Annotated in this window: 42 protein-coding genes and 2 pseudogenes (2 of these 44 only partly in view); 17 read left to right on the top strand and 27 right to left on the bottom strand. The window is 62.1% G+C overall.

Features of this window, described 5'->3' with window-relative positions; genetic code table 11:
* From leuC to B0G77_RS31630, 9 genes and pseudogenes are all read right to left on the bottom strand, one after another.
* Positions 1-903: the 5' portion of a 3-isopropylmalate dehydratase large subunit gene (gene leuC, locus B0G77_RS31670; protein WP_133665816.1), read on the bottom strand. The gene continues 507 nt to the left of window position 1, outside the view; 903 of the gene's 1,410 nt are visible here — the first part of the coding sequence; the start codon lies at positions 901-903; the stop codon falls past the left edge of the window.
* 215 nt (positions 904-1,118) lie between these two features.
* Positions 1,119-1,292, bottom strand: a pseudogene (locus B0G77_RS31665) (YbiU family protein); the annotation flags it as partial.
* Positions 1,293-1,483: 191 nt separating this feature from the next.
* On the bottom strand, positions 1,484-2,785 hold the full coding sequence (gltA, locus tag B0G77_RS31660; RefSeq protein WP_133665815.1) for a citrate synthase: 1,302 nt from the start codon (positions 2,783-2,785) through the stop codon (positions 1,484-1,486).
* A gap of 79 nt (positions 2,786-2,864) precedes the next feature.
* Positions 2,865-3,137 carry a succinate dehydrogenase assembly factor 2 gene (locus B0G77_RS31655; protein ID WP_133665814.1) on the bottom strand — a complete coding sequence of 91 codons (273 nt, stop codon included), beginning with the start codon at positions 3,135-3,137 and terminating at the stop codon, positions 2,865-2,867.
* 1 nt (position 3,138) lies between these two features.
* Entirely contained in the window at positions 3,139-3,843 is a 705-nt protein-coding gene (locus B0G77_RS31650; RefSeq protein WP_133665813.1) for a succinate dehydrogenase iron-sulfur subunit, read from the bottom strand.
* A 23-nt stretch (positions 3,844-3,866) separates the two neighbouring features.
* Positions 3,867-5,642 carry a succinate dehydrogenase flavoprotein subunit gene (gene sdhA, locus B0G77_RS31645; RefSeq protein ID WP_133665812.1) on the bottom strand — a complete coding sequence of 592 codons (1,776 nt, stop codon included), beginning with the start codon at positions 5,640-5,642 and terminating at the stop codon, positions 3,867-3,869.
* Between the two features lie 4 nt (positions 5,643-5,646).
* Positions 5,647-6,015, bottom strand: coding sequence for a succinate dehydrogenase, hydrophobic membrane anchor protein (gene sdhD / locus B0G77_RS31640; protein WP_133665811.1), 369 nt, complete (start codon positions 6,013-6,015; stop codon positions 5,647-5,649).
* A gap of 3 nt (positions 6,016-6,018) precedes the next feature.
* Complete coding sequence (sdhC, locus tag B0G77_RS31635) at positions 6,019-6,435, bottom strand: succinate dehydrogenase, cytochrome b556 subunit (protein WP_133665810.1); 417 nt, start codon at positions 6,433-6,435, stop codon at positions 6,019-6,021.
* 147 nt (positions 6,436-6,582) lie between these two features.
* Positions 6,583-7,371 carry a GntR family transcriptional regulator gene (locus B0G77_RS31630; protein ID WP_133665809.1) on the bottom strand — a complete coding sequence of 263 codons (789 nt, stop codon included), beginning with the start codon at positions 7,369-7,371 and terminating at the stop codon, positions 6,583-6,585.
* A gap of 492 nt (positions 7,372-7,863) precedes the next feature.
* Between B0G77_RS31630 and B0G77_RS31625 the strand changes: the two genes are divergently transcribed.
* The 6 genes from B0G77_RS31625 (at position 7,864) to acnA (ending at position 16,212) form a co-directional block, all read left to right on the top strand.
* Positions 7,864-8,847 carry a malate dehydrogenase gene (locus B0G77_RS31625; protein WP_133665808.1) on the top strand — a complete coding sequence of 328 codons (984 nt, stop codon included), beginning with the start codon at positions 7,864-7,866 and terminating at the stop codon, positions 8,845-8,847.
* A gap of 213 nt (positions 8,848-9,060) precedes the next feature.
* Complete coding sequence (locus tag B0G77_RS31620) at positions 9,061-10,077, top strand: aldolase/citrate lyase family protein (RefSeq protein ID WP_133665807.1); 1,017 nt, start codon at positions 9,061-9,063, stop codon at positions 10,075-10,077.
* 126 nt (positions 10,078-10,203) lie between these two features.
* Positions 10,204-11,382: a 2-methylcitrate synthase gene (gene prpC, locus B0G77_RS31615; protein ID WP_133665806.1), complete on the top strand. Its 1,179-nt coding sequence runs from the start codon at positions 10,204-10,206 to the stop codon at positions 11,380-11,382.
* 98 nt (positions 11,383-11,480) lie between these two features.
* Positions 11,481-11,972 (top strand): hypothetical protein, encoded by a 492-nt coding sequence (locus B0G77_RS31610; protein ID WP_133665805.1) that lies wholly within the window; start codon positions 11,481-11,483, stop codon positions 11,970-11,972.
* A 23-nt stretch (positions 11,973-11,995) separates the two neighbouring features.
* Positions 11,996-13,447, top strand: coding sequence for a bifunctional 2-methylcitrate dehydratase/aconitate hydratase (locus tag B0G77_RS31605; RefSeq protein ID WP_133665804.1), 1,452 nt, complete (start codon positions 11,996-11,998; stop codon positions 13,445-13,447).
* Positions 13,448-13,494: 47 nt separating this feature from the next.
* Positions 13,495-16,212, top strand: coding sequence for an aconitate hydratase AcnA (acnA, locus tag B0G77_RS31600; RefSeq protein WP_133665803.1), 2,718 nt, complete (start codon positions 13,495-13,497; stop codon positions 16,210-16,212).
* Between the two features lie 424 nt (positions 16,213-16,636).
* Here acnA and B0G77_RS31595 read toward each other — a convergent pair whose 3' ends face one another.
* From B0G77_RS31595 to B0G77_RS31580, 4 genes are all read right to left on the bottom strand, one after another.
* The gene (locus B0G77_RS31595) at positions 16,637-17,392 is read right to left on the bottom strand and encodes a response regulator (RefSeq protein ID WP_133665802.1); all 756 of its coding nucleotides are present in this window, start codon (positions 17,390-17,392) and stop codon (positions 16,637-16,639) included.
* Positions 17,393-17,408: 16 nt separating this feature from the next.
* Positions 17,409-18,020: a response regulator transcription factor gene (locus B0G77_RS31590; RefSeq protein WP_133665801.1), complete on the bottom strand. Its 612-nt coding sequence runs from the start codon at positions 18,018-18,020 to the stop codon at positions 17,409-17,411.
* Positions 18,021-18,338: 318 nt separating this feature from the next.
* A complete protein-coding gene (locus tag B0G77_RS31585; protein ID WP_133665800.1) occupies positions 18,339-19,427 on the bottom strand; it encodes an OmpA family protein in 1,089 nt (362 codons plus the stop codon).
* Positions 19,428-19,523: 96 nt separating this feature from the next.
* Positions 19,524-25,292 carry an ESPR-type extended signal peptide-containing protein gene (locus B0G77_RS31580; RefSeq protein WP_133665799.1) on the bottom strand — a complete coding sequence of 1,923 codons (5,769 nt, stop codon included), beginning with the start codon at positions 25,290-25,292 and terminating at the stop codon, positions 19,524-19,526.
* Between the two features lie 533 nt (positions 25,293-25,825).
* Here B0G77_RS31580 and B0G77_RS31575 point away from each other — a divergent pair.
* The 4 genes from B0G77_RS31575 to B0G77_RS31560 all read left to right on the top strand — a co-directional run bounded on the left by B0G77_RS31575 (position 25,826) and on the right by B0G77_RS31560 (position 29,613).
* Entirely contained in the window at positions 25,826-26,884 is a 1,059-nt protein-coding gene (locus B0G77_RS31575; RefSeq protein ID WP_133665520.1) for an IS630 family transposase, read from the top strand.
* A 14-nt stretch (positions 26,885-26,898) separates the two neighbouring features.
* On the top strand, positions 26,899-27,123 hold the full coding sequence (locus B0G77_RS31570; protein WP_133665798.1) for a hypothetical protein: 225 nt from the start codon (positions 26,899-26,901) through the stop codon (positions 27,121-27,123).
* A 441-nt stretch (positions 27,124-27,564) separates the two neighbouring features.
* A complete protein-coding gene (locus B0G77_RS31565) occupies positions 27,565-28,380 on the top strand; it encodes a creatininase family protein (RefSeq protein ID WP_133665797.1) in 816 nt (271 codons plus the stop codon).
* 93 nt (positions 28,381-28,473) lie between these two features.
* Positions 28,474-29,613: a YncE family protein gene (locus B0G77_RS31560; RefSeq protein WP_133665796.1), complete on the top strand. Its 1,140-nt coding sequence runs from the start codon at positions 28,474-28,476 to the stop codon at positions 29,611-29,613.
* Between the two features lie 57 nt (positions 29,614-29,670).
* Here B0G77_RS31560 and B0G77_RS31555 read toward each other — a convergent pair whose 3' ends face one another.
* Together B0G77_RS31555 and B0G77_RS31550 are read right to left on the bottom strand one after the other, a co-directional pair.
* Positions 29,671-31,179, bottom strand: coding sequence for a carbohydrate porin (locus B0G77_RS31555; protein ID WP_133665795.1), 1,509 nt, complete (start codon positions 31,177-31,179; stop codon positions 29,671-29,673).
* 92 nt (positions 31,180-31,271) lie between these two features.
* Positions 31,272-31,628, bottom strand: coding sequence for a hypothetical protein (locus tag B0G77_RS31550; RefSeq protein ID WP_133665794.1), 357 nt, complete (start codon positions 31,626-31,628; stop codon positions 31,272-31,274).
* A gap of 1,072 nt (positions 31,629-32,700) precedes the next feature.
* Here B0G77_RS31550 and B0G77_RS43545 point away from each other — a divergent pair.
* Both B0G77_RS43545 and B0G77_RS31545 read left to right on the top strand, forming a co-directional pair.
* The gene (locus tag B0G77_RS43545) at positions 32,701-32,841 is read left to right on the top strand and encodes a hypothetical protein (RefSeq protein ID WP_166656311.1); all 141 of its coding nucleotides are present in this window, start codon (positions 32,701-32,703) and stop codon (positions 32,839-32,841) included.
* A gap of 145 nt (positions 32,842-32,986) precedes the next feature.
* Entirely contained in the window at positions 32,987-34,636 is a 1,650-nt protein-coding gene (locus tag B0G77_RS31545; RefSeq protein ID WP_133665793.1) for an Nramp family divalent metal transporter, read from the top strand.
* Between the two features lie 784 nt (positions 34,637-35,420).
* Here the strand turns inward: B0G77_RS31545 and B0G77_RS31540 are convergent.
* The 5 genes from B0G77_RS31540 to B0G77_RS31520 all read right to left on the bottom strand — a co-directional run bounded on the left by B0G77_RS31540 (position 35,421) and on the right by B0G77_RS31520 (position 41,504).
* The gene (locus B0G77_RS31540) at positions 35,421-36,890 is read right to left on the bottom strand and encodes an FAD-binding oxidoreductase (RefSeq protein WP_243751286.1); all 1,470 of its coding nucleotides are present in this window, start codon (positions 36,888-36,890) and stop codon (positions 35,421-35,423) included.
* A gap of 127 nt (positions 36,891-37,017) precedes the next feature.
* Positions 37,018-37,857: an ABC transporter permease gene (locus B0G77_RS31535; RefSeq protein ID WP_133665792.1), complete on the bottom strand. Its 840-nt coding sequence runs from the start codon at positions 37,855-37,857 to the stop codon at positions 37,018-37,020.
* Positions 37,858-37,875: 18 nt separating this feature from the next.
* Complete coding sequence (locus B0G77_RS31530; RefSeq protein ID WP_133665791.1) at positions 37,876-39,147, bottom strand: ABC transporter permease; 1,272 nt, start codon at positions 39,145-39,147, stop codon at positions 37,876-37,878.
* Between the two features lie 152 nt (positions 39,148-39,299).
* Complete coding sequence (locus B0G77_RS31525) at positions 39,300-40,349, bottom strand: ABC transporter substrate-binding protein (RefSeq protein ID WP_133665790.1); 1,050 nt, start codon at positions 40,347-40,349, stop codon at positions 39,300-39,302.
* A gap of 63 nt (positions 40,350-40,412) precedes the next feature.
* Entirely contained in the window at positions 40,413-41,504 is a 1,092-nt protein-coding gene (locus B0G77_RS31520; RefSeq protein WP_133665789.1) for an ABC transporter ATP-binding protein, read from the bottom strand.
* Positions 41,505-41,632: 128 nt separating this feature from the next.
* Here B0G77_RS31520 and B0G77_RS31515 point away from each other — a divergent pair, with 128 nt between their 5' ends.
* The gene (locus B0G77_RS31515; RefSeq protein ID WP_133665788.1) at positions 41,633-43,198 is read left to right on the top strand and encodes a PLP-dependent aminotransferase family protein; all 1,566 of its coding nucleotides are present in this window, start codon (positions 41,633-41,635) and stop codon (positions 43,196-43,198) included.
* A gap of 24 nt (positions 43,199-43,222) precedes the next feature.
* Here the strand turns inward: B0G77_RS31515 and B0G77_RS31510 are convergent, their stop codons facing one another.
* Entirely contained in the window at positions 43,223-47,017 is a 3,795-nt protein-coding gene (locus tag B0G77_RS31510) for a DUF748 domain-containing protein (protein WP_133665787.1), read from the bottom strand.
* A 183-nt stretch (positions 47,018-47,200) separates the two neighbouring features.
* Positions 47,201-48,613 carry a DUF1254 domain-containing protein gene (locus B0G77_RS31505; RefSeq protein ID WP_133665786.1) on the bottom strand — a complete coding sequence of 471 codons (1,413 nt, stop codon included), beginning with the start codon at positions 48,611-48,613 and terminating at the stop codon, positions 47,201-47,203.
* A gap of 251 nt (positions 48,614-48,864) precedes the next feature.
* Here B0G77_RS31505 and B0G77_RS31500 point away from each other — a divergent pair, with 251 nt between their 5' ends.
* From B0G77_RS31500 to B0G77_RS31490, 3 genes are all read left to right on the top strand, one after another.
* Complete coding sequence (locus B0G77_RS31500) at positions 48,865-49,506, top strand: FMN-binding negative transcriptional regulator (RefSeq protein WP_133665785.1); 642 nt, start codon at positions 48,865-48,867, stop codon at positions 49,504-49,506.
* Positions 49,507-49,674: 168 nt separating this feature from the next.
* The gene (locus B0G77_RS31495; RefSeq protein ID WP_133665784.1) at positions 49,675-52,038 is read left to right on the top strand and encodes a heavy metal translocating P-type ATPase; all 2,364 of its coding nucleotides are present in this window, start codon (positions 49,675-49,677) and stop codon (positions 52,036-52,038) included.
* A gap of 96 nt (positions 52,039-52,134) precedes the next feature.
* The gene (locus tag B0G77_RS31490) at positions 52,135-54,102 is read left to right on the top strand and encodes a methyl-accepting chemotaxis protein (RefSeq protein ID WP_133665783.1); all 1,968 of its coding nucleotides are present in this window, start codon (positions 52,135-52,137) and stop codon (positions 54,100-54,102) included.
* Between the two features lie 90 nt (positions 54,103-54,192).
* Here B0G77_RS31490 and B0G77_RS31485 read toward each other — a convergent pair whose 3' ends face one another.
* From B0G77_RS31485 to B0G77_RS43540, 4 genes and pseudogenes are all read right to left on the bottom strand, one after another.
* The gene (locus B0G77_RS31485) at positions 54,193-54,810 is read right to left on the bottom strand and encodes a flavin reductase family protein (protein WP_133665782.1); all 618 of its coding nucleotides are present in this window, start codon (positions 54,808-54,810) and stop codon (positions 54,193-54,195) included.
* A 42-nt stretch (positions 54,811-54,852) separates the two neighbouring features.
* Positions 54,853-55,023, bottom strand: a pseudogene (locus tag B0G77_RS31480) (3-hydroxyacyl-CoA dehydrogenase family protein); the annotation flags it as partial.
* Positions 55,024-55,250: 227 nt separating this feature from the next.
* Positions 55,251-55,559, bottom strand: coding sequence for a hypothetical protein (locus B0G77_RS31475; RefSeq protein WP_133665781.1), 309 nt, complete (start codon positions 55,557-55,559; stop codon positions 55,251-55,253).
* 514 nt (positions 55,560-56,073) lie between these two features.
* Complete coding sequence (locus B0G77_RS43540; protein ID WP_166656310.1) at positions 56,074-56,232, bottom strand: hypothetical protein; 159 nt, start codon at positions 56,230-56,232, stop codon at positions 56,074-56,076.
* A gap of 539 nt (positions 56,233-56,771) precedes the next feature.
* Between B0G77_RS43540 and B0G77_RS43535 the strand changes: the two genes are divergently transcribed.
* Positions 56,772-57,200 (top strand): hypothetical protein, encoded by a 429-nt coding sequence (locus tag B0G77_RS43535; protein WP_166656309.1) that lies wholly within the window; start codon positions 56,772-56,774, stop codon positions 57,198-57,200.
* Between the two features lie 335 nt (positions 57,201-57,535).
* Here the strand turns inward: B0G77_RS43535 and B0G77_RS31465 are convergent, their stop codons facing one another.
* Positions 57,536-57,671, bottom strand: the 3' portion of a protein-coding gene (locus tag B0G77_RS31465) for a hypothetical protein (RefSeq protein ID WP_133665779.1). The gene runs 176 nt beyond the window's last position; the window shows 136 of its 312 coding nt (coding positions 177-312); the start codon falls outside the window, past its right edge; its stop codon occupies positions 57,536-57,538.

Below are 57,671 nucleotides of genomic sequence, written 5' to 3'. Positions count from 1 at the left end.
ATCGACCGATGTCACCATCTCCGGCGACGTACCCCACGTAACCTGCGGCACGATCTCGGCCGCATTCAATTCGACCACTCGGTCGAACTGCGCATCCGGGTCGGACTTGAACTGCTTCCAGTTTTCGACGGCGTGATCCCACTCGACGCCTTCCGGCGAGAACGGACGGCCCTTCAGGTACTCGACGGTCGTATCGTCGACCGCGACCATGCCCGCGCGCGCGCCCGCTTCGATCGCCATGTTGCAGACCGTCATACGGCCTTCCATCGACAGCGCGCGAATGGTTGAGCCACCGAATTCGATTGCGTAGCCCGTGCCGCCCGCCGTACCGATCCTGCCGATGATGGCCAGCACGATGTCCTTCGCGGTGCAGCCGCGCGGCAGCGGTCCTTCGACCTTGACGAGCATGTTCTTGCTCTTCTTCTGCAGCAAGGTTTGCGTGGCGAGCACGTGTTCGACTTCCGATGTACCAATGCCATGTGCAAGCGCGCCGAACGCGCCGTGCGTCGACGTGTGCGAGTCGCCGCAGACGATCGTCATGCCCGGCAGCGTCGCGCCCTGCTCCGGCCCGATGATGTGCACGATGCCCTGACGCAGATCGTTCATCTTGAACTGCGTGATACCGTAGGCGTCGCAGTTGGCGTCAAGCGTATCGACCTGCAGCTTCGACACTGGATCAGCGATGCCATGGCTGCGATCCGTAGTCGGCACGTTGTGGTCCGAGACCGCCAGATTCGAGCTGATGCGCCACACCGGACGCCCAGCCAGCCTGAGGCCGTCGAACGCCTGCGGGCTGGTGACTTCGTGCAGCAGGTGACGGTCGATATAGAGAAGCGTCGTACCGTCGTCTTCCGTGTGGACCACGTGCGTGTTCCACAATTTGTCGTAGAGAGTCTGTGCCATGGTATGCGGGGTAGTAATGACTGCGGGCAATCCGTGTTCGGTCGATTATGCCACGCAGATGACATCCTTTGCTTACCCGTTATCGAGAAAAGCGATAAAAAACATGGAGTTGGGTGGTAGTGCCGATACCTGTATCGACGTTACCCGGCAAGCGTGCGAGCGCGCGTTGCGGACGCTGTACTCCCGCCCGCAACACGTTGATTGCACTACAGTTCGGACAACACCCGGGCAGGTTGTGCACCGCACAGTTCGTCGTCGGGTACGTCGTCCTGCAACGCACGCAGCACGACGCATGCCGTCGCATTCGCCATCGGAACCAGTTGCAAGGTGCCGTCGCCGAGGCCTTGCGGCGTCAGCGCGGTCCAGCCCTGGAACGTACGGAACATCGAAGGCCAATCGAAATGGCTCGCGTCCACTCGAACGCATAAGAAGCCGGTCGAAGGCGTCATAGCTACCAGTACGCGCGACGACACACAATACAAAAACGCCCCAACGGAGTACCCGTTGGGGCGTTTTTTATCAGACGTTTGTCGTTGAGTCCTGGCGAAGCTCGCCGGACGCTCGCCGGCCCGACAACTGATTAACGCTGGTCGATCGACTTTGCTTCACGCGGCGTTTCGCCGACGAAAAGCTGACGCGGACGGCCAATCTTCTGCTCCGGATCGGCAATCATCTCGTTCCACTGACCGATCCAGCCGACCGTGCGTGCCATCGCGAAGATGCACGTGAACATCGACGTCGGAATGCCCAGCGCGCGCTGCACGATGCCCGAGTAGAAATCGACGTTCGGGTACAGCTTGCGCGACACGAAGTATTCGTCTTCCAGCGCGATCTTTTCGAGCGCCATGGCCAGCTTGAACAGCGGGTCGTCGTGCAGGCCCAGTTCTTCGAGCACTTCGTGGCACGTTTCGCGCATCAGCTTCGCACGCGGATCGTAGTTCTTGTACACACGGTGACCGAAGCCCATCAGCTTCACGCCCGAGTTCTTGTCCTTCACCTGCCTGATGAACTCGGAAATGTTGTCGACCGAGCCGATTTCTTCCAGCATGTTCAGCGCGGCTTCGTTCGCACCGCCGTGCGCCGGGCCCCACAGGCACGCAATACCCGCGGCGATACACGCGAACGGATTGGCACCCGACGAACCGGCCAGACGCACGGTCGAGGTCGAAGCGTTCTGTTCGTGGTCCGCATGCAGGATCAGGATGCGGTCGAGCGCGCGCACCAGCACGTCGTTGACCTTGTACTCTTCGCACGGGTTCGAGAACATCATGTGCATGAAGTTCGCGCTGTACGACAGCTCGTTCTTCGGATACACAAACGGCTGGCCGATGCTGTACTTGTACGCCATGGCGACGAGCGTCGGCAGCTTTGCGATCATGCGGATCGCCGACACTTCGCGGTGACGCGGGTCATTGATGTTCAACGAGTCGTGATAGAACGCCGACAGTGCGCCGACCGCAGCGACCAGAATCGCCATCGGGTGCGCATCGCGACGGAAGCCACGGAAGAAGAAGTGCATCTGCTCGTGCACCATCGTGTGCTTCGTGACGGTGTTCACGAACTCGTCGTTCTGCTGCTTGTTTGGCAGTTCGCCCTTCAGCAGCAGGTAGCAGGTCTGGAGAAAGTCGGCGTTCTGCGCGAGGTTGTCGATCGGGTAGCCGCGATACAGCAGTTCACCCTTGTCGCCGTCGATGTACGTGATCGCCGAATTGCACGCCGCCGTCGACATGAAGCCCGGATCGTACGTGAACTTGCCGGTCTGGCCGTACAGTTTACGGATGTCGATTACATCCGGGCCCATCGTGCCCTTGTAGATCGGCATTTCGACGCTCGGCGAGTTGTCGCTGAACGATAGCGTGGCTTTAACATCTGACGGGGTCATAGCACATCCTCAATCGAAGTATGGAAACAGGGTTTCGATAATTGCACGCCTGGACACAACAACCCTGCGCGCGCGACACTCACACAACGCGCAGCAGCTCCAGCACCCGTTTGACGCCCGGGTCGGCAAGGTCGCCTTCCGGTTCCTTGCGCGCAAGCAGCAAGTCCATCAGGTCGTTATCGCTCAGCTCGAGCAGGCGCGTGAGCGCGCCCACATCGGCATCGCTGAGGTCATGCTCATATCGGCTGAAAAAACGTTCGAAGATCAGATCGTTTTCCAGCAAGCCGCGCCGCGCGCGCCAGCGAAGGCGCGCGCGGCGTAGAGGGTCGGACTGATGCGAGGATCCGTCCATCTCAGACAGCACGGCGAACCATCAATTCCTTGATCTTGCCAATCGCCTTCGTCGGGTTGAGGCCCTTCGGGCACACATCGACGCAGTTCATGATCGTATGGCAACGGAACAGACGGTAGGGATCTTCCAGGTTGTCGAGGCGTTCACCCGTCGCCTGATCGCGGCTGTCCGCGATGAAGCGATAGGCTTGCAACAGGCCGGCCGGACCGACGAATTTGTCCGGATTCCACCAGAAGCTCGGGCACGACGTCGAGCAGCTTGCACAGAGAATACACTCGTACAGGCCGTCTAGCTCGTCGCGTTCTTCCGGCGACTGCAGGCGTTCCTTTTCCGGCGGCGGCGTATCGTTGATCAGGTACGGCTTGATCGAGTGATACTGGTTGAAGAACTGCGTGAAGTCGCAGATCAGGTCACGCACGACGGGCAGGCCCGGCAGCGGACGCAGCACGATCTTCTGCGGCAGGTCGTTCAGGTTCGTCAGGCACGCAAGCCCGTTCTTGCCGTTGATGTTCATCGCGTCCGAACCGCACACGCCTTCACGGCACGAACGGCGGAACGACAGCGTCTCATCGACGGCTTTCAGCTTGATGAGTGCGTCGAGCAGCATGCGTTCATGCGAGTCGATCTCGATCTCGTACGTCTGCATGCGCGGCGCTGCGTCCTTGTCCGGGTCGTAGCGGTAGATTTCAAATGTTCGCTTGGCCATTTTTCAGGATCCTTAGACTTGGCTTAGAAGGTACGCGCTTTCGGCGGAACCGATTCGACGGTGAGCGGTTGCATGTGAACCGGCTTGTAGTCGAGGCGGTCGCCTTCGCTGAACCACAGCGTGTGGCGGAGCCAGTTTTCGTCATCGCGATGTTCGAAGTCGCTCTGTGCGTGCGCACCGCGGCTTTCCTTACGCGCTTCCGCCGATACCATCGTGGCGCGCGCCACTTCGATCAGGTTCGCCAGTTCGAGCGCTTCGACGCGTGCCGTGTTGAACACCTTCGACTTGTCCTTCAGGTAGACGTTGTCGACGCGTTCAGCCAGTTCGCGGATTTTCTCGACGCCTTCAGCCAGCAGTTTCGACGTACGGAACACGCCAGCGTGTGCCTGCATCGACGCGCGGATATCGCCCGCGATAACCTGCGTGTATTCGCCCGACGACGACTTTTCCAGCTTGTCGAGACGTGACAGCGCGAAATCGGCGGCGTCAAGCGGCAGCGGCTTGTGCTCCCTGATTTCCTTCACGTGCTTGACGATGTGGTTGCCGGCAGCGCGGCCGAACACCACCAGGTCGAGCAGCGAGTTCGTGCCCAGACGGTTCGCACCGTGGACCGACACGCACGAGCATTCGCCCACGGCGTAGAAGCCGTTGACCGGATCTTCGTGACCCTTCGACGTGCCCACAACCTGGCCGTGGATGTTCGTCGGAATGCCGCCCATCTGGTAGTGGATGGTCGGCACGACCGGGATCGGCTCCTTGATGCAGTCGACGTTCGCGAACTTCAGCGCGATTTCGCGGATCGACGGCAGACGCTTCATGATCGTCTCGGCGCCGATGTGCGACAGGTCGAGCAGCACGTGATCCTTGTTCGGACCCACACCGCGGCCTTCCTTGATTTCCTGGTCCATCGAACGCGACACGAAGTCACGCGGCGCCAGATCCTTCAGCGTCGGAGCGTAGCGCTCCATGAAGCGCTCGCCGTTCGCGTTACGCAGAATGCCGCCTTCGCCGCGCACGCCTTCGGTAATCAGCACGCCCGCGCCGGCCACGCCGGTCGGGTGGAATTGCCAGAATTCCATGTCCTGCAGCGCGATGCCCGAACGGGCTGCCATGCCGAGGCCGTCGCCGGTGTTGATGAACGCGTTCGTCGATGCCGCGAAGATCCGGCCCGCGCCGCCCGTGGCGAACAGCGTGGTCTTGCCTTCGAGGATATAGACGTCGCCGGTTTCCATTTCCAGCGCGGTGACGCCGAGCACGTCGCCATCGGCGTCGCGGATCAGGTCGAGCGCCATCCATTCGACGAAGAACTGCGTCTTCGCCGCAACGTTCTGCTGGTACAGCGTGTGCAGCAGCGCGTGACCGGTACGGTCAGCCGCCGCGCAGGCGCGTTGCACCGGCTTTTCGCCGTAGTTCGCAGTGTGGCCGCCGAACGGGCGCTGATAGATCGTGCCGTCCGCGTTACGGTCGAACGGCATGCCCATGTGTTCGAGCTCGTAGACGGCGTTCGGTGCTTCACGGCACATGAACTCGATCGCGTCCTGATCGCCGAGCCAGTCGGAACCCTTGATCGTGTCGTAGAAGTGATAGTGCCAGTTGTCTTCGCTCATGTTGCCAAGCGATGCGCCGATGCCGCCCTGCGCCGCGACCGTGTGCGAACGCGTCGGGAACACCTTCGACAGCACGCACACCGACAGACCCGCACGCGCGAGTTGCAGCGAAGCGCGCATCCCCGAGCCGCCTGCGCCGACGATGACCACGTCGAAACGGCGACGCGGCAGAGAATTCTTGATTGCAGCCATTCTTTTACACTCTCCAGAGAATCTGCGCAGCGTAGCCCGCACACGCGAGCAGCCAGACGATCGTCAGCGCCTGAAGGAACAGACGCATGCCAACGGGCTTCACATAGTCCATCCAGATATCGCGAATACCCACCCACGCGTGATAGAACAGCGAAAGCAGCGTGACGAACGTGGCGAGCTTCATCCATTGCGTGGCGAAGATCGACGCCCAGCCGTCATACGAAAAGTCGTGCGCGCCGAAGAACCAGACGAGCAGGATGACGGTATAGATCGCCATGATGGTGGCGGTAATGCGCTGCGCGAGCCAGTCGCGCAGGCCGTAATGCGCGCCGACAACAAGGCGCTTCGGGCCGATTCGGTTATTGGCTGCCATTTTTTAGAATGCTCCGAACAGTTTTGCCGCGAATGCGAGGGTGAGCAGCGACGATACGACGATGACCACGACGGAGGTCGACTTGCCCTTTTCCTTCGACACCGCATTGTGGTTGGTGTCCATCACGAGGTGACGGATGCCGGCGCAGAAATGGAACAGGAAAGCCCACGCGAGAACGAGCGTGATGAGTTTGACGACAATGTTGGAGAGGAAACCCTTGAAGACTTCGAAGCTGAGTTCGGAAGTCAGGCTTTGATCGAAGAGGTAAAGCAGGAACGGAAGGAAGATGAAAAGCAGCCCACCGCTAACGCGATGGAGAATCGACACACGTCCCGCTAGTGGGAGACGGTACGCCGTCAATATCTGCCCGATCCCGATGTTCCGGAATTCCGGCCTCGGTTTTTTTACGGCTTCAGCCATGCTAGACCCCTACTATGTAGTCACACTAATCCGCAATTTTAGCGCCTTTTTATATCGCGCTGCAGCGAAAAACCACTCAGGACTATTGCCGCACGTGCGATAGAGACGACTAAAGAAGGCATGCGCGACACGCGCAACGCCCTCGTCTCAACTCAAATCGTTCTGATAGTAATACCCGGTTGTGACATACCATCCGCGCCGTACTTCGACAGGGCGATCTCCATAGGTATACGACACCCGCTCCACAGACAGCAGGGGAAATCCAGCCGGCACATGCAGAAGGTCCGCCACACCGGGGTCAGCGGCGACCGCGCGGATCTTCTCGGATGCGCGAATCATGCGTGTCCCGAACTCCGTCTCGAACATCGCATAGAGCGGCCCCTTGTATTCCGAAAGACGCTCGAGCGTAAGCCCGCGGAACACCACGCCGGGCAGCCAGATCTCGTCGAGCACCGTGGTATCACCATCGAACTGCAGCAGTCGCTTGATCAGCACGACAGGATCGGCCGGCTTGAGGTCGAGCTGGCGCGCGATGTCCGCCGAGGCCCGCAAGCGGCGACACTCCAGCAACTGGCTGACGTGCGGATGTTCGACGCCATCATCAGCAAGCAATCTGAGGAAGCGAAACTGGGCCCGATCTTCGTTGTGCGTCGCAACAAAGGTGCCCTTACCCTGGCGGCGGACCAGCAGGTTATCGGCGGCCAGTTCATCGATGGCCTTGCGCACGGTACCCTGGCTCACCTTGTAACGCGCCGCAAGTTCGACTTCGCTGGGAATGATTTCGCCAGGCTTCCACTCACCGGACTCGAGGCTCTGCGTAATGAGCCCCTTGATCTGCTGATAGAGCGGACTGAAGGTCGGCGAGGGCGCGGGCGCGACTTCCCCAGCGCCCGCCGGGCCAATCGGATTCGCGGTGCTCGCCTGGTTCGAAGTCATGCGCGCATTTCATCATAAAGGCCAGTCCGTCGTCCAGATCTTTCCCCGCAATACTTATGTCTTATATAAGACATAAGATAATGTTGACTTTGCGTCACACGACTCCTACACTCCTTGTCGAGCAAGGGTTTGCGGGTTGTCCAGCAGTACTTTTTTCTGCCCGGATGCCACCTTCTGAAGGCCACCCTGTCGCACGCCGTCCCCTCATGCAGTCCAGGTTTCGATCCGCCCGTCAGCACTTCGCGAGACGCCTCCGGAACACGCTGTTGCAGGGCCCGCGTCATGGAGCGGCCATCGCAGCGTATCCCGTTTCCCGCTCGGCCGCACAGGCGCAGATTTTTCGCCATGGCGGCATCGCCGCAGCGCGCCTTCCGGTTTCCTTACGGCCCTCGCGCGCCGCGATTTCCGCCGTGTTTAACCACGCTTCGAGTAACGCGCATATAGAATGGCGTTTTCCCCTAGCGTCTAACGTATCGTCCTGGAGATTTCTCAATGGCTAAGCCCGCAAAGCGCGTTGCCGTCACTGGCGCCGCAGGTCAAATCGGTTACTCCCTGCTGTTCCGCATCGCCAATGGCGACATGCTCGGCAAGGACCAGCCGGTGATCCTGCAGTTGCTGGATCTGCCGCAAGCGCAAGCCGCCGTCAAAGGCGTCGTGATGGAACTCGAAGACTGCGCGTTCCCGCTGCTCGCGGGCGTCGTGGTTACTGACGATCCCAAGGTTGCCTTCAAGGATGCCGACGTCGCCCTGCTGGTCGGCGCCCGACCGCGCTCGAAGGGCATGGAACGTAAGGACCTGCTGTCGGCAAACGCCGAAATCTTCACCGTTCAGGGCAAGGCGCTGAACGAAGTGGCCAGCCGTGACATCAAGGTGCTGGTGGTCGGCAACCCGGCCAACACCAATGCCTACATCGCGATGAAGTCGGCGCCGGATCTGCCGAAGAAGAACTTCACGGCCATGCTGCGTCTGGACCACAACCGCGCGCTGTCGCAACTCGCAGTGAAGTCGGGCAAGCCGGTCGCTTCGATCGAAAAGCTCGCCGTGTGGGGCAACCATTCGCCGACGATGTACCCGGATTTCCGCGTTGCCACGGCAGAAGGTCAGGACCTGACCAAGCTGATCAACGACGAAGAATGGAACCGCAACGTGTTCATCCCGACCGTCGGCAAGCGCGGCGCGGCGATCATCGAAGCTCGCGGCCTGTCGTCGGCAGCGTCGGCGGCGAACGCGGCGATCGACCACGTGCGCGACTGGGTGCTCGGCACCAACGGCAAGTGGGTCACGATGGGCATTCCGTCGGATGGCTCGTATGGCATTCCGGAAGACATCATCTACGGCGTGCCGGTTACGTGCGAAAACGGCGCGTATAAGCGTGTCGAAGGCCTCGCCATCGACGCGTTCTCGCGCGAGAAGATGGACCACACGCTGAACGAACTGCTCGAAGAGCGTGACGGCGTCCAGCATCTGCTCGGCTAATCGCTGATGCAGACGAACCGGGGCTCCATTGCGCGAGGGGTTCCGGTTTTTCACGTGCGGATGCATGAAGTTCGCCTCGTTCATCGAGGCGCCTCCATGCCCCGCACCTGATCCGGGCGCGCTTTGCCTGCCTTGTGCCACCCATGGCGGCCAACACGTAGAGCGCGCCCGAATCAGTTTTTTCAACAGACACCCACGCCACTGACGCCGAAGATGCGCGCCCTCACCCCCGCCGAAGTGCTGTTTGACGGCGAAGCGCCGCCCGCTGTTCTGCCTGCCTGCGATCACTACGCCGGCAGCGAAAAGCTGATGCTGAAATCGCTGACGCTGCAGCAGGAACTGGGCCCGGTGTTCGACATCACGCTCGATTGCGAAGATGGCGCTCAGGTCGGTCGCGAAGCTGAGCATGCGGAACTGGTTGCGTCGCTGCTGGGCAGCGAACATGACCGTTTCGGCCGCGTCGGCGTGCGGATTCACGATTTCCGTCACGCGCACTGGCGCGACGACGTACGTCTCATCCTACGCGCCGCGAAGCGCGCGCCTGCGTACATCACCCTGCCGAAGATCCGCAGCGTCCCCGATGCCGCCGAAATGTGCGCTTTCATCGAAGCGGAGCGGCGCGAACTCGGTTTCGCGCAGGCTGTACCCGTTCAACTGCTGATCGAAACGCACGGTGCGCTCGCGCGCGTGTTCGACCTTGCTGCGTTGCCAAACGTCGAAGCGCTGAGCTTCGGGTTGATGGACTTCGTTTCCGCACACGACGGCGCGATTCCCGACACGGCGATGCGCTCGCCCGGCCAGTTCGACCATCCGCTCGTACGGCGCGCGAAGCTTGAAATTGCCGCGGCGTGTCACGCGTTCGGCAAGGTGCCGTCGCACAACGTCAGCACCGAGGTGCGCGACATGAGCGTGGTCGCGAACGATGCCACCCGGGCACGCAACGAGTTCGGCTACACGCGGATGTGGAGTATCCATCCGGCGCAGATTCCGGCGATCGTGGCGGCCTTCGCGCCACGCGATGAAGAGATCGCGACCGCCACCGAAATCCTGCTGGCCGCGCAGTCCGCACAGTGGGGCCCGACGCGCCATCGCGACACGCTGCACGACCGCGCGAGCTATCGCTACTACTGGTCGGTGCTGCGTCGCGCGCGCTCGACTGGCCGCGCAGTGCCTGCCGACGCTACGCCGCTCTTTTCGACATCCGTCGCAGGCGAGGGCGCAGCATCGTGAGCATGTTCACCGGGAACGCACTCGGCAAGACGACTTTTCGCAAGACCATCGCGGCCGCGAGGCCACGGGTAATCGACGCGCTGTTCAACCATAAGAAATGAGCGGGCACTCAGGAGATTGCTGGAGATGAGCGAGACGACGCGAGGCGCTGTGGCAGAGCAAGCCGGCACGGGCTTCAAACCGAAGAAATCCGTGGCGCTGTCGGGCGTGACAGCGGGCAATACGGCCCTGTGCACGGTCGGCAAGACCGGCAACGACCTGCACTATCGTGGCTACGACATTCTCGATCTCGCGACGACCTGCGAGTTCGAAGAAATCGCCTATCTGCTCGTACACGAGAAGCTGCCGACGCAGGCCGAACTCACCGCCTACAAGCAGAAGCTGAAGGCGCTGCGCGGCCTGCCCGCGAACCTGAAAGCTGCCCTCGAATGGATCCCGGCGTCGGCGCATCCGATGGATGTGATGCGTACCGGCGTCTCCGTGCTCGGCACCGTGCTGCCTGAGAAAGACGACCACAGCCTGCCCGGCGCGCGCGATATCGCCGACCGGCTGATGGCCTCGCTCGGCTCGATGCTGCTCTACTGGTATCACTACTCGCACAACGGCCGTCGCATCGAAGTCGAAACCGACGACGATTCGATTGGCGGCCACTTCCTGCATCTGCTGCACGGGGTCGAGCCGTCGAAGTCGTGGGTCGAAGCGATGCACACGTCGCTGAACCTCTACGCCGAACACGAATTCAATGCATCGACGTTCACCGGCCGCGTGATCGCGGGCACGGGCTCGGACATCTATTCGGCGATCACCGGCGCAATCGGTGCGCTGCGCGGCCCGAAGCACGGCGGCGCCAACGAAGCCGCGTTCGAGATCCAGTCGCGCTACCAGACGCCCGATGAGGCCGAAGCCGACATCCGCCGCCGCGTCGAGAACAAGGAAGTGGTGATCGGCTTCGGTCACCCGGTCTACACGATCTCCGATCCGCGCAACAAGGTGATCAAGGAAGTCGCTAAGAAGCTGTCGAAGGAAGCGGGCAACCTGAAGCTCTTCAACATTGCCGAGCGCCTCGAATCCGTGATGTGGGACGCGAAGAAGATGTTCCCGAACCTCGACTGGTTCAGCGCCGTCTCGTATCACATGATGGGTGTGCCGACCGCGATGTTCACGCCGCTCTTCGTCATCTCACGCACGTCCGGCTGGAGCGCGCACATCATCGAGCAGCGCATTGACAACAAGATCATCCGACCGAGTGCAAATTACACCGGACCGGAGAATTTGAGATTCGTGCCGCTAAATAGGAGAAAATAGCGTCCGCTGTGCGTTGTCGAAGCGCGTGCAGTTTGACCCTGGCGGCCGCCCGGCGCGCCGTCCACCGTTTAACTGATACTAGATAGAAGGGCTTTTCCATGAACAAACTGCTGATCGCCACCGTTGTTGGTGCACTGTCCACGACGATGCTGGTCGCGGCTCCCACCGCATTTGCACAGGACACGACCGGCGCGGCCAAGCCGAAGGCACCGGCCCCGAAACACCGCCTGATCAAGCGCAAACCCAAGGCCGCCACGGAAGCAAAGGCCGATCCGATCCCGGATGGCTCGGAAAAGTGGTCGTGTAACGAAGGCCTGTCGTTCGAAATGAAGGGCGACATGAAGCGCGACCAGGTCGTCACGGTTCACTGGGGCACGAAGAACTACAACCTGCCGCGTGAAACCACCACGACGGGCGCCGACCGCTTCCACGACGCCGCCAGCGGCATGGATTTGGTCGTCATCCCGACCAAGGCCATGCTGTTCTCGGACCATGACGGCTCGCGTCTCGCCGACGAGTGCAAAAGCGCCGCCATGCAGCAAGGCGCGCCGGCTCCGACGCAATCGAACCAGTTGAACAAGACAAACTGAGTCGTCTCCACCAGGAAGCCTCGATGTCCGCACTGATCTCCAATGTTCGGCCCGCTCCAGACAAAGTCCTCGTCGATATCGTCGACTATGTTCTGGGGTATCGGATCGACAGTCAGCTTGCGCTCGAAACCGCGCGCAACTGCCTGATCGACACGCTCGGCTGCGGACTCGAAGCGCTCACCTACCCTGCCTGCACCAAGCTGCTGGGACCAATCGTGCCAGGCACGATCGTCCCCAACGGCGCGAGGGTGCCAGGCACGTCGTTCCAGCTCGATCCGGTGCAGGCCGCCTTCAACATCGGCACGACGATCCGCTGGCTCGACTTCAACGATACATGGCTGGCCGCTGAATGGGGCCACCCGTCGGACAACCTCGGCGGCATCCTCGCCACCGCCGACTGGCTCTCGCGTACCGCCATCGCCGCCGGCAAAAAACCGCTGACGATGAAAGACGTCCTGATCGGCATGATCAAGGCGCACGAAATTCAGGGCTGTATCGCCCTCGAAAACTCGTTCAACAAGGTGGGCCTCGATCACGTGCTGCTGGTCAAGCTCGCTTCGACCGCCGTGGTGGGCCAGTTGATCGGGCTCTCGCGCGACGAGTTGATCAACGCGGTGTCGCTCGCGTTGGTCGATGGACATTCGCTGCGCACCTACCGTCACGCGCCGAATACGGGTTCGCGCAAGTCGTGGGCCGCGGGCGACGCGACCTCGCGCGCCGTACGACTCGCGCTGATCGCGAAGACCGGCGAGATGGGCTATCCGTCGGTGCTGACGGCAAAGACGTGGGGTTTCTACGACGTGCTCTTCAAGGGCAAGGCGTTTCAATTCCAACGCCCCTACGGCACGTACGTGATGGAAAACGTGCTGTTCAAGATCTCGTTCCCGGCCGAATTCCACGCGCAAACGGCCGTCGAAGCCGCGATGACGCTGCACGGCCAGCTCGCCGGGGCAGGCCGCACGGTCGAGGACATCAAAAAGATCACGATCCGCACACACGAGGCCGCGATCCGCATCATCGACAAGAAGGGGCCGCTGAACAACCCGGCTGACCGCGATCACTGCATCCAGTACATGATCGCCGTGCCGCTGATCCACGGCCGCCTGACGGCTGCGGATTATGAAGATTCAGTCGCCCGGGATCCGCGCATCGATGCACTGCGCAACAAGATGGAATGCATCGAAGACACGCAGTTCACGAAGGATTACCACGATCCGGAGAAGCGTTCGATCGCCAATGCAGTGACGGTCGAATTCAACGACGGTTCGAAGTTCGACGAAGTTGTCGTCGAATACCCGATCGGTCACAAGCGTCGCCGTGCCGACGGTATCCCGCTGCTGGTCGAGAAGTTCAGGACCAACCTCGCCCGTCGTTTCCCGGCGAAGCAGCAACAGGCGATTCTCGACGTTTCGCTCGATCAGGCAAAGCTTGAAGCAATGCCGGTCAACGAATATGTCGATCTGTATGTGATCTAGTTAGAAACGTAGCGAAGTCATTTCCTCGAAAACCCCAGGAAAAAACCATGGCACACAATCTCCACAAAACGCTCAAGGAATTCGACAGCGGTTCCGGCAAAGCCAAGTTCTATTCGCTGCCGCAGCTTGGTAAAGCACTGGACGTCAAGATCGATCGCCTGCCGGTTTCGATCCGCATCGTGCTGGAATCCGTGCTGCGTAACTACGACGGCAAGAAGATCGCCGAAGAACACATCGAGCAGCTCGCGAACTGGAAGCCGAATGCCGCACGCGTCGACGAAATCCCGTTCGTCGTGTCGCGCGTCGTGCTGCAGGACTTCACCGGCGTGCCGCTGCTCGCCGACATCGCCGCGATGCGCGGCGTTGCACAGCGCGTCGGCAAGAATCCGAAGTCGATCGAGCCGCTCGTGCCGGTCGACCTCGTCGTCGACCACTCGGTGCAGATCGACCACTTCCGCGAAAAGAACGCGCTCGACCTGAACATGAAACTGGAATTCCAGCGCAACAACGAGCGCTACCAGTTCATGAAGTGGGGCATGCAGGCATTCGACACGTTCAAGGTCGTGCCGCCGGGCGTCGGCATCGTTCACCAGGTGAACCTGGAATACCTCGCACGCGGCGTGCACAAGAAGGCTGAAGGCGAAGACACCGTGTACTACCCGGATTCGCTCGTCGGCACGGACAGCCACACGACGATGATCAACGGCATCGGCGTGGTCGGCTGGGGCGTGGGCGGTATCGAAGCTGAAGCCGGCATGCTCGGCCAGCCGGTGTACTTCCTGACGCCGGACGTCGTCGGCGTCGAACTGAAGGGCAAGCTGCGCGAAGGCGTAACGGCCACCGACCTGGTGCTGACCGTCACCGAACTCCTGCGCAAGGAGAAGGTCGTCGGCAAGTTCGTCGAGTTCTTCGGCGAAGGCACGAAGTCGCTGTCGTTGCCGGACCGCGCGACGATCGGCAACATGGCGCCGGAATACGGCGCAACGATGGGCTTCTTCCCGGTCGACGAAAAGACGATCGACTACTTCAAGGGCACGGGCCGCACCGACGCCGAAATCTCTGCCTTCGAAAGCTACTTCAAGGCACAGAAGCTGTTCGGCATTCCGAAGGCCGGCGACATCGACTACACGAAGGTCGTCACGCTCGACCTCGGCACGGTTGCACCGTCGCTGGCGGGCCCGAAACGTCCGCAAGACCGCATCGAAATCGGTAACGTGAAGTCGACCTTCAGCGACCTGTTCTCGAAGCCGGTCGGCGAAAACGGCTTCGCGAAGAAGCAGGCTGACCTCGAGGCGCAATACACGACGAGCAACGGTGTCGATGTGAAGAACGGCGACGTCCTGATTGCCGCAATCACGTCGTGCACAAACACGTCGAATCCGAGCGTGCTGCTGGCTGCGGGCCTGCTGGCCAAGAAGGCTGTGGAAGCCGGTCTGACGGTTGCACCGCACATCAAGACGTCGCTGGCTCCGGGATCGCGTATCGTCACCGAGTACCTGACGAAGACGGGCCTCTTGCCGTACCTCGACAAGCTCGGCTTCACGCTCGCCGCGTACGGCTGCACGACCTGTATCGGCAACGCAGGCGACCTCACGCCGGAACTGAACGAAGCGATCACGAAGAACGACATCGTCGCGGCCGCGGTGCTGTCTGGCAACCGTAACTTCGAAGCGCGCATTCACCCGAACATCCGCGCGAACTTCCTGGCTTCGCCGCCACTGGTCGTCGCTTACGCGATCGCCGGCAACATCACGCGCGACTTGATGACCGAGCCGGTCGGCAAGGGTAAGGGCGGCAAGGATATCTACCTGGGCGACATCTGGCCGACCAGCGAAGAAGTCAACGCGCTGCTCAAGTTCGCACTCGACGCCGACGCGTTCCGCAAGAACTACGCGCAGCTCACGAAGAAGGGCGACCTGTGGAGCAAGATCGAAGGCGAAGAAGGCCAGGTGTACGACTGGCCGAAGTCGACCTACATCGCTGAGCCGCCGTTCTTCGGCAAGGAGTTCTCGATGCAGCCGGCCGACAGCATTGCCGCGGTCAAGGGCGCGCGCGCGCTCGGCATCTTCGGTGACTCGGTGACGACCGACCACATCAGCCCGGCAGGCTCGATCAAGGAAGACTCGCCGGCAGGCAAGTGGCTCAAGGCAAACGGCGTGCAGAAGGCCGACTTCAACAGCTACGGCTCGCGCCGCGGCAACCACGACGTCATGATGCGCGGCACGTTTGCAAACGTCCGGATCAAGAACCTGATGATCCCGCCGAAGGCAGACGGCACGCGCGTCGAAGGCGGCCTGACGATTCACCAGCCCGACGGCGAACAGATGTTCATCTACGACGCCGCGATGAAGTACATCGCAGACGGCACGCCCACTGTCGTGTTCGCGGGTGAAGAGTACGGCACGGGCTCGTCGCGTGACTGGGCGGCCAAGGGTACGCAACTGTTGGGCGTGAAGGTCGTGGTCGCACGCAGCTTCGAGCGGATCCACCGTTCGAACCTCGTCGGCATGGGCGTGCTGCCGCTGCAGTTCAAGGGCTCGGACAGCGTCCAGTCACTCGGCATCACTGGCGAAGAAACGTACGACATCGAAGGCCTCGGCAGCGACTTCAAGCCGCAGCAGGAAGTGACGCTCGTGATCCACCGCAAGGATGGCAAGGAGCAACGCGTGCAGGTGCTGCTGCGTATCGATACGCCGATCGAAGTCGACTACTACAAGCACGGCGGGATCCTGCCGTTCGTGCTGCGCTCGCTGCTCGCAGCGTAAGCGTAAAACTGTTTTGCAGGTGCTGCGGCCCTTCAGGGCTGCAGCAATTTATGAAGCCCGACCCTGGTCGGGCTTTTTTTTTGTCTGCCGGAGACGAACGTTGATGTCAGTTGCCCTGGAACGCGTCGGGGATGTCGGTCACCCTGCGCTGCGTCAGCCGGGCGTTCCAGTCGCTGTCGTCGATTGGGGCGGGTTTATACGTGACCGCAGATGCGAGAGATTGCCGGGACGACAGATCAGCCCACTGCGCAGGCAGGTTACCTGGTCTGGACCGCTGCTCTTCTCCCGATGATCGCACGTGCGCCTGGATTGCCACGTCCCTGACCCGACCTGCGCCGCCGCGTTCCGAAAGGCGGAGGCAGATCGTGGAACGGAAATAGCTCCGGAATTGCCAGCCCGCCTTCGACCCGCGCAAGCAGCGGGTTCATAGTGCAACGCCGCGTTCGCTGACCTGCCGCATCAGCACCCTTAGCTGTTCCACCAGATCGTCCACCATGCTGGTCATGATTGCCTGCAAGGTCAAGTTGGCTTCTTCGAGCCCATTCATCAGTCCGTGCGCGCCGACAAGACCGGCAGCACCGCCAAGGCGATGCAACTGATCGCGTATGCCTTTGAGATCGTCCTTGCGACGAAAAAAGTCCAGTTGCGCCAGATCGTCTTCGACGGACTGACACCAGTCCCTCGCGAACGCTCGAAGATCGATACCGTGCGCCTCCAGCGCATCGAGCTCACTGAGATCGAACACGTCAGGTTGCACGCTCCGCGCATTTGCTGGGAGCGACAGAATCGTTGGCGATGCGTCGCCCGGGAGTAGTCGCCAGAGACAGCTTCGCAGCACATCGAGCGAGGCCGGCTTGATCACAACTGCGTCGAACGGCGAGTCGGGGCCCGCGTCAGCGTACTTCATGTCCTCTCGACCGGTCAGTAGTACGATCTGAATTGTCGACATTTCGCGTGCACGCCTCGCGAGTTCAGCACCGCTCATCTGAGGCATGTACAGATCTGTCATCAGCAGGTCGAAGCATCCATCCTTCAGCGTATCAAGCGCTTCGGCCGCGGAAGCGAGCGTCACGCAGGACAGGCCGAGACCTTCGAGCTGGCTTGCAAGGACCGCGCGGTTGATCGGATGGTCATCGACCACGAGAATACGCGCCGGCAATATCGGCAACGAGCTGGTCATGTATGTGCGCGCCCCGTCAGTCGATCAGCTTGTGAAGGGAGGCGAATTCGATCAGCGCAACCAGTGACGATAGCCCGAGCTTCTCCTGAATACGCGTCTTGTAAGTGCTGATCGTCTTGTCACTGACGGACAGGCGGACCGAGATCTCCTTGTTGCTCACGCCGCGCGCGAGATACTGAAGCACCTCCACTTCACGCGGCGACAGTCTGCTGAGTTCGCCGCCACCGCGCAACGTGCCGGCGATATCGGCGGGGAAGCAGTCGTAGCCGAAAAGGATCGTTTTCACTGCGGTCAGCAGTTCGCCGACCTCCCTGCCTTTTCCGACATAACCATTCGCGCCGGCAATGCGGGTATGACTGGCCATAACCTGCTCCGGTTTGGCGGAAAGAACCAGAATGCGGATTTTGTCATCCTGCGAACGAACGCGCCGGATCAGCGAAAGACCATCAAGACGCGGCAGGTCAAGATCGAGAATGATGAGATCCGGCTTTTCAGCCAGAGCGATTTTCAGACCGCTCTCACCGTCTCCAGCTTCACCGATCACCTGCAGTTCTGCATCTGCGCTCAGAACGCGGGACAAGGTTCCGCGAACAATCGGATGATCGTCGACAACAGCGATTCTTTTCATTTGTCTGTCTACTTGCTCGAATACCGGTGGCCTGGATTCCTTTCACTGCTAATACGGAGACCTTATTACATCGCTTGATACTAACAGGCACAACCGCGAGTGACCCACCTCGAATTGTAGGATTTTTCTCTTTTTATGTATGATTATCCCTACGGCCGCGAACGCAATTCAGGATTGAAGACTTGCATTTAATTTTTTAACTTCAATAAATCATTCTGAATATCTGATAGATCCTAAAGTCCACGCCTGGCGTCCGAAACATCAGTTGAACTGCGGTTCGATCGCCCGGCACACCGTGCCAGGCGATCCCCTGTCACACTACTGTGGCGATGTCTGAGCTGACGATCGCGATGCCGACGTCGCCGCGTGCCCCCGGCGCTCGAAGTCCAGCTCCACACGACGATTGGGTTCAAGGCACTCGATCAGCGCCTCGCGGTTTCGATCGTTACATTGGACGATCGGGCGATCTTTCCCGTAGCCGTCTGCGCTCATCGGGATCGTGATACCCCTGCTTTGCAGATAGCCCATCACCGTTTCGGCACGCTTTCTGGACAACGAGCGGTTGTAGCTGTCACTGCCGAGACGGTCCGTGTAACCTTGGATGCGGATAGCCGTCACGTCATCGACCTTCTTCAGATCGCCGGCGAGCCGCTCGAGCTTCGCCTGGCCCGCTGGCAGCATGCCGGCCAGGTCGCCACGGTTGAAACGGAATGTGGCGTCGCCCTGCAACGTCATCTTTTCGGGAACGCGTACGACCAGTGGCTCCGGCACCTTGCAGGCAACAAGTGCGGCGGCGATGCCCGGCATGCCTTTCTTCACGCCATCGACAATGCGCTGGCTGGCGTCGAAATTACGCGTCCAGGCTTCGTGCCCGGCGTGAATGAGTTCGACTTCCGAGCACGCCGTCAGGCGCTGTGCTTCCGCGCAGGTCGGAAACGCCGGCGACGTCTTCGCGGCGAGGATCTGCTTCCACAGATCCGGGCGCACCGTGGCGGCCGTCCGGAGATCGGGGTTGTCGACCTGGAATCCGTTACCCGTTTCGAGTGCCGACGTCATCCGGTTGGCCTCTCGCAACGCCTCTTCGACGAAGCCCCAGCCATCGTGCCGCCTACGCTCGTCGCGGGCCGCGTCGAGCCAGCACTGCGCCTTCTGGCCGAAATAGTTGTCCTTGCGCGTACCTAGCGCGTTCAAACGCTTTTGCACGTCGTTCAGCATGGCGCCGTTTTGCGCGCCGCCGTACGTCGCAATCCATTCCGGCGTGGCAGCGCCGGCAAGACGATCCTGCGTCGCGCCGAATCCGTTCTGCAGGACCGTGGGGTCCTGAATCTGGAGACGGTCGCGCGTCACGGTCGAAGAACAGCCCGCGACCACCGCGGCAAGCGCGATCGCGATCAGTGAATACCTCATGTGTGTCTTCCATCAGAGATGGGGCGCACGGAAAATTGCCGTGCGCCCCGTGCCAGCTAACGTCTCAAGTTACCGGGAGCGACCTGCAGCCGCCGCTCAGCTGCCAAGCACAATGCCGAGGCCGGCGCGGACGATCGTGCTGTTACCACCGGCGCTCGACACGCCGAGGTTGTAGTTGACCGTCCCCTTCTCGTTCCAGCGCGATACGCCGATCCCGAGTGCCGCCTGGCCTCGATAGCCGGCGACACCCGCGTTAAGCGTCGTGCGGCCGGGCAGATACGGCGTGACGATGTTCAGTGCTGCGGACGACGCAATCCCGCGGCGGAAGTCGCGGTCCATATCGTGCATGGACTGGTAGACACCGTTAATCGCACTGCTCATCTGACCGACGTTGACGGCGTCTGTGGGCGTTGTGCCTGCCGCCACATTGGTGATCTGACGCTCCGCGCCAGCGGCCCCCATCGAGACGGAGTTGTCGCGATCCGCGACCGAGTTCGCGCCGAGCGCTACGGAATTCGACGCTGGCGCTGACGATCCGGCACCCAACGCCACCGAATGATCACCGCTCGTCGACGTGCCGGCGCCGATCGCGATCGCCGCCGCGCCGGGCGCCGACGCGCCGTTGCCGATCGCGATCGAATCCGTACCGCTCGCGGACGCTGGCGTACCGCCTGACGGGTCGCTGCTGCTGCCGATACTGATGTACGTGTTGCCGGTGCCGGCTGCGATGTTGTCCACTGCGCTCTGCAGGCTGGAGAACTGCGAGAAATTGACGGCATCGTTGGCTTCGGTGCCGGCCGCAACGTTGGTCAGCTTCACGGGGTCGTGACCGGCGCCGCCCAGCGTCACGACGTTCTGGCTGGCGTCGTCGTATTGAACCGCGTTCGGACCCACGGCACCATTTCCGTCATTGCCACCATTGCCTCCATTCCCGCTGCCGGCGTAAGTGGCGACATACGACTCCATCTGGCTGAGGTTGACCGCATCGAACGCATCCGTGCCCGCGGCGACGTTCTTCAACTGGGTCGGCGTCCCACCCGGGTTGAATGTCACCGCGCCCTTCGACAGATCGTCATAAGTGACAAAGGCATTGGTGCTGGCGCCAGTCTCCGGATCGACGGTGAGACCGGCGGCCTTCAGCTGCCTGAGATTGACCGCGTCCGTGTCCGCGGTTGCATCAGCGACGTTCGTCAGCACGACTTCACCAGGGGCGTCTTTGCCGAGCGTCAGCCTGTCATGCGCGGAGGTGTCGTACAGTACGGCGTCCGGCGAACCTCCCGCCGACGCAGCGTCGAGGGCTGAGCCCAGATCCTCGTATGTCCGTCCGCCGACCTTGTAGGACGGAGGCTTGATCGTGCCGTCGCCGTTCACATCCGCGCCGCCACCGAGCGCCGCTGTCACGCCCTTCAACTGGGCCACGTTGACCGCATCATGGTCCGCCGTACCGGCCGCCACGTTGACGATCTGGCGTTGCAGCATGGCGCTGCCGACCGAGACCGTATCGGCACGATCCGCGACCGAACCGGCGCCAAGCGCAACCGCGTTGCTCACGTTCGCGGAAGCGTTGGCGCCCAGCGCGACCGAAGTGTCCGCCGTCGCGTTGGCATTGCCGCCGATCGCGACCGCTTCCGTGCCAGTTGCCGACGAATCCTCCAGCGTCGAATTGGCGTGGAAATACTTCACGCCCGCGCCGCCATTGCTGATGTTGTTCACCGTGTTGGTGAGATTGGTGACATCGCCGGCGACGTTGGCGACGTTCTGGTTGGTCTCGTAGAGCTGCGAGCCATTGACCGCGTCCGTGCTGCCCGCATTCAGCTTCGCGGCCGACAGCCCGGTGATGCTCGTGCCGCCTGCGCCTTTCAGCGTAATCGTGCCTTTCGACGCGTCGTCATAGGCAACGAACGCGTTCGTTGCCTTGCCGCTGTCGTCGAGGTCTGCGCCCATCGCCTTCAGCTGGCTGACGTTCACCGCGTCGGTGTCAGTCTTGCCTGCTGCAAGGTTCGTCAGCGTGACCGGGGTAGATGCACCGACACCGCCGAAGGTCACCTTGTCGTGCAACGATGTGTCGTACTTCACGCCGTCCATCGCGCCAGAAGCAGCTTTCGAATCGACGGCGACAAGTGCTGCGCCGACGTCCGAATAGGGCGTGCCGTCGATCGTGTACGTCGGCAGCCGGATCGTGCCGTCGGCGTTCACACCCGCACCACCGCCCAAGGCCTCTGTCATACCGCTCAGCTGGCCAACGTTCACGGCGTCGGTATCCGTCGTGCCTGCCGCAAGGTTGACAAGCTGGCGCTGCGCGGCGCTGCTGCCAACAGATATTGTGTTGGCACGGTCTGCGATCGAATTGGCCCCGAGCGCAACCGCACCCACCGCGCTAGCTGTTGAGCTGGCGCCGAGTGCCATTGCATTGGTCGCCGCCGCGGTAACGAATACGTTCGTGCCGATCCCCGCGGAGTTTTCACCCAGCACGTTGCTGCTGGAACCAATCGCGACCGTGTTGACGCCCTCTGACTTCGCATAACTGCCGATCGCGACGCCGTTTGTGGCATAGGCACCGCTCGTGGCGTTCGCGCCGATCACAGTCGTACCTTGCGCAATCGCACCTGCGCCTGCGCCGACGGCTGTCGCGTCCAGGCTCATTGCGCTGGAGGCCGCGCCGATGGTCGTCGAATTCACGCCGAACGCGGAGGCCACGGGGCCGATTGCCATCGCGTTCGTGGTGTCCGGCGCCGCATAGGTCGCGGCCCCTTGCGTGACACTGTCGCTGACTGCGATATAGCTTGTCACCGGTGGAGTAGCGAAGATAGATGCATCCATTGGGGCCGCGAGAGCCTCCATTGGGGCCGCGAGAGCCATTTGCGCTGACGTTGGAGCAATATTGGTCAGTTCCGCCGCCAACTGCTTTTGCATTGCCGTGAGCTGACCTACAGTGGCCACATCGGTCTCAATCTTGCCGTCCGCCACGTTGGTGATTCGCCTCTCGTTGCCCGGCCCCCCAAATGACACCGTATTCGCCTCCGATGTGGACGAATTTGTGCCGATGGCAATCGAATTGTCGAAGAGAGCGCGCGCGCCTGTACCGATAGCCACTGACCCGGAGTGGGTCGCCAATGAACCACCGCCGATCGCGATCGCATTGTCGCCGGATGCAACAGTCTGGCTGAACGTCGATGTCACCTTGACGTACTTCGTCGCATAATCCAAGGCAGAGCCAACGTCTGAGAACGTCTGCAGTCCAATCACATAAGCTGGAATTGTGACGTTGCCGGATATGTCAACCGTTGAACCGCCGCCAAGTGCGGCCGCTACGGTGCTGGCCGTGTTGTAAAGCTGCGAACCGTTAATTGCGTCCTTGCTGCCTGCCGATACCTGCCCCGGGGCGAGGTTCGTCAGGGTCACAGGGGTGGTTGTGCCGATGCCGCCGAACGTCACCCTGTCATGCACCGGTGTGTCGTATTGGACGCCATCTGCGGAACCCGTCCCGGCCTTCGCATTGACCGCCGTCAGTGCTGCGCCGACATCGTTATACGTGTTCCCGTCGAGCGTGTACGCGGGCTTCGTGATCCTGCCATCCGCGCCGACCGTCGAGGCGCCGCCCAGGGCGTCCGCCACGCTGCTGGCCGTGTTGTACAGTTGCGAACCGTTGACCACGTCCGTGCTGCTCGCGTTCACTGTCGCGGCCGACACGCCGGTGATCCTCGTGCCGCCTGCGCCCTTCAGCGTAACCGTGCCTTTCGACGCGTCGTCGTAGGCAACGAACGCGTTCGTTGCCTTGCCGCTGTCGTCGAGGTCTGCGCCCATCGCCTTCAGCTGGCTGACGTTCACCGCGTCGGTGTCGGCCTTGCCTGCTGCAAGGTTCGTCAGCGTGACCGGAGTCGCGGCACCGGCGCCGCCGAAGGTCACCCTGTCATGTGCCGGTGTGTCATATTTCACGCCGTCCACCGCGCCAGAAGCAGCTTTCGCATCGACGGCGGCGAGTGCAGCGCCCACATCGTTATACGTGTTCCCGTCGAGCGTGTACGCGGGCTTCGTGATCCTGCCATCCGCGCCGACCGTCGAGGCACCGCCCAGGGCGTCCGCCACGCTGCTGGCCGTGTTGTACAGTTGCGAACCGTTGACCGCGTCCGTGCTGCCCGCGTTCACTGCCGCAGCCGACAGGCCGGTGATCCTCGTGCCGCCTGCGCCCTTCAGCGTAACCGTGCCTTTCGACGCGTCGTCGTAGGCAACGAACGCGTTCGTTGCCTTGCCGCTGTCGTCGAGGTCTGCGCCCATCGCCTTCAGCTGGCTGACGTTCACCGCATCGGTGTCGGCCTTGCCTGCTGCAAGGTTCGTCAGCGTGACCGGAGTCGCGGCGCCGACGCCGCCGAAGGTCACCCTGTCATGTGCCGGTGTGTCATATTTCACGCCGTCCACCGCGCCAGAAGCAGCTTTCGCATCGACGGCGGCGAGTGCAGCGCCCACATCGTTATACGTGTTGCCATCGAGCGTGTACGCGGGCTTCGTGATCCTGCCATCCGCGCCGACCGTCGAAGCGCCGCCCAGTGCGTCCGCCACGCTGCTGGCCGTGTTGTACAGTTGCGAACCGTTGACCACGTCCGTGCTGCTCGCGTTCACTGTCGCGGCCGACAGGCCGGTGATCCTCGTGCCGCCTGCGCCCTTCAGCGTAACCGTGCCTTTCGACGCGTCGTCGTAGGCAACGAACGCGTTCGTTGCCTTGCCGCTGTCGTCGAGGTCTGCGCCCATCGCCTTCAGCTGGCTGACGTTCACCGCGTCGGTGTCGGCCTTGCCTGCTGCAAGGTTCGTCAGCGTGACCGGAGTCGCGGCACCGACGCCGCCGAAGGTCACCCGGTCGTGTGCCGAAGTGTCATACGCCACCGCGTCAGGTGACCCGCCACCCGACGCCCCTGCAATAGCAGCATTCAACTGGTTGAGGTTGACCGCGTCCGTGCCCGCGGTACCTTCGGCCACATTGATGATCTGACGCTGCGACGTTGTCGTACCTACCGATACCGCATTCGTGCGACCGGCGATCGAACCGGCTCCAAGCGCAACCGATCCCGCGTTGACCGCATTGGCACCTGCGCCGATCGCAACCGCCTGAGCAGACATCGCACTGGCATTGGCTCCCAGCGCCACTGATTCGGTTGCGAGAGCGCTCGCTCCGCGCCCCACTGCTGTCGAGTTAGTACCGCTTGCCGACGCCCATGGACCGGCCGCGACCGAGTCGCCGCCGTCGGCACGCGCATCGCTTTGCGGCACGTCCTGTAGCGAATTCGCGTGAAAGTACCGCGTGCGCTGGTTCAGTTGCCCAAGGTTGACGGCATCCTTATCGCTCGTGCCGTCAGCGAGATTGGCGATGCCGGTGCCGCTCATGTCGGCACCGGCCTGGAAAGTGGCGGTGCCGGTCGTGGTCGTCGCGCCACGCAGCGTGATTCCGGCCGGACCGTAGAGGGTGATTGAACCCGCATCGCTGCTGGCCAGCTTGCCGACCATGATGTATGCCGTCGAGCCGTTCACGTCGTTGTTGCCCGAGTTTTCCTCCTCAATGATGACCCCACTGCCTCCGCCGCAATTGGCGCCCCCGAGACTGCCTGTCGTGCCTCCCCACTTCGTGCCGTCCCATGCCTTGCCGGTACCTGCGTCCACCCACTGACTGCTGGCCGCCTCGGTCCCGTCGCCCGAACAGTTAACGATCGACCCGGCAAACACCGCCGGCGCAAACGACACCGCTCCTGCGCCCAGCACAACCGCAGCCGCGCGCCCGCGTTTCGCAGATCCTTTCCGTTTGGCCTTGCTCAATTCGGATACGGCCACCCACGCGCCCACCGCTTCATTCCAGACAGACTTATGTATGTTGTTCATCGCCCTTTACAACCTCAAAAAATGCCAGTGAATTTCGTGTTCTTCTGCAACGTGCGACCTGTTCCGCAGAGTCCGCTACCCGGAACCAGATATGACTACTGCTTCGAGGAGTCTTGACACACCGGCAAGCCGTTTTATCGCACGACAAATCTATCCATCGATCCATCCCGTTTAAATCGGAATGTCCTGAAGTGACGTAGGAATGTTCTCGAATAATTGCCCGCAATTCCGTCGGCAAGAAAAAAGCGGTTGTAAAACATTGCTTTCGTTAATACGATTAGCATCCCGTAGCAGTCAGCACGAATATTGTGATAGACAACGCAGCTTGACGACGGATGGGGGGAAGACCAATTCGCCAGACTGAACATCCGTCATTGACGCAGATAGACCCTGATACGAGGGCGACCTGACCGTTTACCGTGCAGCATAGCGTCCACATCATTCGCGTTGACGCGGTCACTCCGGTTCGTTAAGTTTGTCTGGCCAGACTACTAGTCCATTGAACCAATGAAATTGCACCGATCTAAAGGTGCATGAACAAAATGAATCTGAGTGAAGTCGAGCGGGAAGAACTGCTGTCGATGCAGCGCAGCCGAACGATGGCCGTTGGCCAGGTGAGGCGAGCGCGGCTGATCCTGCTGCTCGACGAAGGGGCCTCGCGCGGGTCGATCATGAATGAGTTGCGATGCGATTCGCGTTTCATCTCGACATGGCAAACCCGCTTCGCCAGTGAGCGTCTGGCGGGCCTGTGCGGCAGGCACCCAGGTCGTGCGCCGCGCCGGGATCTGGCGCGTCTTGAGGCGAGAGTGCTCGACTATACGCTGCGACGCAAACCGGCCGACGGCTCGACGCACTGGAGCAGCCGCAGACTGGCCGCGCAACTGGGCGTGCCTTTCATGACGGTACAACGTATCTGGCGCAAGCACGACATCCGGCCGCATCGTCTCGATACCCACATGGTGTCCAACGATCCCGACTTTGAGGCCAAGGCTGCCGATGTGATCGGCCTGTACCTGAACCCGCCGTTGCATGCGGTGGTGTTCTGCGTGGACGAGAAAACGGCCATTCAGGCGCTTGATCGCAAAGATCGCATGTTGCCGCTCTCGCCCGGGCGCGCCGAGAGTCATGGCTTCGAATACAAACGCAATGGCACCCTGAGCCTGTTTGCGGCGTTGAATGTGGCCACTGGCGAAGTGCTGGGCAAGACTGCCCCACGCCATACCAGTGCCCAGTTCGTCGCGTTCCTCACCGAGGTGGTAGCGGCACAACCAGCCGGACAGGAGATTCACGTGATCTGCGACAACGTGAGCAGCCACAAAACCGACGCCGTTGAAACCTTTCTGGCTGATCATACGAACGTCTCGATCCATTACACCCCCACGTATTCGTCATGGCTGAATCAGGTCGAGAACTGGTTTGCCCGCATCCAGCGCGACGTCATCACGCGTGGGGTATTCAACAGCACCAGAGATCTCGACAAAAAGCTCATGCGCTACATCCGCCAATACAACAAACAGGCTGCCCCATTGAAATGGAAGTATTCCGATCCAACTCGACGCATCCGGTGCAATTCATCCGGTTCAATGGACTAGTCGAGCCGTGATTGATGGACGCCAGCTATGAAACAACCCGAGAAATTGAAATTGAACTGAATGGCTCGCGCTATCGCGGGCGGTATCGGGTGATGAGTGGCACGGTCATCGTCTACTACGAGAGCGAAATCAAGTTTGCGCAGTACGGCATGGACCGGCCGGAATTGGTCGCAAGGTGGTTGTTGACCGATTTGTCACGCCGCGACGAAATCAAGAAGAAAAAATCCGGCCGCGGATAACCCACACTGTGGTCAGCGCGGGGCACTACAGCGAACGGTCACCCTTCGTTGGGCAGCATTTTGTTCGTAGGCCTACCACTGCGAGCGCAACGGAGCGGCGCGGCGAACGGCACAAGTCGCAGCAGACGCCCGCCAAACATCATCTTCCGTTCCTGCGTGCGCAGGGGATATTCGGGCTGCCTTCAGCATTCTGGACTTCTGAGACTGGTTCTCTAAACCCATTCTCGATATGATTCCCGGGTCTGCCCGCGCGTTACCGTTACGAGGCTATCGCCGATTCCATGTTGGGGCGCGCCACGGCCGCGCTTTCGAATACCGGAGCATTGAAATTCGGGGCAGGACTACCGATCTCGGCGTGTGCCCGACGTTATATCGCCGTGGTCCGGCGTCCTCCCCCTTTATCGGCATCGCCATGCAAAGTAGCTCCTACGAGGACTCTTCATGCGTTTTCCACTACGTCGAACTTTCGCGTCTGCTATTTTGTTCATCGCCACGCAGACAGTTTTTGCTCAAACTCCGAAAACCGTCTTCATCGAGAGCCTGACCTGGACCGAGCTGCGTGACCAGGTTCAGGCGGGCAAGACCACCATCATCATCCCCATCGGCGGAACCGAGCAAAGCGGTCCCGACGTCGCGCTGGGTAAGCACAACGCGCGGGTGGCCGTGTTGTCACAGAGAATCGCGGAGGGACTGGGCAACGCGCTCGTCGCACCGGTCATCGCCTATGTGCCTGAGGGAAGCTACGCACCGCCGACATCCCACATGCGCTTCCCCGGGACCATCACCATACCGGACGATGTGTTTGAAAGAACGCTGGCGTCCGCCGCCAACAGCTTTGCGGTGCATGGGTTCAGGAACATCGTCTTTCTGGGCGATCACGGCGGCTATCAGAACGACATCAAGCGGGTCGTTGCCCAGCTCAACAAAGCCTGGTCTGGGTCGACAACACGGGCCTTCGTACCGCCGGAATACTATGGCACCAGTTCGGATGGTTACGCACAAATCCTGCGCCAGCACGGCTTGCGCGATGACGAGATCGGCACGCACGCTGGACTCGCGGATACCTCATTGCTACTTGCAGTCGAGCCGCAAATGGTTCGGCTGGATCGACTGCGAAGCGGTCCGAAACTCGGACCGGCCGACGGTGTCTATGGCGGCGATCCGCGACGCTCGACAGCCGAACTCGGCCAGCTGGGTATCGATGCGATTGTGTCGCGGACGATCGATGCCATCAGGAAGGACACGGCGGGTCGCTAACAGGACGTCAGCATTTGACCCATCCTCCAATCAATACGCCGCCCAATGACGGAATTCACCGTGCCTCCATGTTTTCGTAAATTGTCGCTGCTCATGTTGTCCGTTTGTTTGGCAACAGCTGGCTTGTGTGCCACCGGTATCTCGTCCGCTGCGCCGGCTATTGCGACCGTACCTGGTATGCCGCCCGTTCCGGACGCTCGCAATTTGTACAGCGAAGCGGGCGCCGGTCACCTCAGTTCAGCGGTAGCGGGCGCGCTGGCGCGGGTTTATGTGCCCAATCTGCGCTCCAACGACGTCTATGTGATCGATCCGGCCACGCTCAAGGTCGTCGGCAGGTTTCACGTCGGTTACAGCCCGCAACACGTCGTCCCTTCATGGGATCTGCAGACGCTGTGGGTGGCCAACAACGCCGAGGGTCGACCGGACGGCAGCCTGACTCCGATCGATCCGAAGACGGGCAAGCCTGGCAAGGAGGTGATGGTCGACGATCCCTACAACATGTACTTCACGCCGGACGGCAAGGAAGCCATCGTGGTGGCAGAGGCGCACGCGCGACTGGACTTTCGCGATCCGCATACGATGACGCTGCAATCGAGCCTTCCCGTCCCGGAGTGCAAGGGCATCAATCACGCCGATTTCTCGATCGACGGCAAGTACGCGCTTTTCACCTGTGAATTCGGTGGGAAGCTGGCCAAGATCGATCTCGTCGAGCGCAACGTCGTGGGCTACCTTCAACTCGACAGGAAGGGTATGCCGCAGGACATTCGTGTCTCACCGGACGGCAAGGTGTTCTATGTGGCCGACATGATGGCCAATGGTGTTTTCATGGTCGACGGCGACAGCTTCACGAAGCTAGGGTTTATCCCGACCGGCATCGGAACACACGGACTGTATCCAGCTCGGGATGGAACAAAACTGTACATCTCGAATCGAGGCTCCAATCTCATTCACGGACCACGCCACGGCAAAGGGAGTGTGTCGGTGCTCGACTTCGCGACGCGCAAGGTCCTGACGACCTGGCCCATTCCGGGAGGCGGCAGTCCTGACATGGGCAACGTCAGCGCAGACGGCAAGACGTTGTGGCTGTCCGGCCGTTTTGACGATGTCGTCTACGCGATCGATACTTCAACCGGCTCCGTCAAATCCATTCCGGTTGGCATGGAACCCCACGGCCTCACCGTCTGGCCGCAACCGGGCCGCTACTCGCTGGGCCACACCGGGAATATGCGTTGACCTGTGACAGGCAACCGGGCTGCGCCCATGATCGAACAATGCCGCGCGATCCAGTCGTTAGAACACGATATTGGTGCGCACCCCCACCACCGCTTCATTGCCGACCCGTTGCGAAGGATTCTCCGGGTTGGGGATCCCGCCCGCCGGTCGGAAAAAGTACTGGAAATCGGCCTGCAACTGCCACCACGGCGTGACCTGATACTGGTAGGTCGCCTCGACGACGGTTTCAGCACTGCGCGACGGATACCCCGGTGTCGTGAACGAGGCCGTGTCGCTGGCGAGATCCTGGGCATGCGAGCCGATCTTCGCGTAGCCGACTGCCACGCCGACCACATCGTTGTCGCGCCCCTTGAATGGCGCCTTGAGCGTCACACCGGCATTGACGCCCAGGTCGACCAGGCTGCGGTCGCCCGGCGCGCCCATGATTCTGGCAAACACGCCCACCGACTGCGGGCTGTCCGCGTTCGGTCGCCAGACCATCTGGTCGGCAACCGCGTAGAAGCTGTAGTTGCCCTTGTGAGTCTGCGGGATGCCCGTGCTCGCGGGATTGGCGAGCGACAGGCCGGTGTTGTCGACCCGCTGATCGTCGAAGCGCTCGGTGTTGTGCCAGAAGCCCAGCTTGTACGTGCCCGGCAGGCCCGCCGGTTGCGGATCGGACGCGTTGGGCGGCGGCTGGTTGATCGCGTACTGCACTTCGCCGATGAAGAGCGCGCCGTTACCCAGGTTGAAGTTGGTGCCGTGGCTATTCAGTTGCTGTGGATCGCCCACACCGTTGCCCGCCGGATTGCCGTCGAAGACGCCGGCCAACACCGTCCATGCATCAGCCGGTTTGGCGCGCACGCGCACACCCAGCGATGAAAGCGGATAGGCCGGCCCGCCCGCCGGCATGTTGACCGACGGCAGCACCGGCCAGCCGAACGTCGCGTTCATGAACGGGGTGGCGTACTGGCTTATCATGAACTCCTGGTCGAGGCTCTGCTGACCGACCTTTACATCCACTTTCCCGCCGACAAGCGACTGCTGATACCAGAGTTCCCACAGCCGCGTCGTGCTGTCGGCTTCGATACCGCTCGCGCTCTGCAAGGTGAGCAGGTTCCGCTGGGTCAGATTGGTGCCGTGAATCTGCAGACCCGAGAAGCTGAACGTGCCGCCCGGCAGGCCGACCGCCTTGTCCGTATCGACGACGATGCCGAACTGGGTCAGCCCGTCGTATGCGCCGCCCCGCCTGACGCCGCCCGACAGATTGTTCAGATATTCGCTGGTTTCCTGCAGGTTGAAGGTCACGCCGTAGTTGCCGAGCCACGTGCGCAACCCGCCCATCTCGCCGAACAGGTTGGGACGGTCCCAGAAGCCCGTGGGTACCGGCGGCGTCTGGTCGGCTGTCACGGCCGGGCTTTCCGCTCCGGCCGCAGGCGATGACGGCGCCTCAGCCTGCGGAGGCGTCGAAGCGGGGGCCACCTCATTGGCAGTCTGCGCGAAGGCGGTCGGTGCAAACCCGAGTGACAGCAGGAAGGTCAGGCTAACCGGCGAAGCGAAGCGCAGGCGTTGTGTTTTGAGTTGTTTCATGACAGGTCAAGGATTGGTTATCCGGGCAAACAACGGGTTTGTTCAGCCATATGACACGCGCAGTGTGGCGGGACCGTGAACGCGCGCTGCGTTCAGGAAAACCACCAGCTCAGCCGTAACGCGCTGCACAGTTCTCTAGAGACGGGCGCCGTGGACAACATCGCGACCAGCGCGATGGCGGCAACCGTCAGCGCGAGGATCGCGTAGCCGGTTGGCGTCAAAGGATTGCCGGCATAAGCGAGCCGGAGCGCTGCGCGCGCGACCCTCTCCCCGGTGCGGCACAGCGGCTTGAGGGTGCGGGCGCGAACGCTGCCCGCATTCCGGCGTTCGCCGGTATCGCGAGCAATCGTCCGATCGAAGGAAGGCGCGACGAGACAATGCGCACGTGCCGCAATCCACAGGGCAACGCACTGCGCACGCGGCAGGCGCGCCGCTCCGCCGAAAGACATGACAAATCGTTTCACGAGCATAAGCCCACTCCCGTCCAGCCCGGCAAAGCCGGGCGACGTGTGAAGACGTGACTGCGCCTCGCAAGCGGACTTGCGACAGGCGGTCGAACCAAGGAAGCGTGCTGCTGACAGACCGGCACAAAGCCAGTCAGTGATGAAGCGCGCTAACCCGACTGAAGCGAGCTAGCGGCGAAGGAAGGTTCCTGCGGTCGCTATCCCGCGATGACGTTGCCGGCACGGGCCGGCATCGGACTTCCACTACTGGAACATGCGTCCACGAGGGACTCCTTTTGATGAGACGGGCGGATTGTATTCGGCGCGCGTGCAGAACCGCAAGTAAAAAACGCATAAAAGGCATCGCACGCGGAATCTTGCCAAAACGTCAGATGATGAACACGTTCGCTTCGCATTCGCAGCATCGACCACGTACGTTCATATGGCCTCCTTTCCTGTCACTTTGAAAGAATACGGCGCCATACCGACCGGCCATCGGTGCCGGCGAGACCGGCTTCGCAATATCTTTGCTCTGCTTAAGAATCATGTTGACTTCAGATTCACCAGACCCCTAAAATTTAACAGTCTTCACAAATGAGGCTGATGCCTTGGACACCTGCAGTAGTCGACCTTCGAAAGATTTCGCTGCCTGACCGGCAGGACGTCCGCGCTTTCCCTTCAAAGCCGCCGTCTTGCCAGCAGGCAGACGGTGCGCGCCGTAGTATCCCTCCTCGTGCACCTTAAATAGCGTCATATGGCCGCGGCGATTGCGCGCGTCCGTATGGCATCACGTCGCGAGCCTCGGTTCGCGGCAGCGTTTGTGCGTGACTCGCTGATTCATCGCTGATTCATCGGGCCACGCACGAACGTGGATAAACACGCGTGTAGCAGACACGCGTATCAGACGCCGACAAGGAGCCGCCATGCCAGACAGTGACAGTTACCCTATATGCCGCTCACCTTTACTTTTGCCTGAGGAAAGCGAGTAGACGTCCGTCGCCGCGCACGTAACGCGCCCGACCTCCGTGTCTGCTGGCTTTCCGCGAACCGCGTTAAGCACAACGCACGGAGAAATATCATGACCTTTGGCCTCCTCCTGTCGCAGTTCCCGCATGTCCGGGAATCGCGCGACCACTACGACGCCATGCTTGCGCTGCACACCGGCGAACCGCATAGGCTCGCTGCATTCTGGCTGCGCCTCAAAGCGCTCATTTCGTAATTTCCTGCGCGCTTTTCCGCCATACGCAAGCGATACCATCGCCGGGCGACTCCGTCCCATGGTTCACGCCCGGCGAACCACTCCTTTACGTATGCCGGAGCGACGCGTTCTTCCTTCAATAACCAGACCACGCGAAGAAAACAACATGTCCTCCACTCCTACCCAGATCACAGCCGTGCGCAGCGCCGTGCTCGATGAAGCCCACCTCGGCGACATCAAGGGGGCGCTCGGCACCATCGCCCACCACGACACCGCCCCGCGCACCAGTTGGTGGGCGCGCTTTCGAACGCTGCTGGCCATTCTCGGACCCGGGCTCATCGTCATGGTCGGCGATAACGATGCCGGCGCCTTCGGCACCTACACCCAGGCGGGGCAAAACTATGGCACCACCCTGCTCTGGACCATGCTGCTGCTGGTCCCCGTGCTGTTCGTGAACCAGGAAATGGTGCTGCGGCTCGGCGCCGTGACCGGCGTCGGCCACGCGCGCCTCATCTTCGAACGCTTCGGCAAGTTCTGGGGGGCGTTCAGCGTCGTCGACCTGTTCATTCTCAACGCGCTGACCATTGTCACCGAGTTCATCGGGATTACATTCGTCCTTGACTTCTTCGGCCTCTCGAAGATCGCCGGCGTGTGCATTGCCGCCGCGCTCACGATGGCCGCCGTCAGCACCGGCAACTTCCGCCGTTTCGAACGCTTCGCCGTGGCGTTGTGCGTGCTGAGTCTGCTGCTGGTGCCGGTGCTGGTGTCGATTCATCCGCCGGTCAGCCAGCTGGCGCGCGACTTCTTCATTCCGAACTGGCCCGCCCACTCCAGGCTCTCTGACGTGATGCTTCTCGTGATCGGCATCGTCGGGACCACAGTCGCGCCGTGGCAGCTGTTCTTCCAGCAGAGCTACGTGGTGGACAAGCGCATCACGCCGCGATTCATGAAATACGAGAAGGCCGATCTGTGGATTGGCATCGTGTTCGTGCTGATCGGTGCAGTAGCGATGATCTCCTTCTGTGCGGCGCTGTTCGACGGAAGGCCCGAGTTCGGTAATTTCACCGACGCGGGAGGCGTGATCGCTGGACTGGAGAAATATGCGGGGCGCACGTCGGCTGTGCTCTTTGCCGTGGCCCTGTTTGACGCCTGCATCATCGGCGCTGCAGCGGTGTCGCTGTCGACCGCCTACGCCATCGGCGATGTGTTCAGGATTCGCCACTCGCTGCATCGCGGCGTGTCGGACGCGAAGGGCTTCTATCTGGTGTACTTCGTCATCGTCGCCGCGGCGGCAGCGCTGGTGCTGATTCCGGGCAGCCCGCTCGGCCTGTTGACCATGGCGGTGCAGACGCTTGCGGGCGTGCTGCTGCCGAGCGCCACGGTGTTCCTGCTGCTGCTCTGCAATGACAAGGCCGTGCTGGGCCCGTGGGTCAACTCGAAGAAGCTCAACCTGTTCACGGGCGCCGTCATCTGGGTGCTGGTCATGCTGTCCATCATCCTGACCGCGTCGGTGATGTATCCGGACATCTCGGGCGAAACGATTCTCGAAGTGCTGGCGGGCGGGACGCTGCTGGCCGTCATTGGCTATGCCGCAACGGTCGGGATTCGCAGGCTGCACAATGACCCGGCGGACGGAAACGTGCAGTCGTATGCGAAGGACGCGCGCGCGACATGGCGCATGCCTCCGCTAGACGAACTGCCCCCTCCGAACCTGACGCTGGCCAAGCGTGTCTGGATGGGCGTGCTGCGCGGCTATCTGGTGCTGGCAGTCGGCCTTGTTATCGTGAAGGTCGTGCAGATGACATTCCTGAAATAAAACAGACTGCGGCGCCGTCCGTCGTTTCGGTCCATTCGCTTATGCTCAATGCGCACCTGCCGGCAACCAGGCCGGCGGGCCGCAAGGCGCAAAAGGTCGATATCGTAAGCCGGATCCAAACGCTCTCCGCCCGCCAAAGCCTTTGCAAATGGGAGGCGTTTCGTTATCGCGACACAACCCGTAAAAAGAAGCGAGGCCGACCATCCTGGCCGCCTTCGGGGGTGGCAGACACATCAATAGACGCTTGAAAATCAGAAGTTGCTACCGACGTGGCATCCACCGAATGCGGCACCGTTGGTCGCAGCACCGCCACAACCGAACAGACCGCAGCCGGCGAGAAGAAACACTGCTGCGGCAAGCAGACTGACTAACCGGAAAGGAAATCGCATCGCAACAGATTCAAAAAGTCATGCTGACAAAACCCGTTAAAAACGAGCACAAGGTTCAAGCAGAAGGGTCAATATAGCCTTCAGCGGCCACTTTATCAGGTCAGTTGCAGTGGGGCCCGCCGTGCAGTCCGGATTCGCTCTCAAAAAAGCGGCCTCAAGCCATCCGAGCCGATCACGTTGATCAGTAGCACGCCTATCCAATACCTGCGGCGCACACACTTTACCAGTCCGACCGATCACAATCTCAAGCTTTGCGAAACCGAAATCCTGTGTTCAGTGCAATCGCATGAAGGAGATAGAGAAATCAATAACTTACCAGGAATACGAATGACATGGGACGAGCATTGGCACAAGCAGGGAGGACCGGCCGTCAGTTGACCGCAGTTGCCACGGCCTTACGCTTTATCTTCAAGCCCGGAGGGCGCGAGCCTGGCGAGCGCGATGTCGATTCGTCTGGCCTTGCCGTCCACCGCTTCGCGACGCTCTTTTCGCAGGACGGCACGACGAACCAGCGAACCTCCGAGATACTTGATGGGCTCCGGTGGAAACTGTTTCGGCTTGCGCTCAACGAGCGAGCAATGACTCCACTCGTCTGACCGTCGCAAAGCCAGACTGGCCAGTATCTTGCCCCCTATCCGGCTCGGCCCTACACCATTGCCACTCCAGCCAATGCCGTAGTGGACGTGCTCCGTGCCAGGCAGAGTCCCGAACACCGGCAGGCTGTCGTACGTACGATCGATGGGACCGGACCACGCGTGCGAAATCGGGACGTCAGCGAGCATCGGATATGTGCGCCGGAAATCCTGCAGTGCAAGCGAACAGCTCGCTTCGTGGTAACTGAACGTGCTGCCGATAGCCGAGCCGAAGGCGAGCGCACCCGTCCCCTTTCCGAATGCAATCCGGCCGTCACGTGTTGTCCGGTAGTAATTGACCATCAACTGGGAATCGGTAATCGCTTCGCCGCCCGTCCAGCCGATTGATCTGAGGCGATCAGGAACCGGCTCGGTGACAACGATGGAACTGTTGACCGGCACGATCAACCGCGAAAGTTCCGGGATGGATGCCGCCCAGGCGTTCGTGGCCAGCACAACTGTCTCTGCACGGATTTCGCCGTTTGCGGTACGGATCACTGAAGGGCAATCGTGGGTAAATTCACGAACCTGGCTGTTTTCGTATATCAGGACTCCACGCTCCAGCGCGACCCTGCGCATGCCTCGAATTAATGCGGCCGGTTGCACAGTGGCATTAGTTCGCTCCAGGACTCCCGAGCGGTGCACGCCCGATCCCGTCCTGAGGGCAACTTCATCACTCGAAACTGCCTCGAAGGGCTTTTCGCCCACTCGCTCGCAGGCGGCTATCGTCGCACGCCACGATTCCAGTTGGGCCTCCGAAGTCGCGGTCCACAACCAGCCAGCGCGCCGGAAATGCGCGTCTATGCCGTACCTGCCGCAGAACGCCTCTATCTCACCGATCGCCTGCTCCGATGCGCGCGCCAGAAAAAGGGCCTCCTGCGTCTCCGAGAAAGTCAGCAGCGAAGCGATCTTTGGCCACCAGGACATCACAAAGCCGCCGTTACGACCAGAGGCGCCGCCGCCACAAACATCCTGTTCGATCACGACGACTTTCGTGTCTGGACTGATGTCCTTTATCGTCAGCGCGGTCCATAGACCCACATACCCGCCGCCGATGATCGCGACGTCAGCGACCGCGTGACCCTGCAACGTCGCGCATGCCTGCAATGGCGACTCTGCTTCCAGCATCCAGAAACTTCTCTTGAGCGGCGATGCCGCGCCCCCGGCAGAAAGGGAACTGAACACCCGCGATGCCCGGGACGGGCCGACAACTGACTTGTCTGATGTGTTCAAACGACTCTCCGCCAGTATCGCCTGATGCTTGAGCGAGGCCTTGTTCGTGTGCAAACCAGGTCGCGTGATGCACCGCAAGGCGGGCCTTCTTCCAGGCAAACGCGCTCGCCCCAAAGACGGACTTCAGTCAGGCAGCCACCGCGCGCGCCGCATTCCTGCCGCGCAGCCATTCAAGTGCGAGTAGCAGAGACGTCGAGAAGATAATCAGGATCGTCGCAAGCGCGGCGATCGTCGGGCTGATGTTCTCGCGGATACCCGTGAACATCTGACGCGGCAACGTCGTCTGATTCGCACCGGCAAGGAACAGCGTGACCACCACCTCGTCGAAGGAGGTGGCGAACGCAAACAGCGCCCCCGAAATCACCCCTGGCGCGATCACCGGCAAGGTGATGCGGAAGAACGTCTTCACCGGATTCGCCCCGAGCGAGAGGCTCGCGCGCACCAGGTTGTAGTTGAACCCCTGCAGCGTCGCCGCCACCGTCGTCACGACGAACGGCACGCCCAGCGACGCATGAGCCAGAATCAGCCCGATGTAGGTATTCGCCAACCCGATCGGCGCAAAGAACAGATACATGCCGACACCCACCACCACCACCGGCACGATCATCGGCGAGATCAGGATTGCCATCAGCAGCGCCTTGCCGCGAAAATTCGCTTTCGTCAGCCCGATGGCTGCAAGCGTGCCGAGGATCGTCGCCACGACCGTCGCCGAAGGCGCCACGATAAAGCTGTTCTTTGCCGCCATGCGCCACTCGTCTGAGGCGATCAGGTTCTGATACCAGCGCATCGACCAGCCCGGTATCGGATACACCAGAAACGTGCTCGACGAGAACGACAGCGGCACGATCGCCAGCACCGGCAGGATCAGATACAACAGCGTCAGCACGGCCAGCCCGCGCAGCGCGAAATACCACACGCGCTCAACCAGCGACGTGTGCGGCGCAAACAACGGTTTCGAGAGTTTCATCGCAGTCTCCGGGCGCGCTCAGCCGAGGCTCAGTGACGAACGCGTGAAGCGTCCATAGATCGCATACAGCACGAGTGTCGCGGCAAGCAGCAGCCCGCCGAGCGCGCACGCCATGCCCCAGTTGATCGTCACGTTGGTGAAGTACGCGACGTAGTAGCTGACCATCTGGTCGTTCGGTCCGCCCAGCAGCGCGGGCGTGATGTAATAGCCAATCGCCAGGATGAACACCAGCAGCGCGCCGGCGCCGATGCCGGGATACGTCTGCGGCACATACACGCGCCAGAACGCAGCGAACGGATGGCTGCCAAGCGAAATGGCAGCCCGCTGGTAAGTCGGCGGAATCGACTTCATCACGCTGTAGAGCGGCAAGATCATGAACGGCAGCAGGATGTGCGTCATCGAGATATACACGCCGACGCGGTTGAACAGCAGCGCAAGCGGTGCCTGGATCAGACCGCTGCCGATCAGCGCCTTGTTGACGAGACCCTCGCTTTGCAGAATCACGATCCACGCGGCAACACGCACCAGGATCGATGTCCAGAATGGAATCAGCACCAGAATCATCACGAGGTTGGCGCGCCGTTCGGAAAGCGTCGAGATCCAGTAGGCGAGCGGATATCCGAGCAGCAGCGCGCACAGCGTCACCACGACGCCGATCACAAACGTGCGGCTGAAGACGGCGAGATAGATCTGTTGTTCGGGATTGGTCGGCACGATATTGCCGAACGCATCCTGTTTGTGATCGAGAGCAGCGAGCAGGTAGAACGGCGAATAGCGGCTGCCGTTCTTCGCAATGGCCTGCCAGTAGGTGACATCGTTCCAGCGCTCATCGATTTCAATCAGCTTTGCGCGGATCTGGGCCGGCGCAAGCGTGTGGCCCGCGTCGTCGTTGAGCGGCATCGCGCGCGCGGTCTTCGCGACCATCGAGCGATAGCCGGGAATTTCCGTGTTCAGGCGTCGCGCAAGCGCGCCCATCGATTCGCCGTCCGCGACGGCCGTCAGATCGGTGGCGAGCGCGGCGAACGCGGCGTCTGACGGCGGCGACCTGCGATCCCAGTCGCGCAGCACCGTCACCGTATGCGGCAACGCAGTCGCGATCTCGGGATTTTGCACCGCGCGCGTCAACAGCGCACCAATCGGTACAACGAAAATCAGCAGCAGAAAAATCGCCAGCGGCGCGATCAGCAGGAGCGCCATCGCACGCTTTCTTGCTTCCGCGGCCTTTAGCTCGCGCTTCAGTTTGTTCGACGATTCGGGCGTGGAATCGGCGGCGATCGTCATCGTGGTCACAGCTGTCTCCTGCTTTGCATGCGTGGCATCGAATCGTGCAACACAGGTCTGCATGCGTGCGCGTTTCTGCTTCGACGCGGCGCTGCTTCGCGTGCGAAGCAGCGCCATCCGGGGTTACTACACACTACGGTCCAGCTGACGCTTCAATGCGCTTACTTCGCAGCCCACGACGAGAAGCGTTGCTCCAGTTCGTCGCCGTGGTCGGTCCAGAACGTCAGGTTCTGCAGCACGGCGTTCTTGCCGTTGGCCGGCGAGTTCGGCAGATTGGAGAGCGTCTTGGCGTCGAGCGCCTTGATGGCCGCGTCGTTCACCGGGCCGTAAGCGATGTGCTTCGCGTATTCCTGCTGCGGCTTCGACGACACCGTGTAAGCGATGTACTTCTCGGCGAGATCCTTGTTCGGCGTGCCCTTCGGAATCGCCCAGTAGTCGAGGTCGTAGATGCTGCCGTTCCACACCACCTTCAGGTTCTTGCCTTCCTTCTGCGCGGCGTCGATACGGCCGTTGTACGCCGTCGACATCACCACGTCACCCGCGACGAGGAACTGCGGCGGCTGCGCACCGGCTTCCCACCACTGGATATTCGGCTTCAGTTCGTCGAGTTTCTTGAACGCGCGGTCCTGGCCTTCCTTCGTGGCGAGCACCTTGTACACATCCTTCGGCGCGACGCCGTCGGCCATCAACGCGAATTCGAGGTTGTAGCGCGCGCCCTTGCGCATGCCGCGCTTGCCCGGGAATTTCTGCACGTTCCAGAAATCGGCCCAGCTTGCCGGACCGGTCTTCAGCTTGTCGGCGTTGTACGCCATCGCCGTCGACCACACGAAGATGCCGACGCCGCACGTTTGCGGCGCTTCAGGAATCAGATCCGATTTCTTCGCGATTTTTGACCAGTCGAGCTTTTCGTACAGGCCCTCGTCGCAGCCACGGCCGAGGTCGCCGGATTCAACTTCGACGACGTCCCAGTTCACATGCTTCGCTTCGACCATCGCCTTCACTTTGGCCTGCTCGCCGTTGTATTCGACGGCGGTCACCTTCGCGCCGGACTGCGCGGCGAACGGCTCGTTGAACGCCGCCTTCTGCGCGTCGCCATTCGCGCCGCCGAAGTTGACAACCGTCAGCTCGGCAGCCATGGCCTGCGCCGAACCGAGCGCCAGCGCAAGCGCACCGACGGCGATGGCACAGCGCGATTTCCCGATCTTCAACATGGTGTATTCCTCTCTCTTCTGGTGGTCTGTCAGGGTCGTTATCGTGCTTGGGTACTGCTGAACTCAGGCAAAAACGCGCAGATGCTCGGGCGCGAATTCGAGTGCGACCGGTGCTCCGGGCGCGAAGGTATCGAGTGCTTCGGTGCCGAGCGGCACCTTGACGAAGCACTCGTCCTGTTCGGACAACCCGCAGCGCATGCGCACGTGGTCGCCGAAATAGATGAGGCCGCGCGCCTCGCCGGCGAGCGCGTTTGAGCCGTGGCGGCTCGCGCCGCCCGCGAGCTTCATGCGCTCGGGCCGGATACACGCTACGGCCGGTGTGCCCGCCTGCGCGCCGCCGATGTTGCGGCCTTTCAGGCGCGTGCCGTCGGCCAGATGGAATTCGCAGAACTCGCCGTCCACATGGGCGATCGTGCCGCGCAGCTTGTTGCTGTCGCCGATGAAGTTCGCGACGAACTCGTTGCACGGCGATTCGTACAGGCTGTCGACGGTATCGAGCTGCTGCACGATGCCCTTGTCGAACACGGCGACGCGGTCCGACATCGTCAGCGCTTCGCCCTGGTCGTGCGTCACGTAGACGAAGGTCACGCCGAGTTTTTCGTGCAGCGATTTCAGTTCGTACTGCATGTGCTCGCGCAGCTGCTTGTCGAGCGCGCCGAGCGGCTCGTCCATCAGAACCAGCTTCGGTTCGAACACCAGCGCACGGGCGAGCGCAATACGCTGCTGCTGGCCGCCCGACAGCTGCGCCGGGTAGCGCTTCGCGAAGCTCTCCATGCGCACCATCCTGAGCGCGTTATCGACACGATGTGCCCGTTCGTCAGCCGACAGTTTGCGCACCGTCAATGGATACGCCACGTTCTGCTCGACTGTCAGGTGCGGGAACAGCGCGTAGTTCTGGAACACCATGCCGATGTTGCGCTTATGCGGCGGCACGGTATTGAGCAGGGTGCCGTCGAGCCAGATCTCGCCGCCCGTCGGAAATTCGAAGCCCGCCAGCATCATCAGGCAGGTGGTCTTGCCCGAGCCCGACGGCCCCAGCAACGTCAGGAATTCACCCTGATAAATGTCGAGATCGAGTTGCTTGACGACGAGCGTTTCACCGTCATACGTCTTGCGCACACCTCGAAAGCTGACGATCACATCGTTCGTTTTCATCGACTACGTCTCCTTCGTCATCCCGGCTGGCTCCCCTCGAAAGAGGAGTTTGCATCAATCGCGTGATCCACTATAGCCCGTTCCGGTTCTACAATATGGAACCATTTCATTATTCCGGATAGAACCACTTGGACACGGTCATATTGTCTGACTGGCTTGCCGCACGGCTCGACCGGGTGGCGGCCGAACCCGTCTACCGGCAGGTGCTGCGGCTGATGCAGCAGGCCATCCTGACCGGCCAGCTGCCGCCCGGCGTCAAGCTGCCAAGTTCGCGCACGCTCGCGGGCGACCTCGGCATCGCGCGCAACACGGTGCTGCACGTCTACGATCAGTTGACCGCCGAGGGCTACGTGATCTCGACGACCGGAAGCGGTACCTATGTCGCCGACACGCGCCCGGACAGCGCCGCGGTGGGCGGCCCCAAGACGGCCGCCGTCACAGTCGCGGCGCAGGTGCCCGCCAGCGTCGCCGACGCCACGGATCTTGCTGCACTGCCGCAGCCGCCAAGGCGTGAACGCCGCGGCCTGTCTTCGCGCGGCAGCCGGCTGATCGACAAGGCGGGCGTCTCGCTCAAACAGTGGGGGGCGTTCATGCCGGGCGTGCCGGACGTCGCCGAGTTTCCGGCGCGCACCTGGAGCCGCCTGCAGGCCCGCCTGTGGAAGGAAGCCAATCCCGATCTGCTGACATACGCGCCAGGCGGGGGCTACAGGCCGCTGCGGCGCGCGCTGTCGGACTATCTGCGGGTCGCGCGGTCGGTGAAGTGCGCGCCGGACCAGATCATCATCACAACGGGTATTCATCAATCGATCGATCTCGCGGTGCGGCTCCTGACCGATGCCGGCGACCGCGCGTGGGTCGAGGAGCCGTGCTATTGGGGCGCGCGCAGCGTGCTGCAATCGTCCGGGTTAACACTGGTACCAGTGCCGGTCGACGAAGAAGGGCTGAATCCGCGCGAACAGGATCTGCAGGATCCGCCGCGCCTCGCGCTCGTTACGCCATCGCATCAGTATCCGCTTGGAATGGTGATGAGTCTTCCGCGCCGGCGCACACTGCTCGAATACGCGAGACAGCACGGCGTCTGGATCATCGAGGACGACTACGACAGCGAGTTCCGTTACGGCAGCCGCCCGCTCGCGTCGCTCCAGGGGCTGGACGATGCGGGCCAGGTGATCTACGTCGGCAGTCTGGGGAAGATGCTGTTTCCGGGTTTGCGGATCGGCTACATGATTGCGCCGGAGCATATGGTCGATACGTTCCGGACGGGCGTCGCGGAACTGTATCGCGAAGGGCAGTTGATGCAGCAGGCCGTGCTCACCGAATTCATCATGGACGGCCACCTGACGTCGCACGTGCGGCGCATGCGTGCGTTGTACGGAGAACGCCGGCAGATCCTGATCGACGCAATCACCGCGCAATTCGGCGACGCGTTGCCCGTCATGGGCGACGAAGCCGGTCTGCACCTCGTGCTTGGCCTGCCCGACCACGCGAACGACCGCGAAGTGGTGGCGGCCGCCTACGACGCAGGTGTGATTGTGCGGCCGCTCACCTCGTACTACAGCGGCGAAGGACCCATGCGGCGGGGGCTGCTGCTCGGCTATGCGTGCGTGCCGAATGAGAAGATCGGGCCGGCCTTCGCGACGCTCGCCCGCATCATCGAACAGACGGCGCTGCGCGCGCCGACGCGCGCCGCCTGATCTGCGCGCCGCCGGGAGCGTCACTCATCTCAGTCCGAAATCGACGCGCGTCGGCGCGCCCTTGTCCTTGATGCCTCCCACGTTGAGCTTCGGCGCGACGATGAACACCCGGCTGCTGTCGATCTTGCCTTCGAAGTACTGCTGAACCGCTTGCGCACGCTGTTGCGCAAGATCGCGCAGACTGGCATCGCTGATCGGCGCGTGTTCGGCGAGCGCTGCCTTCATCTCGTCGTCGGGCAGCGTCTTCGTCAGGCCAACGAAGTTGCGTGGCTTCTTGAAGTCGCCATCCTTGTAGGCCTTCGCCAGATACTTCTCATACTCTTTCTGATCGACTGCAATCGTCGACGGGTCAATGCTCTCGCCGTTGCCGACCACGTCCTTGATCTTCTGCTGCTTCACCAGACGATCAACGTACAGCGAGCGCAGCGCCGGCTCGTCGACGGCCGGGTCGACGCGGCCAATCAGGTCGATCTTGATCGACTGCTTGTCGGCGAGCGCCTTGGCGATCGTGTCGAGCTTCTGGGTGGCAGCTTCCGTGAGCTTCGCCGAGCCCGCATCGAACTCGACGTAGCCCATTTCTTCGCCATTGCCGCCAAACGCGTGGGCAAGCAGCGAGAACGGCGCGGTCACGGCCTTCTCCAGCAGGTTCAGCACCGCGTGCCAGATCAACCCGCCGATGCTGAATTCCGGATTCGAAAGCGAGCCGGAGACGGGAATGTTCACGTCGATCTCGCCACGTGAGTTCTTCAGCAGCGATATCGCGAAACGCACCGGCAGCTTCGTGGCGGTGTCGTTGTCGATATGGTCGCCGAACGTCAACTGGTCGATGAACAGGTGGTTATTCGCGGTGAGTTGATCGTTGTCGAGCTTGTAGTGCAGATCGACGTTCAGTTTGCCCTTCGTGATCGGGTAACCCGCGTACTTGGCCGAGTAAGGCGTGAGGTTCGTCAGCTCGATGTCGTGCGCGGCCGCCGTTAGATCGAGCGCCGGTTTCGCGATCAGCGGATTGACCGTGCCACGAATCGAGATCGGACCATTTGCGGCGAGCTTCGCGGCAACGTCGACGGGTGCGGGCGTGGTTGATTGCGTGCCAAAGGCGCCAACGGTGCCCTGAATCGAGACGAGGTTCGCCGTATAGTTCGGCTTGATGAAGTTGTCGGTGTACGTGACCCTGCCGTTCTGCAAAACCAGCTGACCGAAGTGCATCTTCACCGGGCTCTGTGGCGGTGTCGCGGCAGTCACAGTCGGCGGCGTGACCGGTGCCGACGCGGGTTCCGGAGCCGATGCGGCTTGCGGCGTCAACGGGATGGGCTCCCTGCCGCCGCTCTTCTCGCGCGTCAGCGATTTCGCGGTACCGCTCTCCTGCGCGACCACGTCTTTCAGGTTCAGCTTGCCCTGTGCATCAAGAAGGACACGGCCATAGAAGTTCGAAAAGGTCACTTTGCCAGCGTCGACGTCGGTGCCGTGCTCGTCATAGTTCGCCTTCAGGTTCGTCAAAGCAAGCGAACCCCAGCCGGCAAACGGATCGGAGGTGGCCTTGTCGAGCATACGGACGTCGACGAGCGCGGTGTCGCCGTGGTACGACGCCTTGAGCGCGCTTTCGCCTTGCCTGCCCTTCGCGCCTTGTGACACCGCGAGATCGCCCTTCGCGTTCAGGAGCGCGCTCGCGATCGTCACGTTCAGCTTGTTGCCAAAGTACGGCTCAAGAGCCGCGGCGTCGAGACGGTCTGCGTCGATCTTCAGCCCAAGCTTCAGCGGTGTCGCGGCGACATCGCCAGTGACGCCGAGCGTGCCCTTGCGATTGAGCGTCGCCTGCAGGTCGATGGGCAGCGGTTTGCTCAGGTCGTCAGTGATCTGCTGCACTTTTAGCTGCAGCGGCGTGAAGCTGAGTTTGACCGGATGCGTCGTCGTGTTGTCGGTGAAGTTCGCGGAAGCGTCTTTCAGGTTCAGCTCGCCGATCCGGTATCGCCACGCCGGCCCCTGCTCATGTGCCTTCTGAACCTTGTGCACCGCCGTGTATTCCGGCGCGGCTTCGTGCGGGCCCGCCAGCGCAGCCAGATCGATGCTGCCGTCCTTCAGGCGCTGTGCCTCCACCGTGAGGCCCGTTACATCGACGCCCGTGATATCTGCTTTGCGCCCTGAGACGTCGACCTGTTTCACCTTCACACTGCCCTCGGCGAGCGTGACGATGGGCTCTTTCGTGCCGCGCGCCGCAAGCTTCAGCGATTGCAGATTCAGTTCGCTTTCACCGACCAGCAATTCCAGCCGCGACTTTGCCCAGTTCGCGCTCACGTTCGCGGTTGTGCCAAGCGTGCCGTCCATGACCTGCGCGGCCGTCACTCCGTCGAGGTACGGCTGCAGGAACGGCAGGCGCACGGCCTTGAGGTCGATTTTCGAGTCCGCGGTTTTCGCGGCGAGACCGAGCGAGCCGGACGCGTTCAACGAACCACCGTCCTTGAACGCCATCGCCAGCGTGTATTGCGCCAGCGGCTGGCCGAGCGTCGAGAAGTTTGCCAGCGTGACATCGATGTTCGCGAAGCCCAGCGTAACCGGCGTTGCCACGCCATGATCCGCAATCTGCACTGTGCCGTTGTTCAAGGCGAAGCGTTTGATCGACAGATCGAGCGGCGCTGCGGCCTTCTGTTCCGCCAGTGCCGACGAAGCACCGACAGGCGCGCTGGCTGCCGCGGCTGAGGCGCCTGCTGTGGCCGGGGGCTGCGCTTGCGCGCCGGCCTGACCCTGCGCTTCGCGCGCCGGCGCGAACATCCGCTGAACGTTCAACACGCCGTCCTTGTCACGCGACAACGCCACGTTCGGCGCATCGAGCCGGATCTCGTCGAAGCGATACACGCTCTTCAGCGGCTCCAGTGATGCCGCGGCCACATGCAATCCGTGCGCTGCGAAGAATGGCGCCTTGCCGTCATCGACGACATCGATATCGGCGAGATCGGTGGTGCCGGTGACGCTCAGCGTCGGTGCGTCGCCGGTCATCACGAAATGCAGCTTCAGGTCGCTCGACAGCTTGCCGGACTGAACGACGACAGGCAGCTTCGCGGGCACATATGACATCAAGCGCGGCACGTCGAGCCCGTCGAAACGAAGCGCGACTTCCGATTCACGCGATGCGGAGAACGGCTTCGTTCTGCCGTCAATGGCAAGCGGACTGCCATCGACGCGCGCACGCAGTTGTGGCTGCACGAAAATGTCCGTCTTCGACGGCAGTGTCGCGATGAAAGGAATGCCGAGCGACCAGCGGTCAACCAGATGCTGCACGCCAAGCAGGCGGTCGTCGAATTCGATGCGGCCGTTTTCGATGTGAATATTCGACACCGAGAAGGGCGTCGGCTTGCTCTCCGGATTCGACGGCTGCTTCGTGAACTTCTCGATCAGATCGGTGAAATTGAAGCGTTGCGCATCGTAGCGAACGATATGGAAACGCGGCGAATCCACCCTCACTTCGTCGATGATCGGCGACGCACGAAACAGCGACGACCACGACGGCCGTACGATCAGCCGCTCGATGTCGATGAAATTGCCCGCACCGCCGCGCTCGCCTACATGGATGTGGTTCGCTTCCAGATTGAGCGTGTACGGATTGAGTGCGACGCGGCCGATGGTGGCAGGCCTGTCGAGTTGCTTGCTCAACTGTTGCTCGGCGATGTGGCGAATCAGCGGAGGCGCCGCAAAAAAGCCGAGCAGACCGAACACCACGAGGAATATCAGCAGCCCGATGATGATGCGTCGGGTTCGACGGGCTTGCGCGACGCCGCGCACGGCCTGCAGGGAAGAAACGAGGGTTGCCTTGTTGGTGCTTGCCATGCTTGGTCGCCGGTGATGCGGCGGCAGCCCACCGCGATGACGTAAGTCCAGATTGCGAAAAGTATACTTCGCGAAACTGTATGGCAACAGCAATGCCAGGAAAGGTAAATCGCAGGCAGCGGGCTTCGCGCCGCGTACGACCGCGAGTCCTGCGCCACATGGCGCGGACCCGCGTCTGTCACATCACTGACGCACGACGGCCGGCGGCTGCCACGTGCCGTCAGTGGCCTGCGGCTTCGGCGCATACAAGCGCATCACAAGCTGAAAATCTGCGCGCGGGGCCGGCAGCCAGTTCGCGGATTTCCCGCGCGCTGACGATACAGTCACATCCAGCGAACCGTCCCGATTGCGGTGCGCGCCGTAGCGGTCGCCCACCGCGACGTGCGCCGGTGCGCTTTCGCCGAGTGCGCCATCCTTCGTGTAAGCCGCAATCGACCAGAAGCCGCGCACCGGCGGTAACTGGTTCGGCTCGAAGCGGATCACATAGCGGTTCGCGCCATTGAGTGCGTGACCATCGCTATCGAGCGCCACCATCGCGCGCACTTCGTCGTCCTTTGTACCGATGCCCAGCTGCGTGAACGCCGCGTACGCACGCAGCGCATAGTCGGGTCCATAGCTGCCGACACCATCGCCAAACCATTTCCAGCCATTGGCCATCAGCAGGTTGGACGGAGGCGTGGCGACGCGGTCGCGACCGTCGGCGAGGCCTGCAGCGATTGCGTCGCCGGCGTTCTTCGGCAACGCCACCGGCTCACCGGGGCTCACGCCGAGATTGCCGAGAATTTTCAACGCATGCGGATCATCCGGCGATGGCGGGTTGTCCTGCAAGGCCTGCGCCAGCCGGTTGAAGAAGCCATTGGCGTCGAGCGCGGCGACCTGCGCGGCCGGCGTACCGGATACGCCCGTATCCGGCGAATGGCTGCCCGCGACCACCGAAGCCACCCGCGTATCGCCGTTGAACACGCTGAGCGGCGCGACGCGGATCGCGCGTTGCAGTTTGCGCACGGCCGTCAGGTCATGCTTGCCGTTCGACTGCACGCGCACGTCGATCCAGACATAGCGCGTCGGTACGTCGATGCGCTTTGCATTCGCGGGCAAGGTGCCCTGCCAGTCCTTCGGGACGAACGCAATCGTTTTCGCTTTCAGACCGCCAACACGCGCGTCGGTTTGCGCGCCCGTCGACCAGATCACGTTGGTCCACATGTCGAGCGCGCGGGCGTCGAGATAGCGGCCATGCGAATCCGGCAGCGACAGGATCACAGGTTCGCCGCTGACATCCAGCCAGCCGGTCGAATCGAGCGTGTCGAGACTGGGTGTCGATGGGCTGGTGGCGCCGACAGGAGGCAATGCCTGGGCGTGGCGCAGCGTGTTGACGGGAGCCTGCCCCAGATCGGTACCGGTGGCCGCTTCGCGGGCCAGGTCCATCAGAACGAGCGGATAGGCGAAAACATAAGAATCGGCGACTTCGTCCTTGATCCAGCCGGTAGTCTTTGGCGCGACGGTGGGTGAAGAGGCGCATCCCGCAAGAAACGCAAGGCCGGCGAGCGACACGCAACTCCAGGAAAGCGAAAACAGTTCTCGTCGAGTTTTTATCATTCGTTGATTCTTGCGGAACAGCGGTCCATTGGGTGCCGACGCTCAGCGCGGTCCTGTCCGCATGGCGCCCCCCCGGGTCCGATGCGAAGCTGTGCGAATCTGATGCCGACATCCGGTTGTATCGTATCCTTGGCGGCCAGGCAAGCGCAACGGCTCGGGGATACCGTTCCCGTGAGCACAACGCCGATTGTTGCACTATCGTAAGCGGTCCCCCCCGCAATTGCTGCCGTCCTTTCGCATCCGGAGCTTGTATGTATATCCCTGCCCACTTCGAAGAAAACCGCCCTGAGATGCTGCACGGGCTGATGGCCGAACATCCGTTCGCCACGCTCGTCACCCACGGGCCCAACGGGCTCGATGCCAACCATCTGCCGTTCGAATTCGATCCGGCCAGCGGGCCGCATGGCACGCTGCGCGCGCACGTCGCGCGGGCCAACCCCGTCTGGCGCGAGGCCGCCGACCGGCCCGACGCGCTGGTGATCTTCCAGGGTCCGACGGCGTACATCTCGCCGACGTGGTACCCGAGCAAGCACGAGACGCACCGGCAGGTGCCGACCTGGAACTATATGGTGGTGCACGCGCATGGCCGGATTGCCGTGCGTGACGACGAGGCGTTCGTGCGCGGTTTCGTCGCCCGGCTGACCCGCAGGATGGAAGCGAGCGAGCCACAGCCGTGGAAGATGGGCGACGCTCCCGCCGACTATCTCTCCCAGATGCTGGGGGCGATCGTCGGCATCGAGATCGAGGTGACGCAGCTCGTCGGCAAGTGGAAGCTGAGCCAGAACAAGGCCGGCGCGGACCGCCGCGGCGCTGCGGACACACTGCGCGAGCGAGGCCGCGACGAGCAGGTGGAGATCGCCGGCGCGATGCTGAAAGCGCCGCCCGCGCTCTGAGCGTTGCCACGTTTCCCGGTTGCTACGTGACGACGCCGCGCCCGGGTTGCCCCAGGGTAGCGGATGAGCGTATCAGGCGCTTAAACAGTACTTGACCTTCCCACCATGGGAACGTCGAAACTGGTTTCATCGGGCGGACCTTTGCCGCCAGCGGAACCGGAGCAAAACATGACCGATCTTTCTACTCCCCGGCGTGTCGCGCCCACGCCGGACCCAACCACAGCGGCTTCATCCGTCGAGTCAGTTGAACTCGACATCGGCGGGATGACGTGCGCATCGTGTGCGTCGCGAGTTGAAAAAGCGCTAGGTCGGGTGCCGGGCGTCACACGTGCCACCGTCAATCTGGCTACCGAGAAGGCCACCATCGAGGTCGAAACGTCCGTCACGGCCGACACGCTCATTGCGGCTGTCACCAAAGCCGGCTACGAAGCGACGCCGGCCGTTCACGAGAGCGCCGCCCCCGCCGCCGCGGATGAAAGGCCGCGAGATAGCGCCCGCCAAGAGTTTTACGCCGTTCTGCTGGCTGCGCTGCTGACGCTGCCGCTCGTCGTGCCGATGGTCGGCGAATGGTTCGGTCTGCACGCCATGCTGCCCGTCGCGGCCCAGCTTGCGCTGGCGACGGTCGTCCAGTTCGGTATCGGCGCGCGTTTTTATCGCGCGGCGTATCGCGCGGTACGGGCGGGCGCGGGAAACATGGATCTGCTGGTCGCGCTCGGCACGTCGGCCGCGTACGGAATCAGCGTCTATGAAATGGTGACGCATCCCGGCGACACGATGCATCTGTATTTCGAGGCGTCGGCCGTGGTGATAACGCTCGTGCGGTTTGGCAAATGGCTTGAGGCACGCGCCAAACGGCAGACCACCGATGCGATCCGCGCGCTCAACGCACTCCGGCCCGATCGTGCACGCATTCGCGTCGGGACCGGGGAACGCGAGGTGCCGCTTGCGCAGGTGCGCGTTGGCACGCTCGTCATCGTGCGGCCGGGCGAGCGTGTGCCGGTCGACGGCGCGGTGCTCGAAGGCCGCACACACATCGACGAGTCGCTGATTACCGGCGAAAGCCTGCCCGTCGCAAAGCAGCCCGACGACACCGTCACCGCCGGCTCGATCAACGGCGAAGGCGCGATCGTCGTCACGACGACAGCGATCGGTGCGGAAACGACACTCGCGCGGATCATCCGGCTCGTCGAATCGGCGCAGGCGGAGAAAGCGCCGATCCAGCGGCTGGTCGATCGCGTCAGCGCGATCTTTGTGCCTGCGATCCTGGTCGTCGCGGCACTGACGCTTGGCGGCTGGCTGATCGCCGGCGCGAGCGTCGAAACCGCCATCCTCAACGCGGTCGCCGTGCTGGTGATCGCCTGCCCGTGTGCGCTCGGCCTCGCGACGCCCGCGGCAATCATGGCGGGCGCCGGCGTCGCCGCACGTCACGGCGTGCTGATCAAGGACGCGCAAGCGCTTGAAATCGCACATCGGGTGAACGTGATTGCGTTCGACAAGACCGGGACGTTGACGCTTGGACAACCTTCGGTCACGGCGTTCGAGGCGATCGGTATCGATAGTGGCGAGGCGCTCGCGCTCGCCGCTGCGGTTCAGCGACACAGCGACCATCCGCTCGCCCGGGCAGTGGTGGCCGCGTATGAGCGGGCACAAGGCGAAACGAAATCCGCTGCAGCCTCGCGTGCGGGTGCTTCCGTTGCCGCGTCCGCCGCACGGGCGGTGGCCGGTCGCGGTGCCCAGGCGCATGTCGACGGCCGCACGTTCGCAATCGGAAGCGGCCGCTGGCTGCAGGAAATCGGCATCGTCGTGCCGGATCAGTTTGAGGTCCGTGCCCGCCAGCTCGAAACGGAAGGCAACACGGTCTCATGGCTGATGAATCTCGACGCACCGCCCGCGGCCCTCGCGCTGATCGCCTTTGGCGACACCGTGAAGCCGACTGCGTGCGAAGCCATCGCCCGCCTCAAGGAAATGGGCATCAGGAGCGTGCTCGTCACCGGCGACAACGGCGGCAGCGCGGCGAGCGTCGCCGCCTCGCTCGGCATCGAAGAGTTCCATGCCGAAGTCCTGCCTGACGACAAGGCCCGTGTCGTCCACGACCTGAAGATGCGCACGGCAGGCATCGTCGCGATGGTCGGGGACGGCATCAACGACGCCCCCGCACTCGCGGCCGCCGACATCGGCATCGCCATGGCCACCGGCACCGACGTCGCCATGCAGGCCGCCGGGATCACGCTGATGCGTGGCGATCCGGCGCTCGTCGCAGCCGCCATCGATATCTCCCGGCGCACCTGGCGCAAGATCCAGCAGAACCTGTTCTGGGCGTTCGTCTACAACCTGATCGGCATTCCGCTGGCCGCGTTCGGCCTGCTGAACCCCATGCTGGCAGGCGCGGCGATGGCGTTCTCGAGCGTCAGCGTGGTGACGAACGCGTTGTTGCTGAGGACATGGCGCGGCGCCCGCTCAGGGCGCGATCAAGGCAGCGCCTCAGCCAGCTCCGAAGAAAGTTCGTTGAAAGAAAAAGTAACCCAAAGCTAAAGATGCCCTGGTGACCTGCCGTTAAAGGGATTGGCTGCGTTGTCGTCGCGCGTGGCGCGCGGCAAGCATCGTCCTGTCCTTTTACGGCAAAAATTCATGGATATTCTTTCTCTGCGTCGCGCCAGCGTTGGCGCCCGGCTGGCCATGCTCTCGTGCGTCCTCGTCGCGGTGATCTTCGCTGTGTTCACGTGGGCCGTGACACGGTCGGCGGGCCACCAGGTCAATGAGCAGATGCTGTCGCGCATCGCCGAAAAAGACCGCTCGCTCGCCGCGACGATCGCGCTCGTCGACAGCGGCCTCTCGGCTGAAGTCGGCCGCTCGATGTCGCTGTTCGCGAGCTTCCTGCCAACCGGATATTCGCTCGACGATACCCAGAAGGTCGACATCAACGGCGTCGCCACGCCGACCATCAAGGCCGGCGACAAGCCCCTCAATCTTGACTTTTCGATCCCCGACCAGTTTCTCGAACGCAGCGGGGCGATCGCGACGGTATTCGCCCGCAGCGGCGACGACTTCGTGCGCGTGACGACGTCGCTGAAGAAACAGGACGGCTCGCGCGCGATCGGCACGCTGCTCGATCGCAAGGGCCCGGCGTACGCACCGTTGCTGGCCGGCAAGCCTTATACCGGCCTTGCCGGGCTGTTCGGCAAACGATTCATCACGCAATACAAGCCGGTGACCGACGCCGGCGGGCGGGTGATTGGCGCGCTCTTTGTCGGCATCGATGTCGGCCCGCAGATCCAGTCCATCCAGGAAGGCATTCGCCAGCTGAAGATCGGCGAAAGCGGCTATTACTTCGTGCTCGACGCATCGAACGGGCCGGAGCGCGGCAAGTTCATCGTGCATCCGGCCGCGGTCGGCCAACTCGCTGACGAAGGCAACGCGCCGTACAAACAGATGCTCGACGCAAAGGAAGGACAGCTCGCGTACACATCGATGGACGCAACACTCGGCGAATCCGGCGAGCGTGAGAAGTACGTGTCGTTCATCACCGTGCCCGAGTGGCAATGGCTGATCGGCGGCATCGCGCCGCGCGACGAGGTGATGGCGAACGTCACCGCGACCCGCAATCGCTTCCTGCTGATCGGTTTCGTGCTGGTCGCCGCGTTTGCGGCGATCTTCCTCGTCGCCGTGCGCCGGCTGGTGAGCCGTCCACTCGACGCAGCGGCGAAGGCATCGGAGCGCTTCGCATCGGGTGACCTGAGCGTGCGCGTCGGCAACGGACGCACCGATGAAATCGGCCGGCTGATGGACGCGATCGACGGCATCGGCGAAGGTCTTGCGCGCATCGTCACGCAGGTGCGCGGCGCATCGGCGGAGATGACGGATGGCACCGCGAAGATCGCCGCGGGCAGCGGCGACATCGCTGCGCGTATCGCGACGCAGGCAAGCAGTCTCGAAGAAACCGCCGCGAGCATGGAGCAGATCACGTCCACCGTGCAGCAGAACGCCGACCATGCCGCACAGGCAAACACGCTCGTCTCCAGCGCCTCGGAAGCGGCGCTCGAAGGTGGCCGTGCGGTAGAGCGCGTCGTATCGACGATGGGAGACATCAGCCGGTCGTCGCAGAAAATCGCGGACATCACGACCGTGATCGAAGGCATCGCGTTCCAGACCAACATCCTCGCCTTGAACGCGGCCGTCGAGGCAGCGCGGGCGGGCGAGCACGGCAAGGGCTTCGCCGTCGTGGCGTCGGAAGTGCGCGCGCTGGCGCAGCGCAGCGCGGCCGCCGTCAAGGAGATCGAAGCGCTGATCGGCGAATCGACGGCACGGGTCGAGTCCGGCTACCGGATCGCTGAAGAAGCGAGCACGACGATGCACAGCATCGTCGAACGCGTGGGCCAGGTGCGGGCGATCATGAGCGAGATCAGCGTCGCTTCGCGCGAGCAATCCGGCGGCATCGAGCAGGTGAATCTCGCCGTCACGCAGATCGGCGAAGCGACGCAGCAGAATGCGGCGATTGTCGGCGAAGCGGAGCAGGCCGCCGCTGAACTGCGCGATCAGGCCGAGCGTCTGGCGCAGGTAGTCAGCGTGTTCAAGCTGGACGCGTCCGGGCGCGGCTGACGTCGGGTTGCGTCACGGGTGGTATCGCCGCGTTGCGGGCCGTTGCAGCCGGCTGCGGAGGCTCAAGCCGGCTGCAACGATACCCCCCGGCTACGCAGTCGGCCGGAGCATCTCAAACATCGAACCGATTTCGGCGTAGTCGGCGCGGTAACCGGCGCGCATGACCGGCTGCGCCGCATGCGTGTCGAACAGGCCATCCTTCAGGAACGCTTTCTGGATATGCACACCGACCACCTGGCCAAGCGCCAGGTAGTTGTCCATCGGCTCGCCGTCGAGCGTGTTCAGCCTCACGATCTGCAGCAGTTTGCATTCGAGCGCAGCGGGTGTCTCCGCGACGTGCGGCACCCCAATGTTGCGGCCCGGGGCCGACGTCAGTCCCGACAGCTCGAACTCGTCGACTTCGGGCCCAACCGGCGCGGACGTCCGGTTCATCTGCTCCGCGAGCGGCCTCGTGGTGAGGTTCCAGGCGAACTCGCCGGTCGCCTCGATGTTGCGGATGCTGTCCTTATAACCTTCGCTGCAAAAGCCGATGATCGGCGGGAAAGTCGCAAACGCGCCGAAAAAGCTATAGGGCGCAAGGTTCAGACGGCCATCGGGCGCGCGGCTCGAGATCCAGCCGATCATGCGGGGCGCGACGATCGCCTTGAACGGATCGTGGCGCAGGCCGTGACCCGTGGCGGGGTCGTAGAAGTGAATGTTGTCGCTCATGGGTTGGGTTTCCGTCCTGTTTCGTCGTGTCGTTCATCGCAGTCAGCCCCGGCTGATGACTTGCCTGCGCCCGGCCCTCACAAGCGCCACGCGGGTGTCGGCCCAGTAGTAGAAGCCCGCGCCGACGCGTCCCGCGTCCACCTGCCCGCGCAGCAGATCGATCTCGTCTTCGTTCTTTGCAAGCTCAGGCATCAGGTGCGTGGAAATGTCGACGCCCATCAAGCCGGTGCCCACCACGCCTACGACTGGCTCGCCGGGGTTGCTCCTGTCCAGGCTGCTCCTCTCCCGGCGCGATGTCGATGAAAACCTGGAAGCATAACGCAGCAGCCATTTTCTGGAGACTGAAAGACACAGGGCCGGTCTCTCATGCGAGAGCCGGCCCTATGGCAGGACTGCGTCAACCTCATCACGCCATCGCTGACGTCATGCCGGTTGCGTCATCAGTACCGCGGTTGCGGACGATGGTCGTCATCGTGGTGACGATGCGGATCCGGGTCATGCGGGTGATGACGCATCCATTCGTCGTGCTGCCAGTAACGATGTCCGTCGTAATAGCGGTCACCGTGCCAGCCAATGTCGATGTTCACGCCGACAGGCGTCATGTGCGGGCGCTCGTACGTCGCGGGCGGCGGGCCGCTATGGACATACATCGGATACTGCTGCGCAAACGCGGTGCTTGCGCTCAGCAATGCACCGCCAGCAAGCAGGGTTGCAATGACGGAGTGTGACGTGCGATTCAAGGTTTTCATGTTTTACCTCCCTTCAGGATTGTTCGCCGGCCGGGTGAAACATCGGGAACCCGGTGCCGTGCGCTTGAGATCCACTTTAGCGACACAAACCGGCGGGAAACGTGAGGGCCTGTAAGCGCACATTTCAAATCAACGATGCAGATCAATCCCGGGTGATGCCAAAAAACTCCAGCCGCACAGCGGCTTGCGAGCCGGTTCGAGGGACGCCGGCTGCCAGCTACCTGTCAGCCCCGGTTACATCCCTTCCAATCATGAAATACCAGTGGATTCGGAGAACTGAAGTCAGATGAAAGGACAGTCCGGCGATTAGCTGCTTTGGGCTCGCAACGGCTGCGCAGGGGGTGCGGTTGTCCAGAATGGTGCGCGAAGGATGGAAGCAGGCGCTGTCGAATGAAGCGCGGATCGCGGAGAAACAAAAAGCCCGGCGCGTGTTAGCACACCGGGCCCTGAAAACAATGCGCGCACGTGGATGCGCGCAGTCGACCCGCGGACGTTCCGCGCGCCGGACAGTCGATCAGCCGCGCAGGAAGCCGAAAACGGCGAAATATTGCGACTTGCGAACACGCTCCGCTTCGCGGTGGCGCGCTTCGTACGAATAATCAGAATCCATCGGCAGGAACGGCGACGCGAAGAGGTCGCTAACCTTATTGAATAGTGCAAGGATCAAGCTCATGGCGACTCCCGGTTGATTAGAAATGCAGGGTTTTCCCTTAGATAGAAGTATAGGGTTTTCCCTGATAAAAATCTAGTGCAATGCAACATTAATTTGAGTGTGGCAGGTTGTCACACGGCCACGGCTGCCAATGGTGCGTTGCATCAATACAACAACCAGTGCGAATCAGCATCGAGCGGGATTTCTTCAGACAAGGAAATAGGTCCATCCCCATTCAGCGGAACAGGCGCTGCGGTACGTTCGTCCGAATTTGTCGGGGAAAGGGCTGCGTCTGAGGGAGCGGTTGCTGACCGGTCGCGCGGAAATGCCTCCAACCTGGGCGAAGGCGATATGGTCCCCGCCGGAGCGCCTGACGACCGGATCTGGATCTTTCAACCTGACGATAGGAGCGACGGCGCAGGCCGCCGACGACGACCTGCTGGAACCCGCGGTGCAGACGGCGTTGCCTACCCGCCACAAAGGTCGCTACACGGACCGTCGTATCGCACATCCAGCGACGACAGGTCCTTGAACACCAGTCGCTTCACGATTCCACCGCTGTGGACCACGTGAACCGCACCGCGATTGACGAAAACACCGGGACGTTCGTCGGGGAGTACCAACTGCATCAGCGGGCCGAACTTTTGTATTGCCTCGAAGAAGCTGTCTTCGCGCGATGGTTCGGACACGCCAAGCCAATAAACAAGCGCGGCGGCGGGATTGCTGGAATCGCGCGCAACAAAGCGCGGAACAGATTCAGTCTGGGTATAGAGCGACCGTTGAACGTCTGGCACTTCGCGCATGAAGGTGTCTCCGGTGTTGAATGTTTATATTCAATGCGTGACCTGTTGTCTTCTCTTCTTTTGTCGAACCAGTCTCTACCGCTCACCATTGGCACGACCGCCGCCGCGGTTCCGCACGTGATTGCCCGCCTGATCATCGAAACGCACGTGAACCCCGATCTGCTTCGGCTCCCGGCATCAGCATGACTTACGGACAACAGGCGCAAGCTCATGTTCCGTTTACGCCGTCGATACAGACCATCAATTCGCCGCCGAAGGAACGCCTCCCAGCGGAAGAAGAAAGATGCTTCTAATTTTTCCAACTATTGGGATTTATAACGTCGATGGAAATTACAAGCAAGCACCCGCAGCGAATACCCGGGTTAACTCCACGTGGCCGATCGCCACGTCCCATAAAACAGCACGACGTTTCGAACGCTTGTGCGAATCGCTGACCGGGATTCTGTTTGTACTGCTTGCGTGTCGATGAGACCTATGAGGGCGGCGCGCCCTCCGGCGCGGCCGCCTTGCCCCGCAAAACGTCACCGACCAAAGAAGATGTCGCATCGAGGTCCGGTAGAGCAGTGTGCGTTGCCCGGACCACCCGTCTCGCCATGCGCGGCGGCGACGCCGCCATATGATGTGTCCTTCATGAATTGACGTGACGCATTGGCGCTC

This window comes from Paraburkholderia sp. BL10I2N1, from assembly GCF_004361815.1.
Classification (GTDB): Bacteria; Pseudomonadota; Gammaproteobacteria; order Burkholderiales; family Burkholderiaceae; genus Paraburkholderia.
This window is presented reverse-complemented; position numbering and strand designations above follow the sequence as displayed.

Coding starts and splice junctions, on each gene's coding strand:
- B0G77_RS31520 (WP_133665789.1), bottom strand. CDS start 41,504: ATGAAAACGAACGATGTGATCGTCAGCTTTCGAGGTGTGCGCAAGACG.
- B0G77_RS43540 (WP_166656310.1), bottom strand. CDS start 56,232: ATGAGCTTGATCCTTGCACTATTCAATAAGGTTAGCGACCTCTTCGCG.
- sdhD (WP_133665811.1), bottom strand. CDS start 6,015: ATGGCAGCCAATAACCGAATCGGCCCGAAGCGCCTTGTTGTCGGCGCG.
- B0G77_RS31605 (WP_133665804.1), top strand. CDS start 11,996: ATGTCCGCACTGATCTCCAATGTTCGGCCCGCTCCAGACAAAGTCCTC.
- B0G77_RS31495 (WP_133665784.1), top strand. CDS start 49,675: ATGACCGATCTTTCTACTCCCCGGCGTGTCGCGCCCACGCCGGACCCA.
- B0G77_RS43545 (WP_166656311.1), top strand. CDS start 32,701: ATGACCTTTGGCCTCCTCCTGTCGCAGTTCCCGCATGTCCGGGAATCG.
- sdhA (WP_133665812.1), bottom strand. CDS start 5,642: ATGGCTGCAATCAAGAATTCTCTGCCGCGTCGCCGTTTCGACGTGGTC.
- B0G77_RS31570 (WP_133665798.1), top strand. CDS start 26,899: ATGGACGCCAGCTATGAAACAACCCGAGAAATTGAAATTGAACTGAAT.
- B0G77_RS31510 (WP_133665787.1), bottom strand. CDS start 47,017: ATGGCAAGCACCAACAAGGCAACCCTCGTTTCTTCCCTGCAGGCCGTG.
- B0G77_RS31565 (WP_133665797.1), top strand. CDS start 27,565: ATGCGTTTTCCACTACGTCGAACTTTCGCGTCTGCTATTTTGTTCATC.
- B0G77_RS31655 (WP_133665814.1), bottom strand. CDS start 3,137: ATGGACGGATCCTCGCATCAGTCCGACCCTCTACGCCGCGCGCGCCTT.
- B0G77_RS31625 (WP_133665808.1), top strand. CDS start 7,864: ATGGCTAAGCCCGCAAAGCGCGTTGCCGTCACTGGCGCCGCAGGTCAA.
- B0G77_RS31580 (WP_133665799.1), bottom strand. CDS start 25,292: ATGAACAACATACATAAGTCTGTCTGGAATGAAGCGGTGGGCGCGTGG.
- B0G77_RS31545 (WP_133665793.1), top strand. CDS start 32,987: ATGTCCTCCACTCCTACCCAGATCACAGCCGTGCGCAGCGCCGTGCTC.
- B0G77_RS31485 (WP_133665782.1), bottom strand. CDS start 54,810: ATGAGCGACAACATTCACTTCTACGACCCCGCCACGGGTCACGGCCTG.
- B0G77_RS31555 (WP_133665795.1), bottom strand. CDS start 31,179: ATGAAACAACTCAAAACACAACGCCTGCGCTTCGCTTCGCCGGTTAGC.
- sdhC (WP_133665810.1), bottom strand. CDS start 6,435: ATGGCTGAAGCCGTAAAAAAACCGAGGCCGGAATTCCGGAACATCGGG.
- B0G77_RS31575 (WP_133665520.1), top strand. CDS start 25,826: ATGAACAAAATGAATCTGAGTGAAGTCGAGCGGGAAGAACTGCTGTCG.
- B0G77_RS31590 (WP_133665801.1), bottom strand. CDS start 18,020: ATGAAAAGAATCGCTGTTGTCGACGATCATCCGATTGTTCGCGGAACC.
- B0G77_RS31585 (WP_133665800.1), bottom strand. CDS start 19,427: ATGAGGTATTCACTGATCGCGATCGCGCTTGCCGCGGTGGTCGCGGGC.
- B0G77_RS31500 (WP_133665785.1), top strand. CDS start 48,865: ATGTATATCCCTGCCCACTTCGAAGAAAACCGCCCTGAGATGCTGCAC.
- B0G77_RS31620 (WP_133665807.1), top strand. CDS start 9,061: ATGCGCGCCCTCACCCCCGCCGAAGTGCTGTTTGACGGCGAAGCGCCG.
- acnA (WP_133665803.1), top strand. CDS start 13,495: ATGGCACACAATCTCCACAAAACGCTCAAGGAATTCGACAGCGGTTCC.
- B0G77_RS31550 (WP_133665794.1), bottom strand. CDS start 31,628: ATGTCTTTCGGCGGAGCGGCGCGCCTGCCGCGTGCGCAGTGCGTTGCC.
- gltA (WP_133665815.1), bottom strand. CDS start 2,785: ATGACCCCGTCAGATGTTAAAGCCACGCTATCGTTCAGCGACAACTCG.
- B0G77_RS31525 (WP_133665790.1), bottom strand. CDS start 40,349: ATGTTGAAGATCGGGAAATCGCGCTGTGCCATCGCCGTCGGTGCGCTT.
- B0G77_RS31595 (WP_133665802.1), bottom strand. CDS start 17,392: ATGACCAGCTCGTTGCCGATATTGCCGGCGCGTATTCTCGTGGTCGAT.
- B0G77_RS31475 (WP_133665781.1), bottom strand. CDS start 55,559: ATGAAAACCTTGAATCGCACGTCACACTCCGTCATTGCAACCCTGCTT.
- B0G77_RS31505 (WP_133665786.1), bottom strand. CDS start 48,613: ATGATAAAAACTCGACGAGAACTGTTTTCGCTTTCCTGGAGTTGCGTG.
- prpC (WP_133665806.1), top strand. CDS start 10,204: ATGAGCGAGACGACGCGAGGCGCTGTGGCAGAGCAAGCCGGCACGGGC.
- B0G77_RS31610 (WP_133665805.1), top strand. CDS start 11,481: ATGAACAAACTGCTGATCGCCACCGTTGTTGGTGCACTGTCCACGACG.
- B0G77_RS31535 (WP_133665792.1), bottom strand. CDS start 37,857: ATGAAACTCTCGAAACCGTTGTTTGCGCCGCACACGTCGCTGGTTGAG.
- B0G77_RS31650 (WP_133665813.1), bottom strand. CDS start 3,843: ATGGCCAAGCGAACATTTGAAATCTACCGCTACGACCCGGACAAGGAC.
- B0G77_RS31630 (WP_133665809.1), bottom strand. CDS start 7,371: ATGACTTCGAACCAGGCGAGCACCGCGAATCCGATTGGCCCGGCGGGC.
- B0G77_RS31490 (WP_133665783.1), top strand. CDS start 52,135: ATGGATATTCTTTCTCTGCGTCGCGCCAGCGTTGGCGCCCGGCTGGCC.
- B0G77_RS31560 (WP_133665796.1), top strand. CDS start 28,474: ATGTTGTCCGTTTGTTTGGCAACAGCTGGCTTGTGTGCCACCGGTATC.